At 32.5% G+C, this 56578-nt stretch carries 62 protein-coding genes (1 of these 62 running past the window's edge); 24 read left to right on the top strand and 38 right to left on the bottom strand.

Annotated elements, in window-relative coordinates:
- The 4 genes from rplS to V7P59_RS07815 form a co-directional block, all read right to left on the bottom strand.
- Positions 1–357, bottom strand: a complete 357-nt coding sequence (gene rplS, locus V7P59_RS07830) for a 50S ribosomal protein L19 (protein WP_333809606.1) — start codon at positions 355–357, stop codon at positions 1–3.
- A 117-nt stretch (positions 358–474) separates the two neighbouring features.
- A complete protein-coding gene (locus V7P59_RS07825; protein WP_333809605.1) occupies positions 475–897 on the bottom strand; it encodes a BLUF domain-containing protein in 423 nt (140 codons plus the stop codon).
- A gap of 49 nt (positions 898–946) precedes the next feature.
- Entirely contained in the window at positions 947–1624 is a 678-nt protein-coding gene (gene trmD, locus V7P59_RS07820; protein ID WP_333809604.1) for a tRNA (guanosine(37)-N1)-methyltransferase TrmD, read from the bottom strand.
- Between the two features lie 17 nt (positions 1625–1641).
- Positions 1642–2439 carry a class I SAM-dependent methyltransferase gene (locus V7P59_RS07815; RefSeq protein ID WP_333809644.1) on the bottom strand — a complete coding sequence of 266 codons (798 nt, stop codon included), beginning with the start codon at positions 2437–2439 and terminating at the stop codon, positions 1642–1644.
- Between the two features lie 73 nt (positions 2440–2512).
- Here V7P59_RS07815 and V7P59_RS07810 point away from each other — a divergent pair, with 73 nt between their 5' ends.
- Complete coding sequence (locus V7P59_RS07810; RefSeq protein ID WP_333809603.1) at positions 2513–3445, top strand: peptidylprolyl isomerase; 933 nt, start codon at positions 2513–2515, stop codon at positions 3443–3445.
- 107 nt (positions 3446–3552) lie between these two features.
- On the top strand, positions 3553–4056 hold the full coding sequence (locus V7P59_RS07805) for a hypothetical protein (RefSeq protein WP_333809601.1): 504 nt from the start codon (positions 3553–3555) through the stop codon (positions 4054–4056).
- Positions 4057–4081: 25 nt separating this feature from the next.
- Here V7P59_RS07805 and V7P59_RS07800 read toward each other — a convergent pair whose 3' ends face one another.
- The gene (locus V7P59_RS07800) at positions 4082–4636 is read right to left on the bottom strand and encodes a thioredoxin family protein (protein ID WP_333809600.1); all 555 of its coding nucleotides are present in this window, start codon (positions 4634–4636) and stop codon (positions 4082–4084) included.
- Positions 4637–4878: 242 nt separating this feature from the next.
- Here V7P59_RS07800 and V7P59_RS07795 point away from each other — a divergent pair, with 242 nt between their 5' ends.
- On the top strand, positions 4879–5898 hold the full coding sequence (locus V7P59_RS07795) for a quinone-dependent dihydroorotate dehydrogenase (RefSeq protein WP_333809599.1): 1020 nt from the start codon (positions 4879–4881) through the stop codon (positions 5896–5898).
- Here V7P59_RS07795 and V7P59_RS07790 read toward each other — a convergent pair.
- Together V7P59_RS07790 and V7P59_RS07785 are read right to left on the bottom strand one after the other, a co-directional pair.
- Complete coding sequence (locus V7P59_RS07790; protein WP_333809598.1) at positions 5884–6585, bottom strand: DUF3307 domain-containing protein; 702 nt, start codon at positions 6583–6585, stop codon at positions 5884–5886. The genes V7P59_RS07795 and V7P59_RS07790 overlap by 15 nt on opposite strands.
- A complete protein-coding gene (locus V7P59_RS07785; protein WP_333809597.1) occupies positions 6582–7193 on the bottom strand; it encodes a hypothetical protein in 612 nt (203 codons plus the stop codon). The genes V7P59_RS07790 and V7P59_RS07785 overlap by 4 nt, the downstream gene beginning before the upstream one ends.
- 179 nt (positions 7194–7372) lie before the next feature.
- Between V7P59_RS07785 and V7P59_RS07780 the strand changes: the two genes are divergently transcribed.
- Positions 7373–8236 (top strand): hydroxymethylglutaryl-CoA lyase, encoded by an 864-nt coding sequence (locus tag V7P59_RS07780; protein WP_250583040.1) that lies wholly within the window; start codon positions 7373–7375, stop codon positions 8234–8236.
- Here V7P59_RS07780 and V7P59_RS07775 read toward each other — a convergent pair.
- Complete coding sequence (locus tag V7P59_RS07775; protein ID WP_333809596.1) at positions 8233–10734, bottom strand: cation-translocating P-type ATPase; 2502 nt, start codon at positions 10732–10734, stop codon at positions 8233–8235. The two genes, V7P59_RS07780 and V7P59_RS07775, sit on opposite strands and share 4 nt — an antisense overlap.
- 115 nt (positions 10735–10849) lie before the next feature.
- On the opposite strand from V7P59_RS07775, the gene guaB reads away from it, so the two are divergent.
- Positions 10850–12322: an IMP dehydrogenase gene (gene guaB / locus V7P59_RS07770; protein ID WP_333809595.1), complete on the top strand. Its 1473-nt coding sequence runs from the start codon at positions 10850–10852 to the stop codon at positions 12320–12322.
- A gap of 64 nt (positions 12323–12386) precedes the next feature.
- Here guaB and V7P59_RS07765 read toward each other — a convergent pair whose 3' ends face one another.
- The 7 genes from V7P59_RS07765 to V7P59_RS07735 all read right to left on the bottom strand — a co-directional run bounded on the left by V7P59_RS07765 (position 12387) and on the right by V7P59_RS07735 (position 19525).
- Positions 12387–12896 carry a CAP domain-containing protein gene (locus tag V7P59_RS07765; protein WP_333809594.1) on the bottom strand — a complete coding sequence of 170 codons (510 nt, stop codon included), beginning with the start codon at positions 12894–12896 and terminating at the stop codon, positions 12387–12389.
- Positions 12897–12946: 50 nt separating this feature from the next.
- Positions 12947–15184 carry a cation:proton antiporter domain-containing protein gene (locus tag V7P59_RS07760; RefSeq protein ID WP_333809593.1) on the bottom strand — a complete coding sequence of 746 codons (2238 nt, stop codon included), beginning with the start codon at positions 15182–15184 and terminating at the stop codon, positions 12947–12949.
- A gap of 71 nt (positions 15185–15255) precedes the next feature.
- Positions 15256–16035, bottom strand: coding sequence for a polysaccharide deacetylase family protein (locus V7P59_RS07755; RefSeq protein WP_333809592.1), 780 nt, complete (start codon positions 16033–16035; stop codon positions 15256–15258).
- Positions 16036–16049: 14 nt separating this feature from the next.
- Entirely contained in the window at positions 16050–17393 is a 1344-nt protein-coding gene (gene purB, locus V7P59_RS07750; RefSeq protein WP_333809591.1) for an adenylosuccinate lyase, read from the bottom strand.
- Between the two features lie 56 nt (positions 17394–17449).
- The gene (locus V7P59_RS07745; protein WP_333809590.1) at positions 17450–18157 is read right to left on the bottom strand and encodes an SIR2 family NAD-dependent protein deacylase; all 708 of its coding nucleotides are present in this window, start codon (positions 18155–18157) and stop codon (positions 17450–17452) included.
- Positions 18158–18216: 59 nt separating this feature from the next.
- Complete coding sequence (locus V7P59_RS07740) at positions 18217–19002, bottom strand: anti-sigma factor (RefSeq protein ID WP_333809589.1); 786 nt, start codon at positions 19000–19002, stop codon at positions 18217–18219.
- Positions 18995–19525 carry an RNA polymerase sigma factor gene (locus V7P59_RS07735; protein ID WP_333809588.1) on the bottom strand — a complete coding sequence of 177 codons (531 nt, stop codon included), beginning with the start codon at positions 19523–19525 and terminating at the stop codon, positions 18995–18997. Before V7P59_RS07735 ends, V7P59_RS07740 begins: the two co-directional genes overlap by 8 nt.
- Before the next feature lie 55 nt (positions 19526–19580).
- Here V7P59_RS07735 and V7P59_RS07730 point away from each other — a divergent pair, with 55 nt between their 5' ends.
- The gene (locus V7P59_RS07730) at positions 19581–20252 is read left to right on the top strand and encodes a TrmH family RNA methyltransferase (protein ID WP_333809587.1); all 672 of its coding nucleotides are present in this window, start codon (positions 19581–19583) and stop codon (positions 20250–20252) included.
- Position 20253: 1 nt separating this feature from the next.
- Here V7P59_RS07730 and nhaA read toward each other — a convergent pair whose 3' ends face one another.
- The 3 genes from nhaA to V7P59_RS07715 form a co-directional block, all read right to left on the bottom strand.
- Positions 20254–21402 carry a Na+/H+ antiporter NhaA gene (nhaA, locus tag V7P59_RS07725; RefSeq protein WP_333809586.1) on the bottom strand — a complete coding sequence of 383 codons (1149 nt, stop codon included), beginning with the start codon at positions 21400–21402 and terminating at the stop codon, positions 20254–20256.
- A 64-nt stretch (positions 21403–21466) separates the two neighbouring features.
- A complete protein-coding gene (locus V7P59_RS07720; protein ID WP_333809585.1) occupies positions 21467–22240 on the bottom strand; it encodes a carboxypeptidase-like regulatory domain-containing protein in 774 nt (257 codons plus the stop codon).
- 86 nt (positions 22241–22326) lie between these two features.
- A complete protein-coding gene (locus V7P59_RS07715) occupies positions 22327–24198 on the bottom strand; it encodes a DEAD/DEAH box helicase (protein ID WP_333809584.1) in 1872 nt (623 codons plus the stop codon).
- A gap of 184 nt (positions 24199–24382) precedes the next feature.
- Here V7P59_RS07715 and V7P59_RS07710 point away from each other — a divergent pair, with 184 nt between their 5' ends.
- Positions 24383–24997: a trimeric intracellular cation channel family protein gene (locus V7P59_RS07710; RefSeq protein WP_333809583.1), complete on the top strand. Its 615-nt coding sequence runs from the start codon at positions 24383–24385 to the stop codon at positions 24995–24997.
- On the opposite strand, the gene V7P59_RS07705 is transcribed toward V7P59_RS07710, so the two are convergent.
- Positions 24966–25547, bottom strand: coding sequence for a non-canonical purine NTP diphosphatase (locus tag V7P59_RS07705; RefSeq protein WP_333809582.1), 582 nt, complete (start codon positions 25545–25547; stop codon positions 24966–24968). The genes V7P59_RS07710 and V7P59_RS07705 overlap by 32 nt on opposite strands.
- Positions 25548–25781: 234 nt before the next feature.
- On the opposite strand from V7P59_RS07705, the gene V7P59_RS07700 reads away from it, so the two are divergent.
- Complete coding sequence (locus tag V7P59_RS07700) at positions 25782–27044, top strand: aminotransferase class I/II-fold pyridoxal phosphate-dependent enzyme (protein ID WP_333809581.1); 1263 nt, start codon at positions 25782–25784, stop codon at positions 27042–27044.
- Positions 27045–27090: 46 nt separating this feature from the next.
- Here V7P59_RS07700 and V7P59_RS07695 read toward each other — a convergent pair whose 3' ends face one another.
- Positions 27091–28209 (bottom strand): GTP cyclohydrolase, encoded by a 1119-nt coding sequence (locus V7P59_RS07695; RefSeq protein WP_333809580.1) that lies wholly within the window; start codon positions 28207–28209, stop codon positions 27091–27093.
- Between the two features lies 1 nt (position 28210).
- Positions 28211–29179, bottom strand: a complete 969-nt coding sequence (locus tag V7P59_RS07690; protein ID WP_333809579.1) for a transporter — start codon at positions 29177–29179, stop codon at positions 28211–28213.
- 107 nt (positions 29180–29286) lie between these two features.
- Here V7P59_RS07690 and V7P59_RS07685 point away from each other — a divergent pair, with 107 nt between their 5' ends.
- From V7P59_RS07685 to V7P59_RS07660, 6 genes are all read left to right on the top strand, one after another.
- Positions 29287–29541 (top strand): DUF4834 domain-containing protein, encoded by a 255-nt coding sequence (locus tag V7P59_RS07685; RefSeq protein WP_333809578.1) that lies wholly within the window; start codon positions 29287–29289, stop codon positions 29539–29541.
- An 85-nt stretch (positions 29542–29626) separates the two neighbouring features.
- Entirely contained in the window at positions 29627–32065 is a 2439-nt protein-coding gene (locus V7P59_RS07680) for a YfhO family protein (RefSeq protein WP_333809577.1), read from the top strand.
- A 60-nt stretch (positions 32066–32125) separates the two neighbouring features.
- The gene (locus V7P59_RS07675) at positions 32126–32290 is read left to right on the top strand and encodes a hypothetical protein (RefSeq protein WP_333809576.1); all 165 of its coding nucleotides are present in this window, start codon (positions 32126–32128) and stop codon (positions 32288–32290) included.
- The gene (locus V7P59_RS07670) at positions 32287–32754 is read left to right on the top strand and encodes a hypothetical protein (protein WP_333809575.1); all 468 of its coding nucleotides are present in this window, start codon (positions 32287–32289) and stop codon (positions 32752–32754) included. The genes V7P59_RS07675 and V7P59_RS07670 overlap by 4 nt, the downstream gene beginning before the upstream one ends.
- Before the next feature lie 7 nt (positions 32755–32761).
- Complete coding sequence (locus V7P59_RS07665) at positions 32762–34048, top strand: glycosyltransferase family 4 protein (RefSeq protein ID WP_333809574.1); 1287 nt, start codon at positions 32762–32764, stop codon at positions 34046–34048.
- Between the two features lie 21 nt (positions 34049–34069).
- Positions 34070–35542, top strand: coding sequence for a lipopolysaccharide biosynthesis protein (locus tag V7P59_RS07660; RefSeq protein WP_333809573.1), 1473 nt, complete (start codon positions 34070–34072; stop codon positions 35540–35542).
- Positions 35543–35674: 132 nt separating this feature from the next.
- On the opposite strand, the gene V7P59_RS07655 is transcribed toward V7P59_RS07660, so the two are convergent.
- The 3 genes from V7P59_RS07655 to V7P59_RS07645 all read right to left on the bottom strand — a co-directional run bounded on the left by V7P59_RS07655 (position 35675) and on the right by V7P59_RS07645 (position 37190).
- On the bottom strand, positions 35675–36364 hold the full coding sequence (locus V7P59_RS07655; RefSeq protein WP_333809572.1) for a hypothetical protein: 690 nt from the start codon (positions 36362–36364) through the stop codon (positions 35675–35677).
- Positions 36365–36560: 196 nt separating this feature from the next.
- Complete coding sequence (locus V7P59_RS07650) at positions 36561–36887, bottom strand: CCC motif membrane protein (protein ID WP_333809571.1); 327 nt, start codon at positions 36885–36887, stop codon at positions 36561–36563.
- A 12-nt stretch (positions 36888–36899) separates the two neighbouring features.
- Positions 36900–37190 (bottom strand): DUF2752 domain-containing protein, encoded by a 291-nt coding sequence (locus V7P59_RS07645; protein ID WP_333809570.1) that lies wholly within the window; start codon positions 37188–37190, stop codon positions 36900–36902.
- A gap of 109 nt (positions 37191–37299) precedes the next feature.
- On the opposite strand from V7P59_RS07645, the gene V7P59_RS07640 reads away from it, so the two are divergent.
- Positions 37300–37497: a hypothetical protein gene (locus V7P59_RS07640; RefSeq protein WP_333809569.1), complete on the top strand. Its 198-nt coding sequence runs from the start codon at positions 37300–37302 to the stop codon at positions 37495–37497.
- A complete protein-coding gene (locus tag V7P59_RS07635; RefSeq protein WP_333809568.1) occupies positions 37481–38041 on the top strand; it encodes a Smr/MutS family protein in 561 nt (186 codons plus the stop codon). Before V7P59_RS07640 ends, V7P59_RS07635 begins: the two co-directional genes overlap by 17 nt.
- 96 nt (positions 38042–38137) lie before the next feature.
- On the opposite strand, the gene V7P59_RS07630 is transcribed toward V7P59_RS07635, so the two are convergent.
- Positions 38138–38644 (bottom strand): hypothetical protein, encoded by a 507-nt coding sequence (locus V7P59_RS07630; RefSeq protein ID WP_333809567.1) that lies wholly within the window; start codon positions 38642–38644, stop codon positions 38138–38140.
- 213 nt (positions 38645–38857) lie between these two features.
- Here V7P59_RS07630 and V7P59_RS07625 point away from each other — a divergent pair, with 213 nt between their 5' ends.
- Positions 38858–39979, top strand: a complete 1122-nt coding sequence (locus V7P59_RS07625; protein ID WP_333809566.1) for a cysteine desulfurase family protein — start codon at positions 38858–38860, stop codon at positions 39977–39979.
- Positions 39980–39993: 14 nt separating this feature from the next.
- Positions 39994–40413 carry a hypothetical protein gene (locus tag V7P59_RS07620; protein WP_333809565.1) on the top strand — a complete coding sequence of 140 codons (420 nt, stop codon included), beginning with the start codon at positions 39994–39996 and terminating at the stop codon, positions 40411–40413.
- Positions 40414–40825: 412 nt separating this feature from the next.
- On the opposite strand, the gene V7P59_RS07615 is transcribed toward V7P59_RS07620, so the two are convergent.
- Together V7P59_RS07615 and pyrE are read right to left on the bottom strand one after the other, a co-directional pair.
- Positions 40826–41218 carry an SRPBCC family protein gene (locus V7P59_RS07615; RefSeq protein WP_333809564.1) on the bottom strand — a complete coding sequence of 131 codons (393 nt, stop codon included), beginning with the start codon at positions 41216–41218 and terminating at the stop codon, positions 40826–40828.
- 38 nt (positions 41219–41256) lie between these two features.
- A complete protein-coding gene (gene pyrE / locus V7P59_RS07610) occupies positions 41257–41904 on the bottom strand; it encodes an orotate phosphoribosyltransferase (RefSeq protein ID WP_333809563.1) in 648 nt (215 codons plus the stop codon).
- Positions 41905–41911: 7 nt separating this feature from the next.
- Between pyrE and V7P59_RS07605 the strand changes: the two genes are divergently transcribed.
- Positions 41912–42511, top strand: coding sequence for an NUDIX hydrolase (locus V7P59_RS07605; protein ID WP_333809562.1), 600 nt, complete (start codon positions 41912–41914; stop codon positions 42509–42511).
- A gap of 46 nt (positions 42512–42557) precedes the next feature.
- Entirely contained in the window at positions 42558–42755 is a 198-nt protein-coding gene (locus V7P59_RS07600; RefSeq protein ID WP_333809561.1) for a hypothetical protein, read from the top strand.
- 36 nt (positions 42756–42791) lie between these two features.
- Here the strand turns inward: V7P59_RS07600 and V7P59_RS07595 are convergent, their stop codons facing one another.
- Positions 42792–44516, bottom strand: a complete 1725-nt coding sequence (locus V7P59_RS07595) for a M14 family zinc carboxypeptidase (RefSeq protein ID WP_333809560.1) — start codon at positions 44514–44516, stop codon at positions 42792–42794.
- Between the two features lie 93 nt (positions 44517–44609).
- Between V7P59_RS07595 and V7P59_RS07590 the strand changes: the two genes are divergently transcribed.
- Entirely contained in the window at positions 44610–45245 is a 636-nt protein-coding gene (locus V7P59_RS07590) for a class I SAM-dependent methyltransferase (RefSeq protein ID WP_333809559.1), read from the top strand.
- A gap of 147 nt (positions 45246–45392) precedes the next feature.
- On the opposite strand, the gene coaD is transcribed toward V7P59_RS07590, so the two are convergent.
- Both coaD and V7P59_RS07580 read right to left on the bottom strand, forming a co-directional pair.
- Positions 45393–45851, bottom strand: coding sequence for a pantetheine-phosphate adenylyltransferase (gene coaD / locus V7P59_RS07585; protein WP_333809558.1), 459 nt, complete (start codon positions 45849–45851; stop codon positions 45393–45395).
- A 3-nt stretch (positions 45852–45854) separates the two neighbouring features.
- Positions 45855–46829, bottom strand: coding sequence for a D-alanine--D-alanine ligase (locus tag V7P59_RS07580; RefSeq protein ID WP_333809557.1), 975 nt, complete (start codon positions 46827–46829; stop codon positions 45855–45857).
- Positions 46830–47007: 178 nt separating this feature from the next.
- On the opposite strand from V7P59_RS07580, the gene V7P59_RS07575 reads away from it, so the two are divergent.
- The 3 genes from V7P59_RS07575 to yaaA all read left to right on the top strand — a co-directional run bounded on the left by V7P59_RS07575 (position 47008) and on the right by yaaA (position 49581).
- The gene (locus tag V7P59_RS07575) at positions 47008–47643 is read left to right on the top strand and encodes a PASTA domain-containing protein (protein ID WP_333809556.1); all 636 of its coding nucleotides are present in this window, start codon (positions 47008–47010) and stop codon (positions 47641–47643) included.
- 2 nt (positions 47644–47645) lie between these two features.
- On the top strand, positions 47646–48683 hold the full coding sequence (locus V7P59_RS07570) for an RluA family pseudouridine synthase (protein ID WP_333809555.1): 1038 nt from the start codon (positions 47646–47648) through the stop codon (positions 48681–48683).
- Positions 48684–48822: 139 nt separating this feature from the next.
- On the top strand, positions 48823–49581 hold the full coding sequence (yaaA, locus tag V7P59_RS07565) for a peroxide stress protein YaaA (protein ID WP_333809554.1): 759 nt from the start codon (positions 48823–48825) through the stop codon (positions 49579–49581).
- 64 nt (positions 49582–49645) lie between these two features.
- On the opposite strand, the gene V7P59_RS07560 is transcribed toward yaaA, so the two are convergent.
- The 8 genes from V7P59_RS07560 to V7P59_RS07525 all read right to left on the bottom strand — a co-directional run.
- Complete coding sequence (locus V7P59_RS07560) at positions 49646–51166, bottom strand: flotillin family protein (protein ID WP_333809552.1); 1521 nt, start codon at positions 51164–51166, stop codon at positions 49646–49648.
- 12 nt (positions 51167–51178) lie between these two features.
- Positions 51179–51736: an NfeD family protein gene (locus V7P59_RS07555; protein ID WP_333809551.1), complete on the bottom strand. Its 558-nt coding sequence runs from the start codon at positions 51734–51736 to the stop codon at positions 51179–51181.
- An 84-nt stretch (positions 51737–51820) separates the two neighbouring features.
- Positions 51821–52582 (bottom strand): tryptophan synthase subunit alpha, encoded by a 762-nt coding sequence (gene trpA, locus V7P59_RS07550; RefSeq protein WP_333809550.1) that lies wholly within the window; start codon positions 52580–52582, stop codon positions 51821–51823.
- A gap of 156 nt (positions 52583–52738) precedes the next feature.
- The gene (gene trpB / locus V7P59_RS07545) at positions 52739–53920 is read right to left on the bottom strand and encodes a tryptophan synthase subunit beta (RefSeq protein ID WP_333809549.1); all 1182 of its coding nucleotides are present in this window, start codon (positions 53918–53920) and stop codon (positions 52739–52741) included.
- A complete protein-coding gene (locus V7P59_RS07540; RefSeq protein ID WP_333809548.1) occupies positions 53910–54545 on the bottom strand; it encodes a phosphoribosylanthranilate isomerase in 636 nt (211 codons plus the stop codon). Before V7P59_RS07540 ends, trpB begins: the two co-directional genes overlap by 11 nt.
- Before the next feature lie 139 nt (positions 54546–54684).
- Positions 54685–55470 carry an indole-3-glycerol phosphate synthase TrpC gene (gene trpC / locus V7P59_RS07535; RefSeq protein WP_333809547.1) on the bottom strand — a complete coding sequence of 262 codons (786 nt, stop codon included), beginning with the start codon at positions 55468–55470 and terminating at the stop codon, positions 54685–54687.
- Between the two features lie 2 nt (positions 55471–55472).
- Positions 55473–56465 (bottom strand): anthranilate phosphoribosyltransferase, encoded by a 993-nt coding sequence (gene trpD, locus V7P59_RS07530; protein ID WP_333809546.1) that lies wholly within the window; start codon positions 56463–56465, stop codon positions 55473–55475.
- 92 nt (positions 56466–56557) lie between these two features.
- On the bottom strand, positions 56558–56578 hold the final stretch of the coding sequence (locus V7P59_RS07525) for an anthranilate synthase component II (protein ID WP_333809545.1). It continues 543 nt past the right edge of the window; 21 of the gene's 564 nt are visible here — the last part of the coding sequence; the start codon falls outside the window, past its right edge; its stop codon occupies positions 56558–56560.

The following is a 56578-nucleotide window of genomic DNA, read 5'->3' as shown; positions in this document are numbered from 1 at the left end:
TTAGTTTTTGTATCTTCTTTCTTTGATTTTTGCTTTTTTACCTGTAAGATCTCTAAAGTAGAAGATACGAGCTCTACGTACTTTACCTCTTTGGTTAACTTCAATTTTTTGTAAAGCTGGCATGTTTACAGGGAAGATACGCTCAACACCTACAGCACCAGACATTTTACGAATTGTAAAAGTTTCAGTAGCTCCAGCTCCTCTTCTTTGAATTACAACTCCTTTGAAGAACTGAGTTCTAGTTTTTTCACCCTCTTTAATTTCGTAGTACACAGTGATAGTATCACCCGCACCAAATTCAGGGAAATCTTTCTTTGCAATTAATTCGTTATTTACGAAATCAACTAAATTTGACATAGTTTTAATTATAAAAGTTTGATTCAAAGCAACATACACGTCTATCGCCAGAGGTTGGTTTAAAGTGGGTGCAAAATTAAGTTTTTTTATTTAAAATCCAAAACTTTTCTACTCTTTTTAATGATAAAGCACTTTGTTTCGGAAGGAATTTAAAAATGTATCGATAAAAGTAGTTATTAAGAGGTCAATTTCTGATGACGTTTTTAATTCAAAAGGATTTATTTCAGGATGTTTTTTTAAGAATTCTGGATCTACAACACTATATCCCATTTTCCATTCAGAGAAATTGCGTTTTTTTACAGATTCATTTGCAACTACAATAATATTTCGATGTCGATTGTCATTTACAATTTTTTTATAGGTGATTTCAACCGCTTCTTTTTCACCTTCTAGGATTTGCATAAAATTACCATCAGAATAAAGAAGTAAACCTGTTATTCCGTTTTTTTGATTGTTATTTCTTGAAACTTTTAATAAATCATTAATTTCCTCGTCGGAAAATATTTTAATTCCTGAACTTAAATAAATGATACGATGCATTTTTTATAAATTAGCACAATAAATTTACAAAAAAGTTAAAACAAAAAAGCTAATCTTCTAATAAATCTGGTCTTCTTTTTTTTGTGTGTTCGTATGCCATTTCTTCTCGCCATTTCTCAATTTTTCCAAAATTACCGCTTAATAATACTTCTGGAACTTTTAATCCTTTGTATTCAGCCGGACGAGTGTAGATAGGTGGAGATAGTAAATTGTCTTGAAAACTATCAGTTAAAGCAGAAGTCTCATCGCTTAAAACTCCTGGAATTAAACGAATAATTGCATCGCAAAAAACAATAGCGCCAATTTCACCACCACTTAATACATAATCACCAATTGAAATTTCGCGAGTAATGTGCATATCGCGAACTCGTTGGTCAACCCCTTTATAATGTCCGCACAAAATCATAATGTTTTCGTACATTGAAATGGAATTTGCCATTTTTTGATTCAGCGTTTCGCCATCAGGTGTCATGTAGATGATTTCGTCGTAGGTTCTTTCGCTTTTTAGTTTCGAAATACAATCGTCAATAGGTTGCACCATCATTACCATACCAGCACCACCACCAAACTGATAATCGTCTACACTTCGTTGTTTATTCGTAGTGTAATCTCTTAAATTGTGAAAATGGACTTCAACCAATCCTTTCTGAATGGCACGTTTCATGATGGAAGCCTCAAAAGGACTTCGCATTAATTCGGGTAAAACGGTAATAATATCAATTCGCATGGTGCAAAGATAGTAGATTATTTTTTAGTTGCTGAAAGCGAATACACCATTGGAATTTTGTTTTCTAGATGCTTGATTCGGAACTTATTCTGTTCAAATTCTTCGGTATTATTGAAGCAATTATAAGGTGAGTAATCGAATTCGTTAAAACAATTAATTTCTAATCCGTGTGAAATCAAAGCATTTAAAACTTCCGAAATAGGATGGTTCCAAGTAATAGTTTGTGCAGTAATTTCAGAATATCGATCGGCATAAGTTCCAGATTCGTCTTCAATTATTGGCTCTGTATTGAAATAGTTATAGAAAACTTCTTTGAAATTATTATCAAACATCCAAACTACAGGATGAAATTCAGCAAAGACAAATTTCCCATCAGGTTTTAAGAAATGCGAAATTATTTTTGCCCATTTGTCCAAATCAGGAAACCAGCCAATCGTACCATAACTGGTGAAAACAATATCGAATTTTTCGTCCAAATGATTCGGTAAGTCATAAATATCACAACAAATGAAAGTTGCATCTAAATTTAATTTTTGGTTGATTTCTATAGCTTTTTCAATGGCTTTGTCTGATAAATCGATACCAGTTGCTTTGGCGCCCATTCTCGAAAAAGTCATAGTATCTTGACCAAAATGACATTGTAAATGCAAAACTTTTTTTCCAGAAACATCGCCAAGTAAATCCAATTCAATCGAATTCAATGTTGATTTTCCTTTCAAAAAACCATCCATATCATAAAAATCGGAGTTCACGTGAACCTCTACTTTGTTGTTCCAAGTTTGTTTGTTGATGTTTAGGTAATCATTCGCTTCCATTGTAATCGATATTTGTTTATCAAATCTACCATTAATTTTGTAATTTTGCACTTTCAAATTTAAAAACAAAAGCATGGAAAACGGTATATACGCTAAATTCAATACTTCAAAAGGTACTATTTTAGTAAAATTAACGCACGATTTAACACCAGGAACGGTTGGAAATTTCGTAGGATTAGCAGAAGGACAATTAGAAAATTCAGCTCGTCCCATGGGAAAACCATATTACGACGGATTAAAATTTCACCGAGTAATTCCTGATTTTATGATACAAGGTGGTTGTCCTCAAGGACAAGGAACTGGTGGTCCTGGGTACAATTTTGATGATGAGTTTCATCCAACTTTACGTCACGATGGACCTGGAGTTTTATCAATGGCTAATGCTGGACCTGGAACTAATGGTTCTCAATTCTTTATCACTCATGTTGAAACGGCTTGGTTAGATGGAAAACACACGGTTTTTGGTCACGTTGTGGAAGGACAAGATGTCGTAGATGCTATTGCACAAGGCGATACTATTAATTCATTAGAAATTGTAAGAGTAGGTGAAGAAGCTGAAAAATGGAATGCAATTGAAGCATTTAGAACATTTGAAGGTTCAAGAGAGAAAAGAATTGCTGAGCAAAAAAGATTGGCAGAAGAAGCGTTAGAAAAATTAGCTGCTGGTTTTCAAAAAACAGAAAGCGGTTTGCGTTACCAAATCATCCAAAAAGGAAGTGGTAAACAAGCTGAAAAAGGTAAAAAAGTATCGGTTCACTATCAAGGTGCTTTAGAAAACGGGCAAGTTTTTGATTCTTCCTACAAAAGAAAACAACCAATAGACTTCACTTTAGGTATTGGTCAGGTAATCGAAGGTTGGGACGAAGGTATCGCTTTATTAAAAGTAGGTGACAAAGCACGTTTTGTGATTCCTTCATACTTAGGATACGGTTCTAGAGGTGCTGGAGGAGTAATTCCGCCAGATGCAACTTTAGTATTTGATGTAGAATTAATGGATGTGAAATAAAGTTTGAAGTACGACATAAAAAGTACGAAATTATAGAAATCCCGGAACCTAGTTTCGGGATTTTTTCTTTGGTATCATTTTTGTATTTTTACATCCAATTCCAATCTATGAAAACCAAATTATCTTTTTTCTTTCTATTATTCTCTTTGTTCTCATTCGGGCAAGTGCCGCATTGTGGGTTTGATTTTACTTCGTATTTGGTTGTAAAAGCCCATGAAGAAGGAAAAACAGATAATATTCCCGATTTAAAAATCACGTTGGTTAACGAAAAAGGAGAAGAAGTCATCAACGAGAATAATAAATACAGTTGGAAATACGGTAATCAAGCTTTGGTTTTTACTCGAAATCATTTAATAAGCAAACCAAACGAACCCGAAAAATGGTTTTTTCCCTATTCAGGTGATACGTATTTACTTTCGGTGACCAACACGTTTCCTGCAGAAGAATTCTATATTAAAATTCAAGATGCAAAAGGAAAATACAAAGAGCAATTAGTCCAATTGCAAGCTTTTAATATGTATATTTTATGTTCAAGTGAAAACGAACGTCAAGCAAGATCTTTCGGACCAAGAACAAATAATCCAATTGAAGTGATTTTAGTTAGAAAGTAGTTTTTTCTGACCACTGAATACTTTTCTACTTCCACTTAATATTACACCCAATGCTAGGTTTCTGCTCAGCATTAATTAATCTATTGGTAACCACACCATCAATAGCACTTCGTAAATCGGAACCACTTAATGGAATACCGTTGGCTGGTCGACTGTCGTCTAATTGTCCGCGGTAAACTAGTTTGTTTTGATTGTCAAAAAGATAAAAATCAGGCGTACAAGCCGCATCGTAAGCTTTGGCTACTTCTTGAGTTTCGTCATATAAATATGGGAATTCAAATCCGTTTTCAAAGGCAAATTCGGTCATTAATTCGGTGGCATCTTGAGGATATTTTACAATATCATTACTTGAAATCGCCACAAATCCAATGCCTTGCACACGATAATCATTCACCACACGAATTACTTCTTCCATCACATGATGCACAAACGGACAATGATTGCAAATAAACATCACTACTGTTCCTTTTTCACCTTTACAATCAGCAAAAGTTTTAAAATCAGTAGCATTAGTATCTTTCAAATTGAAATCTGGAGCAATAGTGCCTAGTGGTAACATGTTAGAAGGAGTTTGAGCCATTTGAAATTAGAATTTAGAATTTTGAATATGCTTAATTGTTTTTTGGAACACAGATGACACAGATTTGAGAAATTTAAACAGATTTTTTTAATTTTTTAATTTCTTCAATCCGTGTTCCTAAATAAATTTTTTAAAATTGTACTCGGTAATTATACGTACCAAATCTTTTATTGTTACAAAATGCGTCAATACTTTTTTTTGGAATTGCATTTTCTTACTTTTGCATAACAACACAACATACTATGTACAAAATCTTCATTCGTCCGTTACTTTTCTGTTTTGATCCAGAAAAAGTGCATTATTTTACTTTTTCATTGATTCGTTTTCTGAATAAAATTCCAGGTTTTTCAAGTTTGTTTCAAGCGCTTTATGAAGTTAAAGATGTTCGTTTAGAAAGAGAAGTTTTCGGAATTAAATTCAAAAATCCGGTTGGATTAGCGGCAGGATTTGATAAAGATGCAAAGTTATATCAAGAGTTGTCAAATTTTGGTTTCGGATTTATTGAAATTGGAACATTAACTCCTTTAGGACAAGAAGGGAATCCAAAAAAACGTTTGTTTCGTTTAAAAGAAGACAATGCCATTATAAACCGAATGGGTTTTAATAATGGTGGTGTAAAAGAAGCGGTAGAACGCTTGAAAAAGAATAAAGGCGTTTTAATTGGTGGAAACATTGGAAAAAATAAAGTCACACCAAACGAAGAAGCAGTAAAGGATTACGAAATCTGTTTTGAAGCTTTGTTTCCGTATGTTGATTATTTTGTAGTGAATGTGAGTTCGCCAAACACGCCAAATCTTCGCGAATTGCAAGATAAAAAACCTTTGACCGAGTTGTTGCAAACGCTTCAAGATAAGAACAACTCAAAACCAAAACAAAAACCAATTTTACTAAAAATCGCTCCCGATTTAACCGATGAGCAACTTTTAGACATCATTGATATCGTAAACGAAACTAAAATTGCAGGTGTAATTGCTACAAATACAACAATTTCTCGCGAAGGTTTACAATCGGAAAACAAATCGGAAATGGGTGGTTTATCTGGTAAACCATTAACGAAACGCTCTACTGAAGTGATTCATTTTCTTTCAGAAAAAAGCAATAAAGCGTTTCCAATCATAGGAGTAGGAGGTATTCACACAGCGGAAGATGCGATTGAAAAACTGAATGCTGGTGCAAGTTTAGTACAATTGTACACAGGATTTATTTACGAAGGTCCGGCTTTAGTGAAAGCGATTAACAAAAAGATTTTAGAAAATAGCTAGTTGTACTAGTAAACCAATTAATAAAGCAATTCCGAAACTTAATAAAGTTCCGATGAGCACATATTCGGTGAGTTTTCGGTCTTTTGCGGCTTTCAAATCGCCAAATCTAAAAATGGATTTTGCTGCCAATAAAAATCCGATAGCTTCAAAATGATTTGTCAAAATGAAGCAAAAAATGAATAATCGTTCTAAAATTCCTATGTAATTTCCAGCGTTTTCTAGCGAATTGTCTTTTGTCTTTTTTTCTGGTGTCCAAATAGATATAATATTTCGAATGATTATTGATGTAGGTTTGGTTAATAAAACAATACCAGTTAGGATAATCCAGAAATTATTTCCAAAAAAGTTAAGATCTAGTGGGATTTTGGTGTAAAAAAAGGTGATTGCAAATAAGGTTATTACATGTAAAAATTGATCTAAAAGAAACCAAAATCTTTTAGTTTTTTTAGTTTGAAATTGTAATTTGATATAGTCTATTATGCCGTGAAAAATGGCTAAAAGAAGTGCATACCACAAAAAATCTTTCTCAAATACGATTGCAAAAGCTAAAACCCCGTGAAGAAGTATATGGTAATACAAGTAAATACTTTTGTGCTTTTTCTTTTCTTTATTTACCACCCAAGCGGTAGGTTGCAATAAAAAATCGCCAATTAAATGTGCTAAAAGTAGTTTTACGAGTACAATCATACTTCAAGAGTTTTAATTTTTTTTCTAAAATAATTTTCAACTTGCATTAATAAGTCAAAATTAGAGCGCTTTTGTCTTCTGCTCACTGCCGCCTGATTAATACCGAGTTTTACACCTATTTCTTCTTGCGAAAGAGTAGGGTTTTGAATGGCAATTAAAACAAATTCAGCTGATTGTTGTAGCCAATTGTCCATGAAGGATAAACTTAATTTTAGCATTAGATTTAATTCTTCGTCAAAAGCTTCGTTTCCTGAATTTAAAGCTAAATTTACTTTTTGTTTTTTTAAGGTTTCAAATGTTTCTCCTGAGCGAACAAAGGCTGTTCCGTTACTTTCTGTTATTTTTCTGGTTTTGTAAGTTTTATCTCCAAATCCCAAACTCATTCGTACATCTAAATTGATAGATTTAAAAAAGGCTTTGATTTGAAATGCAATTAATAATGCATCTTCTGGATTTTTAATTTCCATTTGAAGTTCATCACCACGGTAAATTTCCCAATCATTTGGAGATTTTCCAAAAGTTAGTAATAAAGCTTTAAAATCATTAATCCATTTTTTGGAAGAAAGCTTTCTTGAATTGATTATATCTGCTGTAAGTATCACAATCATATTTCAAATGTACTAATTTTTTTTTACAAATCTAAATTTATTACCAAAAAACGTAATATTTGTTATTATTACCAAAAAACGTAATATTTTTAATTATTACCAAAATGTGTAATATTATGTTTTTAAAGAATGTAAAAAAACGATTTCATAAAATAGAATACTTTATTATCTTTGAAGCTATGAACGAAATCAAAATTATCGAGTGTCCGCGCGATGCCATGCAAGGCATTAAACCGTTTATTCCTACCGAAAGAAAGGTGAAATACATTCAATCGTTATTGCGTGTAGGTTTTGATACTATTGATTTTGGAAGTTTTGTTTCGCCAAAAGCTATTCCGCAAATGCAAGATACAGTTGAGGTATTAGCGCAATTAGATTTGTCGGCAACGAATAGCAAATTATTAGCGATTATCGCCAATACACAAGGCGCTCAGAATGCTTCTGTTCACAAAGAAATCCAATATTTAGGTTTCCCTTTTTCGATTTCCGAGAACTTTCAAATGCGAAATACGCACAAAACGATTGCTGAGAGTTTGGTAACTTTGCAAGAGATTTTAGAAATTGCTGATAAATCAAATAAAGAAGTCGTTACATACATATCAATGGGATTTGGAAATCCGTATGGCGATCCATGGAATGTTGAAATTGTAGGCGAATGGACAGAAAAATTAGCGAATATGGGAGTGAAAATCCTATCACTTTCGGATACTGTTGGAAGTTCGACTCCTGAAGTTATTGATTACTTGTTTTCTAATTTGATTCCGAAATATCCAAATATCGAATTTGGTGCGCATTTACATACTACGCCAGACAAATGGTTTGAAAAAATTGATGCGGCTTACAATGCAGGTTGTCGTCGTTATGATGGCGCGATTCAAGGTTTTGGTGGTTGTCCGATGGCAAAAGATGATTTAACGGGTAATATGCCAACAGAGAAACTATTGTCGTATTTCACTACGAAAAGAGAAAATACCAATACAAGCCCAATGAGTTTTGAAAGTGCTTATAACGAAGCAACTAAATTATTTGGAGAGTTTCATTAATCCTTTTTTTTTCGTTTAAACGTTTTGTAAATTTCTACCCAAAGTACAGAAATACTTCCCACTAAAACACAGATTCCTAATTGGGAACCGCTAACCATTTCAAACAAGAAGAAGTCTGAAAATGCAGGAATAAACAGAAGTAATCCTGTCAGTAAAATGGTGATTCCGATGATCAATCCCACCAAGTTATTTTTGTATTGAATCGTTTTAAAAATTGAATAATAAAACGAACGATTGGCTAATGTTAATACAATGTTAGAAGTAATTAAAGTTAAAAATATCAACGTTCTAGTTCCATTTTCCGACATTTGCGCTCCAATCGCATATTGATAAATAAATAACAATCCCAATGTAATTACTAATCCTTGAATGATGCTAATGAGTACTTCTTTTAGCTTAAAGAAAGTTGTGCTTAGTGGTCTTGGTTTTTGTAGCATTAAATTGTCTTCCATAGGTTCATTTTCATAAATAATGGAGCAAGTTGGTCCCATAATAATTTCTAAGAAAATAATATGAACGGGTGTGAAAATATTTGGATACATCCAACCTAAAGCTAATGGAATAAACACAATTAAAATAATGGGAATATGAATCGAAATAATGTATTGAATCGCTTTTTTTAGGTTGATGTAGATTTTTCTACCCATAGCAATCGCATCGATCATTCTTTCGAAATTATCGTCAACTAGAATTAAATTCGCAGCTTGTTTCGCAATTTCCGTTCCTTTTTTGCCCATAGCAATTCCGATGTGTGCTGATTTTAAAGCAGGCCCATCATTTACACCATCACCAGTCATCGCAACGATTTGGTTGTTTGCTTTCAAGGCTTGAATAATTTTAAGCTTAGCTTCTGGAAACATTCGGGTGAAAATAGTAGTTTCCATTACTTTTTCTTTTAAAGTAGCTTCGTCCATTGCCATTAATTCGTCTCCATTCAATACTTTATCTGCGTTTTTAAAACCAACTTGTTTTGCAATGGTAGAAGTAGTTTCAGCATTATCTCCAGTAACAATTTTTACTTGAATTCCGGCTTTGTAAAACGTTTCAAAAACTGCTTGAATATTGTGTTTTGGAGGATCGTAAAATGCTACTAATCCTTTAAAATGAAACTTTAGCTCTTGTTGGGTTGCTGGATAATTTGTTCCTGAAAAGTCAGAAGCACCAACGCCCAAAACTCTAAATCCTTTTTGCATCATGGCTTTCATCGCTACTAAAATCTGATTTTTTTCAGCTTCACTTAAATGACTAACCGCTATTAATGCTTCAGGCGCTCCTTTTGCAGCAATGATTTTTTTACCTGAGTTATTCTCAAAAACGTGTGTCATCATGGGTGGTTTTCCACTTAATGGATATTCATGAACCAACTTGAAATAAGGTCGTTCGTCTTCGCTTTCCAACTTAGAATAGGCTTCATGAATCGCAATTTCCATAGCATCAAACGGAATAGGTTCGCTCGACCACATGGCGTAATTCAATACTTCTTCTGCTTCGGGATTTAGTTTTTGTTTTGTGTCAACAATCGAATTGGATTTAAAAAGATACAATTCAGCTAAACTCATTCGGTTTTCAGTAATGGTGCCTGTTTTGTCGGTGCAGATTACAGTGGCGCTACCTAAGGTTTCTACTGTTTTGGTTTGTTTGGTAATAATTCCCATTTTCATCAAACGCCAAGCACCTAACGCCATAAATGTTGTAAATGCAACTGGAATTTCTTCTGGAATAACGCTCATAGCCAAGGTTAAAGCCTTTAATAAACTATCTAGAACTAATTTGGAGTTATAGTAATTAATCGCCCAAACAATCACAAATATAACTAAACCGATGATTGACATTTTGGTAACGAAATTCCCTATTTGAATTTGCAATGGTGTTTTTTCTTCTTCAATGGTATTTAAACTCGAACCAATTTTTCCTAATTGTGTTTTATTTCCAATAGCAGTTACTTCGCAAATTGCAAGGCCTGAAGCTACAATCGTGCCTTGAAAAACTTGTTTGTCTTCGGATTCATTGGATTTGAAAACGGATAAAGATTCACCTGTTAAAATAGATTCATTGACCGAAAAATCGTTGGAAGAAAGAATAATTCCATCAGCAGGAATGAAAGCGCCTTCTTCAAGCTGGACACAATCACCAATTACAATTTCTTCTGTTGGAATTTCGATTATGCAACCATTTCGAATGACTTTACATTTGGGTTGGGTTAACTTTTTTAAAGCTTCAATTGCATTACGACTTCTAGATTCTTGAAAAACCGAAATAGCCATTACAAAAACAATGGCAAAAGCCATGAAAATGCCATCGCCGTAATCACCAGTTAAGAAATAAATACTCGTAGCGGTAAATAATAAAAGAAACATGGGCTCTTTTATAATCTCCAAAATAGAATTTAAAAAGTGGTTTTTTTTCTGATGTTCAACAGAGTTGGTTCCGAATTTTTTTGCGGATTCTAAAACTTCTAAATTTGTTAGGCCTGTAATAATTTTTTTAGAATCACTCATTGCAAAAATGAAAAATTAATATGCAAGTTACATAATTTATTCTTAAAAGAAATAGATTATTTGGCTAAGTTTTACTATATTTGCACGCAATTTAACAACAACTACAAATTGCACCATGAAAGCACACACAACTAAAATCGTTGGCGAAGGTCTTACTTATGACGATGTTTTGCTTATTCCAAATTATTCCGAAATTTTACCACGCGAAGTAAATATTCAATCGAAATTTTCGAGAAATATTACGTTGAATGTTCCTATCGTTTCCGCAGCAATGGATACGGTTACCGAAAGTTCTATGGCAATTGCTATGGCACAAGAAGGAGGGATTGGCGTGTTACACAAAAACATGACGATTGAACAACAAGCAGCGAAAGTAAAGAAAGTAAAACGTGCTGAAAGCGGTATGATTATAGATCCGGTAACGTTGCCTTTAACAGCTACAGTTGGTGATGCTAAAATGGCGATGAAAGAATTTAGTATTGGCGGAATTCCAGTAGTAGATGAAAACGGAATTTTAAAAGGTATTGTTACTAACAGAGATTTACGTTTCGAAAAAGTAAATTCACGTTCGATTTTAGAAGTAATGACTTCTGAAAATTTAGTAACGGCTGCTCAAGGAACTACTTTGCAAGAAGCAGAAGGAATTTTACAAGAAAACAAAATTGAAAAATTACCAGTAGTTGACAACAATAACAAATTAGTTGGTTTAATTACTTTTAGAGATATTACTAAACTTACCCAAAAACCAATCGCTAATAAAGATAAATTTGGTCGTTTACGAGTTGCTGCAGCTTTAGGAGTAACCGCTGATGCAGTAGATAGAGCAACGGCTTTAGTAAATGCTGGAGTTGATGCAGTAATTATCGATACTGCACATGGACATACAAAAGGTGTGGTGGATGTGTTAAAAGCAGTAAAAGCAAAATTCCCTGATTTAGATGTAGTTGTGGGTAATATTGCTACTCCAGAAGCAGCTTTATATTTAGCTCAAAACGGAGCTGATGCAGTAAAAGTTGGAATTGGTCCAGGTTCAATTTGTACAACGCGAGTTGTGGCAGGTGTTGGATTTCCACAATTTTCAGCTGTTTTAGAAGTAGCTGCTGCATTAAGAGGTTCTGGTGTTCCAGTTATTGCAGATGGTGGAATTCGTTACACAGGAGATATTCCAAAAGCAATTGCAGCAGGAGCTGATTGTGTGATGTTAGGTTCGTTATTAGCAGGAACAAAAGAATCACCAGGAGAAACGATTATTTTTGAAGGAAGAAAATTCAAGTCGTACCGTGGAATGGGCTCTGTTGAGGCAATGCAAGAAGGTTCGAAAGACCGTTATTTCCAAGATGTAGAAGATGATGTGAAGAAATTAGTTCCAGAAGGAATTGTAGGTCGTGTACCTTATAAAGGAGAATTAAACGAAAGCATGCAACAATTTATAGGTGGTTTAAGAGCCGGAATGGGTTATTGTGGTGCAAAAGATATTCCAACCTTACAAGAAAACGGACGTTTCATTAGAATTACAGCAAGTGGAATTGGCGAAAGTCATCCACACAATGTAACGATTACGAAAGAAGCACCGAATTATTCTAGATAATTTAGTGTTTTATAAATACAAACCTGACAGGTTTCAAAAACCTGTCAGGTTTTTTTGTGTTTAATTACTTAGCTCCAAACAATTGTACTGCATAAATTTTCTTGTTTTCCCAATCGATGCTAAAACCGATTTCAGTGTAAAAATATTGATGGTCTAAAATATTTTTTAAATGATTGGGTGATTTCTTCCACAGATTGAACATTTTTAAGGCTAAAGCGTCTAGGTCAGTTTCTGAATAAATTTGATCTTTAATTCCTGTGAACAATAAGTTTTCGCCCACTAAAACAAACGAATTTCCACCATAAAAGTAAACACGATCTCTTGGACTTTGTTTTTTTACATTCGTTTGTTCGTGAGATAAAGTTTGAATTTTTGCGATGTATTTGGCATGGTCGTCTGCAGCTTTTTTCAAATTAGAATCCAAACCAAGTACTTTTCTGTCGCTATTAGTACGTTCTTTGTTTACTAATTGATACACTTTTGTTTTTAGTTTTTCTAAATCAATTTTGTTTTGATTTTGACTGAAACTTAAAAGGGAAATGACAAATAAGAATAGGGTGAAATGGGTTTTCATTTTGTTATTTTTAAATATTTATAAAACTCAAAAATGGATTAAATAGTATTTTACCCCTTCAAAAACTCATTAATTTTTTTCTTATTTCCAGCGATCCATATAATGTCATCAGATTCTAAAATCCAATTTGATTCAGGGTTTAGAATACGTTTTCCGTTGCGTTCGATACCTACGATGATGCCGTGTGTTTTTTCTCTAATTTGCGATTCTCGGATGCTTTTTCCGATGCAAACACGGTTTTTAAGTTCTAATTGTTGTAAGATGATGTCTTCTTTTTCTGTTGCTTCTGGAGCATCTATTTCGTGTTTATCTAGGTAATTCTTAAATAATTTTACTTGTTCGTCCGTACCAATTACGTTGATTTCGTCACCAGGAAATAAGCGTTCGGTTCTAATAGGAATATTAATCGTTACATCTCCACGTTTAATGGCTGCTATGTTGATTCCAAATTGCTCTCTGATTTTTAATTCCTCTAATGTTTTCCCAGCTAAATTAGATTCCTTTGCAATTTCAAAATCCGCCATGTGTCCATCCCAAGGAGAAAGAACATTTTGGCGTTTATTAGCTTGTTTTGTAATTTCTCTATCGTTGAAATTTCTCAAGAAATGACCTTCAATTTTGTTGTAAAATGCGTGTAAACGTTTTGGAAATAAAATATAAGTGATAATACCAAAAACTAAAGCAACGATGGCGATTACGGGTGAGAAAAACTCATTTAAAACAAATCCCATGTAAAAAAGAGAAAGTGCAATTCTAAAGAAGACTAAGACAATAATCGGACCTTGATATTTTCTCACTTGCATTAATTCTTGTACTTGTTCCACTGCTACTCTTCGCAAGGATAAAGCCCATAAAAAAGGTGAGAGCATTACAACCGTTATTAGCGCTGCAATTGCATTGCCAAAACGAGAAGCTGCAACCAAAGGCAAAATATATTTTGATGAAAGTAAAATAATAGCCACAATAATAATAGAGTGAATAATTATTTGAGTCATGTAAGCACGAAGTACAATTTGCCAATTGCTAACTGATTTAATCGCTTCGGTATTAGCACTGTAGCGTTCAATTTTTTTAACCCAACGTCGAGGAAGTTTTTTTTCTAAAAACAATGAAAAAGGGGTTGAAAATTTCACCATAAAAGGTGTTGTAAAGGTGGTGATGGCTGAAACTGCAACTACTATTGGATATAAAAAATCGCTCGTTACATTTAACGTCATTCCTAAAGTAGCGATGATAAATGAAAATTCTCCAATTTGCGATAAACTCATTCCAGTTTGTATGGATTGTTTTAACGGTTGTCCGGAAAGTAAAGCTCCAATGGTTGAAGAAAGTGATTGTCCTAAAATAACAACCAATGTTAAGACAGCAACTGGAAACCCATATTTCATCAACATTTCTGGATCAATCAACATTCCGACTGATACAAAGAAAACGGCTCCGAATAAATCTTTTACGGGTTTTACCAAATGTTCAATGTGTTCAGCTTGCGTGGTTTCGGCTATTATCGAACCCATTATAAAAGCTCCAAGAGCAGGAGAGAAGCCTACATTTGCTGCAAATAATACCATCGATAAACACAATGCTAACGAAACAATTAGCAACATTTCATCCGTTAAAAGGTGTTTCGCTTTCTTTAGGAAGGTTGGTATAAAGAAAATTCCGGCTACAAACCAAATGGTTAAAAAGAAAATTAATTTTAAAACCGATTGAAATAATTCAGTTCCTGAAAATTGCTGACTTACAGCAACTGTAGACAGTAAAACCATCATTAATATGGCTAAAATGTCTTGTACGATTAAAGCTCCAATTACATTTCCTGCAAATTTTTGAGATTTAACACCCAATTCATCAAAAGTTTTTAAGATAATAGTTGTGGAGGAAATGGATAAAATTACACCTAAAAACAGACTATTCATTTTTCCCCAATCCATCATTTGTCCTACGAAATAACCCAAAGCTACCATAGTAATAATTTGAGTTAGAGCTGTTATAGAAGCTGTTCCGCCCACTTTCATTAGTTTTTTAAAACTAAATTCGAGCCCCAAACTGAATAAGAGGAAAATAACTCCAATTTCTGCCCAAACTTTTACACTATTCATGTCTTTTACGGTAGGAAAGAAATCAAATTCACTGCCCGCTAAAAATCCAGCTACTAAATAACCCAACACAAGTGGTTGTTTTAGCAATCTAAAAATTAGTACAGCAATGGCAGCAGTGACTAGAATCAGCCCTAAATCGCTAATTAAATCAGGAATATGTAATGTTGTAGCAGAGAGAAATATTGGCATATATTGTGTTTTTCACTAAAATAGTAAAAACAGCTAGTATATCAAAATTTCTAATTAAAATGAAAGTGATTTTATTGTTTTTTTAACGTTGTTAACTCTTGAAAGGTGTAAAACTTCATGTGATTTGTTGTAACATATTGACAAATTGTTTCTAAAGTTTTCATTTCTACTTCGTAAGTTCCAGTTGACTTTTGTACCGGTTTATGTGCGTAAAAAATCACTATTTTATTATTTTTTCTAGCATATGCTAAAACTTCCTTAAGGTAATCTAATGTAAAATGTTTGTAATTTCCATCAATACCTATTCCTTTTTGATGAAAAGTACCATTGTAAAAATTACTGTTTTCTTCAATGTTTGGTTTACCAACGCTTGTGGAACGTATGATTTTAAAATGTTTTTTCAACTCAAAATCCAAAGATTGATTGTTAGCTCCAAAAGGGTAAGCAAAACTAGTAATAGGTAACCCTTCATTTTTTAGAGTGGATAACAAAGGAGTAATCTCTAATGCAATATATTTACTAATTTCATTTGTTTTGGTAAATTCTTTTGCATTTAAATGATTGTAACCATGTCCAGCAATTTCGTGACCGTTTTTCTTTAATTTTCTGAGGTTGTCATAATCTACTTTCTTTAGTAAAGGTAAATTACTGACAAAAAATGTGGCTTTCCATTTGTAGGTTGCCAATTGGGTATCTGCATTGCACCATTCATTAATGTAATAATCATCAAAAGTAATAACTACTCCTGGTTGATAAGGTTTGCTAATTATTTGATTAGGTGCACAAGAATAAAAGAAAAAACCTATCAGTAAACTGATAAAAATGAGTTTTATACTGATAGGTTTTGGCATATTTTAAATAGGAATTAAATCCCCAAATAATTACTTGGTGTAATTTGCATTAATTCCGCTCTCACTTCTTCAGAAACGTTTAATGTTCCGATGAAATTATGAATTGCTTCTTTGTTAATTACAGTATTCGTTCTAGTTAAATCTTTCAAAGCTTCGTACGGATTTGGATAACCTTCACGGCGTAAAATGGTTTGAATTGCTTCTGCAACTACCGCCCAGTTTTTCTCTAAATCTTCTGCGAATTTTTCTTCGTTCAACAACAATTTGTTTAAGCCTTTCAAAGTTGCTTCAAAAGCGATTAACGTGTGTCCCATTGGTACACCAATATTACGTAAAACCGTACTATCCGTTAAATCACGTTGTAATCTTGAAACGGGTAATTTTGCTGAAAGATGTTCGAAAATTGCATTGGCAATCCCTAAATTTCCTTCCGAATTTTCAAAATCGATTGGGTTTACTTTATGTGGCATGGCAGAAGAACCAATTTCCCCTGCTTTGATTTTTTGTTTGAAATAATCCATTGAAACATAGGTCCAAATGTCTCTGTCTAAATCGATTAAAATCGTATTAATGCGTTTTAAAGCATCAAAAAAGGCTGCAAAATGGTCGTAATGTTCAATTTGTGTCGTTGGGAATGAATGGTGTAACCCTAAACTGTTTTCTACGAAATCAGTACCAAATTTTTTCCAATCGGTATTTGGATACGCTACTTTGTGTGCGTTGTAATTTCCGGTAGCACCACCAAATTTAGCTGCAAAAGGAACGTTGAATAACAAACGCATTTGCTCTTCTAAACGTTCTACGAAAACTAAAATTTCTTTTCCTAAACGAGTAGGAGAAGCTGGTTGTCCGTGTGTTCTGGCTAACATTGGAACGTCTTTCCATTCTATTGCTAATTCTTTCAATTTTGCAATTACGCTTACTAAACTTGGTAAATATACATTTTCAAATGCTTCTTTAGTAGAAAGCGGAATTGCCGTATTGTTGATATCTTGAGAAGTCAATCCAAAATGGATAAACTCTTTAAATTCTTGTAATCCTAAATTATCAAATTTAGATTTGATGAAGTATTCCACCGCTTTTACATCGTGATTCGTTGTTTTTTCGGTTTCTTTAATCCAAAGGGCATCTTCGGTAGAAAAGTTTTTGTAAATCGCTCTTAAAGAATCGTAAATCGATTTGTCAATTTTGGCTAATTGAGGTACATCAGCTTCGCGCAAAGCAATAAAATATTCAATCTCTACCAAAACGCGGTATTTAATTAAGGCTTCTTCAGAAAAATAAGGAGATAATGAAATAGTTTTGCTTCTGTAACGACCATCAATTGGCGAAATAGCATTTAATTCTGTTAATTGCATTTTGTTGTGTGTTGTTTAAAGAAGTGCAAATATAATAAGAAGTTAGAAGTTAGAAGTTAGAAGTCAGAAGTTTTTTGGATAGAATTTACTAATTCCTCTTTCACAATTTTCATTCCTTCAACTGCGGTTAATGGCAAGACTTTCAATTCATTTGGTAAATCGTAAATTGTGGCTGGATTGGGATCTATGTAGTACACAGGAACATTTTGGTCTACATAATTCATCAAACCAGCTGCAGGATATACTTGTAATGAAGTTCCGATGATGATTAAAATATCAGCAGTTTCTACAATGTCAATAGCATGTTCAATCATAGGAACATCTTCACCAAACCAAACAATATGAGGTCGTAATTGGTTGCCTTCCAAATCAAAATCACCTAAATTTAAATCGTGTTTCCAATCGATTACAAAATCTTCGTTTGAAATGCTTCGCACTTTTAATAATTCGCCATGGAGATGAATAACTTTGTTACTTCCTGCTCTTTCGTGCAAATCATCAACATTTTGCGTTATAATGTGAATATCGAAATGTTCTTCTAATTCGGCTAATATTTCGTGTGCTTTGTTAGGTTTTACAGTTAAAAGTTGAGCCCTTCTTTTATTATAAAAGTCTAAAACTAAGTCGGGATTTTTTTTCCACCCAATGGGAGAAGCTACTTCCATAATGTCATGACCTTCCCATAAGCCATCAGCATCACGGAATGTTTTAATACCGCTTTCAGCACTGATTCCGGCGCCTGTTAATACTACAATTTTTTTCATTTTCTTTTCTTTTGCAATTTTTATAAAAAGTAAAATGCGTCCATAAAGACGCATTTTGATTATACTTTTCCTAAAGTGTAAAGCTGTTCTAATGTTGGACTAGCGCTACCACCAGCCGGTTCTAAAGTAATCCCGAACGCTTGTGGTGATTCGGCATTTTCTACTTTTATAACCTTGGTTGAACTTGTCGCATACGAGTCAAGTAAACCAATGCTTGTTGGTGTTAAAACAGGCTCTAACTGCAACGACCATACTTGATAAACCATTCCTTTTGGCGGTTCTGGTAATCCAGATGCGTCAATGTAAACCGTTTTTGTAGTTTTGTTGTAATAGGCTTTAGCAAAAGCTTCGGGAGCTACTTGTTGTCCAGCTAGAGTTATAGCAATATTGCTTGTATCTCTTAAAATAGCTAAAACTTCTTCTGATTCTTTCTTCTTCAATTCTAAATCAACAATTGACTCTTGTAATAAGTTTTTCTCGGTCGAAACATTATTCAAGGTTTCATTTGTTTGGTTTAATTTATAAAATTGGAGTCCGAAACCAACTACTAAAACAGCAGCAGCAACCCAACCTGTGTATTGTGCCCAATTTGTTTTAGGTTTCATTTCGATTACTTTGTTTCTTCCTAATAATTCAGCTCGTATTTTCTCAAAATTAGTTGCTGATAGGTGAGGAGCTACACTGTATGATAAATTAATTACCGCGTTTTCGATAGCTTTTATTTCTTCTTTTACTTCAGGATATTGCGCAGCCATTTGGTTAACTTCCGCAATTTCTTCTTCGGAAAGTTTTCCAAAAACATACAGTTCTAAAATTCCTGATTCGATATATTCTCTACTATTCATTGATCATCAATCTTAATTCATTCATACAATTTCTATTCTGAGTTTTTACGGTTCCTAAAGGAATTTCTAACTCTTCAGATGCTTCTTGCTGTGTGTAGCCTTTAAAAAACAATAAATCGATAAGTTGGATACACTTAGGTTTCAGTTTTTTGATGAATTCTCTAATTCCTATCGCATCTATTTTATTGATTGTCTTCGCATTGTCATCTAACAGATGTACGAAATTATCGGCTGATAAGTTTTTTTGGCTATTGTTAAAGTTTTTAGAACGTAATTTATCAATAGAAGAATTACGAGCAATGTTTAACATCCAAGTGTACAATCTACCTTTTGAAGTATTGTAAGTATCAATATTTTTCCAAATTTTAACAAATACTTCTTGAAGTACATCTTCGGCTTCTTCTTTGTCTTTGATTAAATTGAAAATAATTCCATACAAGCTTTTGGCATAGTTGTCATAAAGCAGGGTAAAAGATCTATCGTCTTTTTTGAGTAATAAGGGTAAAAGTTCTTCTTGAGTCATGCAGTTTTCTTTTTTTTGTCTAAAATAATAAAAAAAGTAGTATTATTTTTGCCTTATGGAGAAATTTAATCAAGAGTTGTTAACATATTTAGAAGGTTTTCTTACCGAAAATAGAAAAGAAGGCTTTTTACGTGTTTTAAAGAATAGAACAAAACATTTTACTATTGCAATGGAAGATGTATATCAATTACACAACACTAGTGCTGTTATGCGTAGCTGTGAAGTTTTTGGTGTACAAGAATTGAATGTAATTGAACAGAAATTTGGAAAAAGAATCGATTCAGAAATTGCAATGGGTGCACAAAAATGGGTGGATGTTAATCGATTTAACACCGTTCAAAGTTGTATTGATGCTAAGCGAGCACAAGGATATCAAATCATAGCCACAACACCTCATAATGATTCTTGTATGTTGCATGAGTTTGATATTTCAAAACCTTCTGCAATCTTTTTTGGAACTGAAAAAAACGGACTATCAGAAGAAGTAATTAACCAAGCGGATGGATTTATTAAAATTCCGATGGTAGGTTATACCGAAAGTTTGAATATTTCTGTTTCAGCTGCTATTATTATTCAAGATGTAACCACTCGGTTACGACAATCAAATATCGATTGGCACTTAACAGAAGATGAAATTTTAGAAAAACGGTTAGATTGGACTAGAAAGTCGATAAAAGATATTGATTTTATCGAAAAAAAGTTTTATGAAATGATTTCGAAGGAATAAATTATAATTCTTCATTAGCTTCTTTTAAAGAATATTTCAAGATAAAATATCCTATTACTCCTGCAATTAAAGAAGATATTAGAATTATAAATTTAGAATTTGCAATTGTAGCTTTATCTTCAAAAGCTAAAAGTGTTATAAATATCGACATTGTAAAACCAATTCCAGCTAAGAAACCAACTCCAAGAATTGATTTCCAGTTGATTTCATTAGGAAGGCTGCATAATTTTAATTTAACCGCTATAAATAAAGTAGCAAATATACCAACAGGTTTTCCAATAATAAGTCCTAATGCGATACCAAGGCTGTAATTTTGTGAAATAACGGTACTAAAATCAGAATTAATTACAATTGCAGTGTTAGCTAATGCAAAAATGGGCATAATAATGAATGCTACGGGTTTATGCAAGAAATGTTGTAATAGGTAAGATGTCGATTTTTTACTTCCATCACCAAAAGGAATAGCAAATGCTAATAAAACACCAGTAATAGTAGCATGAACACCAGAGTGAAGCATGAAATACCACATCACAATTCCTCCAACCAAATAAGGAATTAAATTGTTTACTTTTAATCTATTTAACACTAATAGTAAAACAAAGATTCCTAGAGCTATTAATAAATTAGACCACAATAAAGTTTTGGTGTAAAATACGGCAATGATAATAATTGCACCTAAGTCATCAATAACAGCTAAGGCTGTTAAAAATACTTTTAAAGAGGTAGGTACACGATTTCCTAATAATGATAAAATACCCAGAGCAAATGCAATATCTGTTGCAGTAGGAATTCCTGATCCGGCTTGAGTAATTGTTCCTAAATTAAATAGCAGATAAATAGCGGCAGGAAAAACCATTCCTCCAAAAGCACTGAAAATAGGAGGTAATGCATCTTTAACATGCGACAATTCTCCTTTATAAATTTCTCTTTCTAATTCTAATCCTATTAATAGAAAGAAAACAGTCATTAACCCATCGTTAATCCAATGTTCAAAGCTAAGTCCACCAATTTTTGTTTCCCAAGAATGAATATAAAAATCACCAAAACTAGAATTGGCAAAAAACAAAGAGATGAGTGTAAAAGTTATAAGTACTAATCCTCCCGACTTTTTACTATTGAAAAAATCCTTATATAATTGAGTTGCTTTCATTCTATTAATATTACACGTTGTTTAATAAACAACTGAATTATCAAATAGTGAAATTTAAAATTAGTTATTTATTCTTCTTCAGGATTTTATAATCTTCATAGCATGCACTAATGGCATCCATGATTTGTAAATCGTTAGCAGTTTGAATAAAATATTCTGAGTAGTTACAGTTTTGAAGTATTAAAGGAATGTCATCTTTATTGATTTCTAATAAAGCAGCTAATGTTTCTCTATCAAATTTGGTAGCTAAAAGATTTCTAACGGTATCGTCTTTTTTCATTTCTTTAAGCTTTTTCATTTCTTTAGAACGTTTTCCAAATATATTATATAAGAAATCCGCTGGATTTGATATTGAACCTAAAACTTTTGCTATTGCACCAGGTTTATATTCACCACCTTCGTAGCCTGCTTTTAACCCTGAAATACTGTATCTATAGGAATCATCTGACACTGGTATTAATTTGGTGTCAACTTCCATATAACCTGTTAAATTATATTTAGCTACCACCACTTCCTCTAACACATAGGTTTTTTCAGTAAGGTAAATTTTGGTAGGATTTTGCTTTATCCAGTCATTTGTTACTTTTACTTTAACGGTTTCATATCCTATGTACGTGAATAATAAAGTATCATTTAATTTAGCACCTATTTCAAATGTTCCACTAGGCGATGTAATAGTTCCTTTAACACGTGAAGCATTAACTACGTGAACATTTCCCATAGGTAATTTTGTTTCACTATGAATTACGGTTCCTTTTATGTTTTTTACCAAGGTATCATTTTGGGAAAAACCAAGAAAAGAAAATAAAGTAAATAAAAAAACTACAAAATATTTCATGCTTAATTTAACTGATTCAAAAATACGAATCTAAACATGATATTTTGTAGTTTTTTTTAAATTTATAAGAAAATTAACGAAAATTGTTAACTTCTTCTTGGTCTTCTTGGTCTTGATGAATCAGTTGTATTCTCAGAACGTCTTGGAGCACCTTCTCTTCTTGAAGAAGAACTACCTCTTTCTCCTCTAAAGCCTCCTTCTCTACCACCTTCTCTTCTTGGAGATGAACCTTTGTCGCTTCTAAAGCCACCTTCTCTTCTTGGCGCTGAACCACTTCTTTCTCCTCTAAATCCGCCTTCGCGTCTTCCACCACCAGAATTTCTTCCATTATGGTCGCGTCTTGAACTGCTTCCGCCATCATTTTTAGAGATTTCCACATTGATTCTTCTTCCATTTAATTCAAATCCGTTTAAGGTTTCCATCACTTTTTCAGTATGTTCACCATCGGTATTGAAGAAAGAGAATCCTTCTTTAACGTCTACTTTAAATACGTCATCACGACCTAATTCTAAAGTTTCTTTTAAGAAGTCTTTTAACTGCATCCAATCGAAATCGTCTCTTGCGCCAATATTAATGAAATAACGAACAGGATCGCCCGCTCTAATTTCTCTTGGTTCTGAACTTCTTTCGCTTTTTTCTGAAGCAATATCGCGTTTCTTTTTGTAGTAGTTTAAGAATCTATTGAATTCTACCGATACCATTCTTTTTATTAATTCTTCTTTCGATAAATCTTGGAAAACTTCATAAATAGCAGGTAAGTAATTGTCAATTTCATGATCTACTTCAGTATCGTGAATTTTATTTGCTAAATGTAATAACTGAATTTCGCAGATTTCAATTCCAGAAGGAATCGTTTTTTCTTCAAACTTTTGTTTGATGATACGTTCAATAGAGTGAATTTTTCTCAATTCACTTTTCGTAACGATTACAATTGAAGTTCCTAATTTTCCAGCTCTACCGGTTCTTCCTGAACGGTGATTGTAGGTTTCAATTTCGTCAGGTAATTGATAGTTAACCACATGTGTTACATTGTCAACGTCAATTCCACGAGCTGCAACGTCTGTAGCAACTAACATTTGAATTTGACGACCACGGAACGATTTCATTACGCCATCACGTTGTGCTTGCGATAAATCTCCATGTAAAGCTGCAGCATTGTAACCATCTTCGATTAATTTTTCTGCAACGGCTTGTGTGTCACGTTTTGTTCTACAGAAAACTACTGAAAAAATATCAGGATTAGCATCTGCTAAACGTTTCAAAGCTTCATAACGATCTCTTGCATTTACTACGTAATATTCGTGAGAAACGGTAGCCGAACCTGAATTTTTGTGTCCAACCGTAATTTCTTCTGGGTTGTGCATGAATTGTTTTGCAATACGTGCTACTTCTGCAGGCATTGTTGCGGAGAATAACCAAGTGTTTTTCTCGTCTGGTGTGTCCGATAAAATGGAACAAATGTCTTCGTAGAACCCCATATTTAACATTTCATCTGCCTCATCTAAGATACAGAAATCGATGTTTTTAATGTTTACAAGACCTCTGTTAATCATGTCTTGCATTCTACCTGGTGTTGCCACAATAATTTGGGCACCACGTTTTACTTCTCTAGCTTGTTCTGTAATGCTTGCACCACCATAAACAGCTACGGTATGTAAACCTTTGATGTACTTAGAGTACAATTTAATTTCGTTGGTGATTTGTAAGCATAACTCACGCGTTGGCGATAAAATTAATGCTTGTGTATTTCTGTTTTCAGCATCAATTTTTTGAATTAGTGGAAAACCAAAAGCTGCGGTTTTTCCTGTTCCTGTTTGCGCTAAGGCTACTAAGTCTGTGTTTTGTTCCAATAGTACTGGAATCGCTTTTTCTTGCACTTCTGACGGATTCTCAAATCCTAGATCTTTAATCGCCAGCAGTAGCGACTCATTCAATCCTAATTGTTCAAATTTATTCATATATTATTTTAAATTGGGTGCAAAGGTACGCTTTAAAAGTTAGATTAACTAATTTGTTAATTATTGATTTTCAATTTGTTATGTTTTTAATGTTTTTCACATATTTTACAAAAAATGTTTTAAAGTAAAATTGAAAGAAAAAAAATGTATCAAAATGAAGTACTTTTGTAGGAAATAATGCGACATGTTTGAACTTTTAGATGTTACAGGAACTCTAGTATTTGCCATTTCAGGCGCTTTAACAGCCATTTATAAGAAATTGGACTTGTTTGGGGTGTATTGTATTGCTTTTGTGACGGCTTTAGGGGGTGGAACCGTTCGAGATGTATTAATAGGAAGAACACCAGTAGGATGGATGTTAGATATTGATTACGTTTATATCATTACAATTGGTTTTTTACTTTCAATAATATTCAATCGTTATTTAGAGCGTTTGCGTATTTCGATGTTTTTGTTTGATACCATTGGTTTAGGTGTTTTTACTTTAATTGGTTTAGAAAAAGGCATTGAATTTGGATTAAGTCCCGTAATTTGTGTTATTTTAGGAACTTTAACCGCAACTTTTGGAGGTGTTATTCGCGATATCTTGTGTAATGAAATTCCAGTTTTATTTCGAAAAGAAATTTATGCAACATTGTGTATTGCTGGGGGAATTCTGTTTTTTCTTTTACAAGAATTACAAATTCAAAGTGAAATTATTTCATTAACGGTTGCAATTTTCATCATTACATTTCGATTAATTGCTTTTAAATACAATTGGAGTTTACCTATTGGCTCTGTTTTTGTAAAAAAAGAATAAGTTCTTTTACTGCAATTCCTCTGTGACTAATGGTTGATTTTTCTTCCATGGTTAATTCGGCAAAAGTTTTGTCGTATCCATCTGCAACAAAAATAGGATCATACCCAAAACCATTGGTTCCAATTTTTTCTTCGATGATTTTTCCGTTAATAATTCCAGTAAATAAGTTTTGTTTACCATTAAGATTTAATGCAATCACCGTTTTAAAATTTGCTTTTCTGTTCGATTGGTCTTTTAATTCTAATAAAAGCTTATCCATATTATTGTTTGCATCTTTTTGTTCACCTGCATATCGAGCCGAATAAACTCCTGGAGCACCATTTAAAGCCTCAACTTCTAAACCTGTATCGTCAGCAAAACAATCATAACCATATTTCTCGGTAACATAATTTGCTTTTAAAACAGCATTTCCTTCTATGGTATCAGCAGTTTCAGGAATATCTTCTAAACAACCAATATCTTCTAAACTTAGAATTTTTATAGTTGCAGGAACTAAAGCCTGAATTTCCTGAATTTTATTTTTATTGTTTGATGCAAATACGAGTTTCATGAAAATATTTTTGAAAAGACAAATATAAGAAATGTATAAAAAGCAAAAAGTCGAGGTGGAGCCCCCGACTTTTAAGGTGAACGTGTAACCACATTGCTGTGCGTTCGGTGCAAATGTAAGTCCATTTTTGCAATAAACAAGTTTTTTTTAATTTAATTTAAAAAGTTGGTGATAATCATTCGATAAAAACTTTTTTCTTTATACTTTTGCTTCGTTTTTAACACCTATTATATCATGGTAAAAGATTTATTCGAAAGAATTCAAAACAATAAAGGTCCATTAGGAAAATGGGCATCTCAAGCAGAAGGATACTATGTTTTTCCAAAATTAGAAGGCGAATTAGGTCCAAGAATGATGTTCCACGGAAAGAAAATTTTAAACTGGAGTATCAATGATTATTTAGGATTAGCCAATCATCCAGAAGTTAGAAAAGCTGACGAAGAGGCAGCAAAACAATACGGAGCAGCTTACCCAATGGGCGCTCGTATGATGAGCGGTCATACTAATTACCACGAACAATTAGAAAAAGAATTAGCTGCTTTTGTAATGAAAGAAGCCGCTTATTTATTAAATTTTGGTTATCAAGGAATGGTGTCAATTATTGATGCTTTGGTATCTAAAAATGATATCATTGTTTATGATGTAGATTCTCATGCGTGTATCATAGACGGTGTACGTTTACACATGGGAAAACGTTTTACATACAAACACAATGATTTGGAAAGTATGGAGAAAAATCTTCAGAGAGCTACTAAAATGGCTGAAGAAACTGGAGGTGGAATTTTATTTATTACAGAAGGTGTTTTTGGAATGCGTGGACAACAAGGTAAACTAAAAGAAATTGTTGCTTTGAAAGAAAAATACAATTTCCGTTTGTTAGTTGACGATGCACACGGTTTTGGAACACTTGGTAAAACAGGAGCAGGAGCAGGAGAAGAGCAAGGTTGTCAAGATGGTATTGATGTTTATTTCTCAACTTTTGCAAAATCAATGGCTAATATTGGAGCTTTCGTAGCAGCTGATAAAGATGTTATTGATTACTTAAAATACAATTTACGTTCTCAAATGTTTGCAAAAGCATTACCAATGATTCAAACTATTGGTTCTTTAAAACGTTTAGAATTATTGCGTAATTCATCTTCCATCAAAGATAAATTATGGGAAAACGTAAATGCATTACAAAACGGATTAAAAGAAAGAGGATTTAATATTGGAGATACGAATACTTGTATTACCCCAGTATATTTAGAAGGTTCTATTCCTGAAGCTATGGTTATGGTGAATGACTTACGTGAAAACTACGGAATTTTCCTTTCTATTGTAGTATATCCAGTAATTCCAAAAGGAATTATCTTATTGAGAATGATTCCTACAGCTTCTCATACAATTGAAGATATCAATGAAACTTTAGCAGCATTTGAAGCTATCCGTGAAAAATTAGAAAACGGAACATATAAGCAAATTGCTGAAGCGAATGTTGTAAACATGGAACAATAAAATAAATTTGTATAAATAGTAAAGCCTTTCGTTTGAAAGGCTTTTTTTATATGTTTTTACTAAATGTACATCTTCTTTTATTAATTCTGGAATTAAAGTTTTTCCATAAGTTGTGCATGGCGTGATTTTCTTCTAATTCTGGAGTTCGTATGCAAGTTGTAATATTTTTAGATTTAAAAACTTTATAATATTCTTCAAAAATAATAGCAGTAACTCCTTTATTTTGATATTCAGGCAGTACACCAATCAAATAAAAAACGACTTCTTTTGAATTCTTTTTGGCTTGCAGTAAATGCCACCAACCCAAAGGGAATAATTTACCGTTGGCTTTTTGTAAAGCATCAGCAAAATTTGGCATTACAATCGTAAAAGCTATCATTCTATTGTTTTCATCCATTATGAATTTTATATATTCAGGATTAATGAAGCTGATGTGTTTCTTTTTAATGTAATCAATCTGTTCTTGAGAAACCGCTACAAATGATTGTAATTTAGCATAGGTTTCATTAAATAATTCAAACATTTGATCTACATAAGGCATGATTTCAGAAGTCAATTTAAAGTTAAGAGTCTTCAATTTGTATCTATCTTGAATCATTTTGCTGGCTCTTAAAAAAGGTTCTGGATTTACATCAAAAAAAGAGAAAACACTTTCTTGATATTCCTTTTCTACACTTAAACCTAATTGTTTAAAATGCTCTTTGTAGTATGGCTTACTATACCAAGTAATCATATTTCCTTTTTCTTCAAAACCTTCGGTAAGTGCGCCTACTTTATCTAGATTTGAAAATCCAATTGGGCCTTCCATTTGGGTTAAACCGTGCTTTTTTCCTAATTCTTCTACTTTTGATAAAAGTGCTCGGGTAACTTCAATGTCATCAATTGCATCAAACCAACCAAATCTAACTTTTTGCTTTCCTAATAAATTAACTTCATCCCAATTGATAATTGTGGCTAATTTTCCAACAATTTTATTTTCTTTGTAAGCCAAAAACAAATGACATTCCGCTTTTAAAAGTGAAGGATTTTTTTTTGCATCAAAAGTCTCCATTTCTTCACTAATCAAAGGCGGAATCCAATTGGAATTGTCTTTGAAAAGTTCAAAAGAAAACAACACAAAATCCTTAATTTCTTTTTGAGTTTTAGCTTCTTTTATTGTTATCATATTATTCAACTGCGTCTTTTCTTTTTTTGGATTCTTTCTCTGCTTTTTTCTTCATTTTTTTATCCGTTTTGCTTTCTGTTCCAGGTTTTGCAAGTTGCACCTCTTTGTATTGATCAGCAAAACGCCAAGAAAATCCAATACCAGCATTTAATAATCCAGGCGTATCTTTTATATTTTTACCAATAGAAGCATCTACTTGCATGTGTTTGTCAAATAAAAAGGCTGCACCAATTCTGAAAACACCATCACTATAATAATCGCCCATATAGCCTTGGTTTTCAATAAATCCTGACCATTTTGCATTAAATCCTCTGGTTAAAGTTAAAATGTAGTTGATAGTTGCGAAATCGGTTCCTATTTTATCATACGTTAAGTTCGTAACTAATACCCATCTTCCACCAAAATGATTTTGAGCAATTGCTGTTACTTTTGGACTAAAACTAGGTTCTTCAATATTAGCTGGGGCATAATTGAAAGGATTATCGCCCACTTTAAAATTGGCTCCAGCATACATAGCAAATGCCGGAATAAATTGTCTCCATTTGAATCTATGATTGGCTTTCCAACTATACAAATTAGGCTTTTCTTCATAATTTTTAAAAGGATCATAAATAAGATATTTAGCTCCTAAAGTTAATTGTTTAAAGCCATTTCTTCCTTCTTCATACGCCCCCGAAGTAAGCTTATCATTTTGGTATTGAATCTCACCAATTACTTCCAATTCTTCTTTCCAAACACCATAACGTAAAACTAATTCGCCCATAAAACCTTTAGCTTGGTAGTTTAACAGGTTGTGGTCTTCATTTAAATACATAACGCCTGTTTCTGTTTGGATGATTTTTTTTCCTACAGCAAAAGCCATCATTGATTTTCCTGGACGATTCGAATTAATTTCATCTGTAAATTGCGCAAATGAAATTTGTGATGTAATTCCGAAAAGTAAAATAAAAAGTGCTTGAATTGATTTCATACAAAAAGATTTATCTCCAAAAATAGTTATTTTATCATAATTTTATGAAACAATTTTGAAGTTTTCCCAACCAATATCTGTATTTTTGAATTTTAAAATTTATTAGCATGGAAATGGCTTCATTTACAGGATTGATAAAAACTTTATTTTATATCATTCTGTTTTATTATCTGTTCAAATTTGCAGTTCGAATTTTTGCTCCAATTTTAATGCAAAAGGCTGTAAACAAGATGCAAGAAAAAATGCAAGAACAGTATAGACAACAACAAGAACAACAATATAAAGCTTCTCAATCTACAACTTCAGCTCCTAAACCAAAAAAAGAAGTAGGAGAATATATTGATTACGAAGAAGTGAAATAATTATTAGTTCAAAAAGATTACACAAAGGGATATTGTAACAATATCCTTTTTTTAGTTACTTTAGCACCTTATTTATAGCATTGATATGAAGAACATAAAAGCATTTTATCCCCATTTATTAGTCGTAGTCGGGTTTATACTAGTTTCCTTATTCTACTTTTATCCTGTATTAAAAGGAGAAAAAATTTTCCAATCCGATATTGTGCAATATACCGGAATGGCAAAAGAACAAATCGATTTTAGAAAAGAAACAGGTGAAGAACCTTATTGGACCAACAGTGCTTTTGGAGGAATGCCAACCTATCAATTAGGAGCAAAATATCCAAATGATGTTATAGGTATGTTAGACGATGCATTACGCTTTTTACCACGTCCTGCGGATTATTTATTTCTATATTTCTTAGGTTTTTATGTGTTATTGATGGTATTAAAAGTAGATCCATTAAAAGCGTTTTTTGGAGCATTGGCTTTTGGATTATCTACCTATTTAATCATTATTTTAGGAGTTGGACACAATGCCAAAGCACATGCCATTGCTTATATGCCAATGGTAGTTGCCGGAGTTTTATTGGTATTCCAACGAAGATATATTGCTGGAGGCTTACTAACTATGGTGGCTGCTGCTTTAGAAATTAATGCAAATCACTTCCAAATGACGTATTATTTATTGCTTTTATTGGCAATAATTGCGGTTTATTATGTTGTAATTGCTGTTAAAAATAAAGAATTCAAAGAGTTAGGAAAAATTATTGGAGTTTTTGCCATTGCTGGAATTTTAGCCATCGGAGCGAATGCAACCAACCTAATTGCAACTTCTGAATATGCTAAATTTTCAACTCGTAATAACAGTGAATTAACTTTTAATCCAGATGGTTCACCAAAAACAGACAATAATGCAATGTCGTATGAATATATCACAGAATATAGTTATGGAATTGCAGAAAGTTTAAATCTAATTGCTCCAGGTCTTTTTGGAGGTTCTAACAACGAAAATTTAGGAGTTAAATCAGAAACATATCAAAATTTTGTAGCGCAAGGTTATCCGGCTGATCAAGTACAAGGTTTTGTAGAACATGCGCCAGCATATTGGGGAGCACAACCAATTGTTGCGGCACCAGCTTACATTGGAGTAGTAGTGTTTTTCTTATTTGTAATGGCATTTTTTGTTGAAAAAAGAAACATCAAATACTTATTTTTAGCAGGAGCAGTATTTTCATTATTACTTTCTTGGGGTAAGAATTTTAATGTTTTAACGGATTTCTTTATCAATTATGTTCCTTTATATGACAAATTTAGAGCGGTTTCCTCTATTCAAATAATTTTAGAATTGTGTGTGCCAGCTTTAGCGATTCTTGGGTTATACCAATTTTTCAAACAAGACGAAAAAGCAAAATGGAACGCTCTTTGGAAATCGGGAGCAATTACTTTCGGACTTTTAGTGGTTTTATTCTTGATTAAAGGAATGTTCAATTTTTCTGGAGCAAATGATGCCATGTATGCCCAAGCGTATGGAGATGAATTTATCCGAACTCTAAAATTAGACCGCGAAGCTTTATACACTTCAGATGTTTTACGTTCAATGTTGTTTGTAGGATTAACATTTGCCGTTTTATTCTTTTTTGTGAAAAATATAATTAAAGAATCCACAGCTATTATTGTGGTTGGAGTTTTAATGGTTTTCGATTTGTTTATGGTTGATAAACGTTATGTAAACAACAATCCAGATCAATTTAGAAGTGCTAGAGAAGTAGATATGCCATTTGAACCTACAGAAGCCGACCAAAGAATTCTAGCGGATACAACGCATTTTCGTGTTTTTGAAGTTGAAGGAGGAATGAGTAACGCAAGAACATCGTTTTTTCATAAATCGATTGGAGGTTATCATGCTGCGAAACCTAGAAGAATGCAACAATTGTTCGACTACCAAATTGCTAAAAACAACGTACGTGTATTAAACATGTTAAACGTAAAATACGTTATCCAATCGGATGAAAACGGACAAAAATTAGCATTGCAAAACCCTGCAGCGAATGGAAATGCTTGGTTTGTAGAGAGAATTAAGTTTGTGAATTCTGCCAATGAAGAAATGAAAGCTTTGGATAGTTTGGATAATAAGAATGAAGTGGTAATGAATGAAAGAAATTATGTTGATTATTTTAAAGGCACAAAATTTAATGGTGAATTTAAGAAAGATTCATTAGCTTCAATTCAATTGGTTGCCTATAAGCCAAATCATTTAAAATACGTTTCTAATAATAGTAATGAAGGCTTCGCAGTTTTCTCTGAAATGTATTATAAAAACGGTTGGAAAGCTACAATAGATGGAAAAGAGGTTGAAATTTTAAATGTAAACTACGTTTTAAGAGGTTTACAAATTCCAGCAGGAAAACACACTATCGAATTCAAGTTTGAACCAGAAGTAGTGAAAACAGGAAGTACAATCGCATTAATGAGTTCAATCGGAATGCTTTTATTGATTGGTGCTGGAGTTTATTTTGAGAGAAAGAAAAAGATTCAATATTAACGATTTTTGATTTTTGAACTTGAATATTTTGTAAATTTGAGAGAATATCTATCAAAGAAAATGGAGACAAAATTGAATCACGATAAACCCGAAAAGTTAGAAGCTAAGCGAATAGCTGAAGTAAAATCGCTCTCTTATATAGAACGATTAGAGCGATTAATGGCTATTATTGAGCTTTCTTATACTTTAAAAAATGCTCCCAAAATTTATCCCATTAAGAAATGATTGCACAAATTTTAAATATTTGGAAATCTTTTCAAAAACATAAGGTAAAGTACATCACTATTGGTGGTTTTGCTGTTAATATTTATGGATATAACCGAAATACCGGAGATTTAGATATTTTAATAGAAGATTCGATTGAAAATAGAAAAAATCTTAGAAAAGCGTTTGTTGAAATTGGTATAGGAGATTTTGAATCTATTGAAACGATACAATTTATTCCAGGCTGGACCGATTTTACATTAGACTTTGGACTTCGTTTAGATGTCATGACTTCTATAAAGGGTTTGGAGGATAAATCATTTGATTCTCTTTTGTCTGATGCTACAATTGTAATGATTGATGACATTCCTGTTAATTTTATTGATTATAAAAACCTAGTCATTGCAAAAAAAGCAACTAATAGACTTAAAGATCAACTGGATTTAGAAGAATTAGGAAAATTAAATGACAATATTGAATCTTAACTGAATTTTGAAAACCAAAAGAATACTCATCATATCGTATTACTGGCCACCAGCAGGAGGTCCAGGCGTACAGCGTTGGTTAAAATTTGTCAAATATTTACCTGATTTTAATATCGAACCTCATGTTTATATTCCAGAAAATCCAACGTATCCGTTGCTTGATGAGAAATTATTAAGTGAAGTTTCAGATAAAGCCATTATCATTAAACAACCGATTTTTGAACCTTACGGATTGGCTTCCGTTTTTTCAAAGAATAAGACAAAAAAAATTAGTTCAGGAATCATCCCGAATAAAAAAAAGCAATCCTTTGTGGAAAAAATGATGCTTTGGATTCGTGGTAACGTTTTTATTCCCGATGCAAGAGTTTTTTGGGTGAAACCTTCGGTTAAGTTTTTGAAAAAATATCTTCAAGAGAATCAAATAGATACTATAATAACGACTGGTCCGCCACATAGTTTACATTTGATTGGTTTGCAATTGAAAAAAGAACTAAACATTACTTGGTTGGCTGATTTTCGTGATCCTTGGACAACTATTGGGTATCACAAACAATTAAAATTGAGTTCTTGGGCAGCCAAAAAGCATAAAGATTTGGAAAAGGAAGTCATGAATACCTGTGACCGACTTTTAGTAACGTCACCAACTACAAAAACCGAGTTTGAAGCCATTACTTCAAAGCCAATCGAAGTAATCACAAATGGTTATGATGTGGAAAAAGTAGATAAAAAACCTATAGACGAAAAATTCACTTTGGCTCACATTGGTTCGTTTTTATCGGCTAGAAATCCGAGAATTTTGTGGAAAGCGTTGAAAGAATTAACCAAAGAAAATCCCGAATTCAAAAAACAGTTTCAATTAAAATTGATAGGAGCGGTGAGTGCTGAGGTGCTTCAAGCGATAAAAGAATTCAAGTTGGATAAATACGTGCATCATTTGGGATATTTGCCACACGATGCAGCTATTGTTGAACAACGCCGTTCACAAGTGTTATTACTTATCGAAATCGATTCAGAAGAAACCAAATGCATTATTCCAGGAAAATTATTTGAATATATGGTTTCAGAGCGACCAATTATCGCTATCGGACCAGAAAATGCTGATTTTGCTCAAATCATAAAAGAAACCAACACGGGAACTTTTTTTAAATATGACGAGTTAGAAGCTTTGAAAGCACAAATTCTTAATTATTTCGAACAATATCTACAAAATAATTTAAAAGTATATCCGGTGGGTTTACAACAATATAGCAGAAAATCATTAACGGAGAAATTAGCCAAACTTCTGAATTCTTAATTCTAAATTCATACCTCAAACATGGGAATTGTCATCAAACAATCGATTAAAAACACCATCATAACTTTTATTGGTTTTGGAATTGGTGCGGTTAATGTGATGTATATGTATCCTGTTTTTTTAGGTAAAGAATATTTAGGGTTAACCAATTATATTTTATCAGCGGCCAATATTTTATACCCAATTTTATCTTTTGGTATTCAAAACACTTTGATTAAATTTTTTAATGAAAACAACAAAACGGAGGAAGATTTGAGTAGCTATTTTACTTATATGCTCTTATTGCCGCTTTTTGTCATTATTCCCTTTTTTTGTTTGTTTTTTTACTTTTATGAAAATATTGCATTATATGAATCTACAAAAAATGCTATAGTTTTTAATTTTGTATGGGAAATACCTTTGATTGCCTTATTTATAGGTTATTTTGAAATTTTTTATGCATGGTTAAGAGCGCATATGAAATCAGTTTTTGGTTCATTTGTAAAAGAAGTTTTTATTCGAATTTTAGTTACTATTTCACTTTTTGCAGTATATTTCAAATGTATAACACTGCCTGAATTCGTTCACTCCCTAGTATTGATTTATGGAATTAGTTTGTTGGTTATTATTTACTATGCCAATAAAACTAAAAGAATTCAATTGAATAAGAAATTACCAAAACAAACAAAAGAAATTTTTGTTTTTACCATATTTATAATTTTATCTGCTAGTGTAGCCAATATGTTATTGGATATTGATAAGTATATGATTAATCAATTTTTGAAAATTGAAAATATTGCATTTTACTCTTTAGCGGTCTATTTAGCAATGGTAATTTCAGTTCCTCAAAGAGCAATGCATCAAATCACTTTTCCTATTACTGCTAAATTAATGAGTGAAAACAAATGGGAAGAGTTAAATGAGCTTTATAAAAAATCTTCTGTAACACTTCAAGTGATTGGAGGATTAATATATGTTGGAATTTTAGTAAATATCAAACAAATTTATGAATTCTTACCAGATGAAGGTTATGATAAAGGTTTGTTTGTGGTTTTTACCATTGGTTTGTCTAAGTATTTTGATGTTATTTTAGGAAACAACAATTCTATCATTTTTAATTCGAAATATTACAAAATGGTTTTGTTTTTAGGAGTTTTACTAGTTTTTGTAGTTGTTGGGTTGAATTTTATCTTTATTCCTTTGTATGGGATTAATGGAGCGGCTTTAGCAACATTAATTGCTATTGGAATGTATAGTTTAGCCAAATTGCTATTTGTAGTGCTTAAAATGAAGCTATTTCCGTTTACTAAAAATACGATTGTATCGTTAGTTTTGGCAATAATTACCTTTGGGGTTTTTTATTATTGGGATTTTAACTTTCATCCCTTTTTGAATATTATCTTGAAATCCATTTTAGTGACTATTTTCTACTTGGGACTGAGCTATTATTTAAAAATTTCTTCGGATATCAATTTTGTTATGAACTCTGTTTTCAAGAGAATTTGGAAGAAATAATAAAGATTTTTTTAATTTCTTCGATTTATTCAATTTGTGTTACAAATAAAGATTTTTAAAATTTAAAACAAAAAATCCTGCTTCATCTTCCCAGAATCCACAGGATTTAAAAACAAACTAACCAACCAATTATTATTTATTTTTCTTTATTTCTAAAGTTTCTCTTTTGATTTCTTTTACGTCATCATCAGTCATTTTGGCTTTAGAACCATCTTTTCTGTAGTAGTAATAGTCTTCATCGCTACCAAAATCATCATCGTAATCGTTTCCGTAACCATAACCACCATTTCCTCCAGAGTAAGTTCCTCTTGGGTTGTAAAAATAACTACTGTTTGCGTGGTTGATAAATCCATATACATCTACAATTCGTCCTCTTCTGTCGTAGATAATTCGCATATTTCCAACTCTTGTTACCGCAAAACTGTTATAACTCATGTAAATAGTTCCAATACGTTTTACTCTTCCAAAAGCGTCGTAGTTGATGTACACATTTCCTACGCGTCTTACTCTGCCAAAGTTATCATGTTCCACACGAATTCCTCTTTCCATTGGTTCGTAATATCCTCTGGTTCCCGGAGCTCCATTGGTTCCATTAACAGCGTATCTAGGTCCTGATGGTCTTGTATTGAAATCAAATTCTCCATTTGGAAACAACATAAACTCAATTCCACGTTCTCTGAAGATAATTGGCTCTGCATCTCTATAATCGATGTAATAACCTCTTCTGTTTGTGTTGTCAGAAAAAACAGGGTTTTCTGACGCATAAGCCATACTTCCTACCAGTATGAAGCTGGCTACTACTAAAAGTGTAATTTTTTTCATAATACAACAATTTAAAAGTTTAGCAACTTCATTTTAAAACTCGTTTCTAAAACGGTTGCTTGATTAGGTATTTCCAATTGCTGTGCCAAAGTCAAAAAAAGCGTTGTAAACGATTTGTTAATGAGTTGTTATTAATAAAAAAAGAACGCTAACATATTGATAGCGTTCTTTTTAATGTTAAATAAATTATTCTGAATTATTGACCTCCGTATCTTCTCATCATTTCTTCTTGCATTTGTTCTATACCTTCCATACCTAAAGTAGAGAATAAAAAGATAACATAGATTAAGTAAATAACTCCTAATGCAATTCCAATGATACTCAAAATTTTACCAATTTTTAAATTGTTATAGTTAGTATAAACACTTGGATTTTCCGCGTACAATTTTGCATCTTTATTAGCTAAAACTAATGCAATTACACCTAAAATGATACTAATTACACCATAACAACAACAAGTTAAAATTGAAAATATCCCTAAAATAAGGACAGCGGTAGCATTAGGTAATTTTTGATTTTCCATAAAATATAAAGTTTAATTGGTTACAGTGTTGAAATAAATTTTTATAAAATAAGCAATAATAATTACAGCTCCATTTAAAATAGCACTTGCTATGACTAATTTGTAATAGTTTCTTTTTTTATCTAAAAGATGAAGTGCTAAAAAAATAAAGAATAAAAATAAGGTATAAATCGCAGGAAACATTTTAAAGGCTTCCCAAAATTCACCCTCTAATAAAAAAGCAATGGCTCTTTGTGTTCCGCAACCCGGACATTCAACTCCAAAAAGTTGTTTGTTCATACAAGGTAACATATGTTCTTCCATAATGCTTTTTGTAGTTATTATTTGTTTCACAAGTTTACAAAAAAAAGTTCAAAAACAAATACTAATTTTAAAAACACTACTTTTGAAAACTTAATTTAAAATAAAAATTATGAAACAATTTTTATACATTTTGATGTTTGCTGCAGTCGGAATTTATGCTTTGATGGAACAATCAAAACCTGCTCCAAATCGATTTGTTATGATAGGAGCAATGGCTATATTTATGTTTGGATTATTTAGATTGATGAAAAAAATTCCATCTAAAAATGATGGGGAAAACGAAGAAGAAAATGATGCAGAAATTTGAAATAGGAGATAAGGTCGCAGTTTTAGACGACGATATTTCAGGAGTAGTAATTAAGGTGGAAAACGATAAAATTTCGATAGAAACTACTCATAATTTTGTGATGACATTTTTTGTCAACGAATTAGTTAAAATAAACAATTCTAATGAGTTAAGTGGTCTATTTTCAAGTAAAAGTTTAAATTCAGTTTTAAAGGATAAAGAAGAGCCAAAAAAACGTAGTTTTATCAAAGAAAAGCGTTCTCGCAAGGATGAATTTGTGTTAGAAGTCGATTTGCACATTGAAAAATTAGTACCTTCAAAACGCGGAATGAATAACTATGATATTCTCACCTTGCAAATGGAAACCGCAAAAAGACAACTCGATTTTGCTATCAAAAATAGGATGCCAAAAGTGGTATTTATTCATGGTGTTGGTGAAGGTGTTTTGAAAGCTGAATTAGACTTTATGTTAGGTCGATATGACAACATTTCGTTCCAAGATGCCAACTATCAAAAATATGGTTTAGGAGCCACAGAAGTTTATATTAAACAAAATGTAAAGTAAGATTTTGAGTTTCCAAATTCGTTTCTATTTTGTAATGAGGAAATAAAAAAAAGGACTACTCAAAATTGAATAGTCCTTTTACTTTTTAGGTTATTTTTATAAACTGGTTTCGTAATTTCCAAAAGTATATTCTATGAAACTAAACGAATTTGAACTTCCAGAAAAGTTTACATTTTTGAATTTGATGTTGTGTGTATATCCTGTAATTGTAACTCCGTCTATAGCATAAAGTGCATCTGTGACAATTTCTATAGTTCCGCCAGTGGCATTCCATTCGTTTTGTACGGTGGGTGATGCGGGGGGAATTGTAGAACAAATTGAGTTCGAATTAATATTTCCTGAGTAAATTCTGTAAATAATTTGATTCGATGCATTTACATTTACAACTCTTGGACTTCCATCAGGAGTTTCTTCATTGGCAAAACTTGCTGCAGGAATATTCAATAATAATAATTCGTCACCATTAATTTTAAAAATTAAGTTATTGTTGGTACATTTTTGTATTCCAACTGTATCAAAATTGAAAGACTCTAACGTAATATCTCCGTCATCACAAGCTTGTAGCATAAATACTGAAGCTACTAAAACAAAAAGTTTTTTCATTTATTCATCGAATTTATGCAACAAAAATAAAGGTTTTAATTTATTAATTTGCTAAAGTTTGTTAATTTCCACACGAATTGATTTATAAGATTTCTAAAATAAAATGATTTGTATCTTTGCCCTATGAAATGAGCACTTCCAGATTTTTAGTTTTTTTACCAATTTTCATGTGCGAATTACATTTGACCAATAAAAAACAATTGAAAGCCTCAAATGAAAAAAGTGTATTTAGATAACGCCGCAACAACGCCTATTCATCCAGAAGTTATTACTGCGATGGTAAATGTGCTTCAAAACGATTTTGGAAATCCATCTTCTACACACAGTTTTGGTAGAAGTGCCAAGACTTTGTTGGAATCGTCGCGTAAATCGATTGCTAAATTATTAAATGCACAAGCTTCTGAAATTATTTTCACCTCAAGCGCTACAGAAGCCACGAATTGGATTCTTACAAGCGCTGTGAAAGATTTAGGAATTAAACGCATTATTACGACTAAAATCGAACATCATGCTACGTTGCATACAGTCGAACATTTAGCTAAGGAATTCGGAATTCAAGTCGAATATGTTACTATTTTACCAAATGGAAACATCGATTATCATGATTTGGCTTCTAAATTGCACTCAGATGTTCCAACATTAGTATCATTAATCCACGTTAATAACGAAATAGGAACGATTTTAGACATTAAACGCGTTTCGGAGCTATGCAAGTATGCAAAAGCACTTTTTCATTGTGATACGGTACAATCTATTGGAAAAACGAATTTAGATGTACAAGAGTTAGGAATCGACTTTTTAGTAGCTTCTGCGCATAAATTTCATGGTCCAAAAGGAGTTGGGTTTGCCTACATCAAAAAGAATTCCATGTTACAACCCATGATTTTCGGAGGCGAGCAAGAAAAAGGCATGCGTGCCGGAACTGAAGCAGTACATCAAGTTGTAGGAATGGCAAAAGCACTAGAATTAGCTTATGAACATATAGAAAAAGACACCAATTACATTTCCGATTTAAAAAACTATTGCTTTTCAGAATTAAAAAAAGTATTTCCAGAAGTTAAAATCAATGGAGAAAACACGTTTTATAACCTTTTAAACGTTCAATTGCCTTTATCAGAAGAAAAGACTTCTATGTTGTTATTTACGCTGGATATGAAAGGAATTGCAGTTTCACGCGGAAGTGCTTGTCAAAGTGGAAGTATCAAACCATCGCACGTTTTAGCCGAATTTTTATCTTCAGAAGAGACAAAAAAACCTAGTTTACGCATCTCATTCAGTCATTTTAATACGAAAGAAGATATTGATTTGCTGGTGGAAGCTTTGAAAACAGCATAAACTAATAAATAATTATGATTAAAAATTTTCTTATTGTTCTTGTATTTGTTTTATCTGCATGTAATAATTCTGTTCAAGAAGTAGAAATAAAACAGGTTGAAAAGAAACGAATAATTAATGAAAACTTATTGTATTTTGATTATGAATTAATTAAAGATATTGATATTAATGATGAAAAAGAATCAGAGTTATATGAATTAGATAATCTTCAAGTTAATTATATTGAAGATGTAATTTATATTTCCGCTCTAATGAATAGAAATGCATGCGATCATTTTATAGCTGATTTCAAAATTAATGATAATCAATTAACACTTTTCTTAAAGAATGATTCTGAGGAACCTTGTATGTCAAACTCAAAATTTAAGATTAGAGTTTTAATCAAAAATCCTTCAAAGAAAAAATATAACGTTGTTTATAAGATAGAAAATTAATCTATTTATAAATAAAGCAATAATAACTACTACCGTCACTTCGAGTGATTTTTGAAAGGAAAAATGCTAATTTTTGCTTTTAAAAATTGTATCGAGAACTGTAGCAACGAATTTTCCTTATACAGTTCTCGATACATTTTGTATTTGTAAATCTGAGGCTTTCCAAATACAAAACACTCGAAATGACGTTGGTGGAATTTTGTTTTCATTTCACTTTTACAGTGTTTTTATTTTTAACTCGGTTACTTATAAACTAATAATAACCATTTCCATCACTTCGAGTGATTTTATATTTCAAAAAAAAACTTAGTTTTTGAAATATAAAATCGTATCGAGAACTTAGAACATAAAAAAAAACACGAATTACATCAATTAAACCATGTAATTCGTGTTAAATAAGTTATTCAGGAAACTACAATTTCCCCATATTTTGAGCCAATGTTTCAATAAATTTTGTGATTGGTCCTTTGATCATCATCGCCATCATTGGATTAAAATCGCCTTCAAAAGCTAATTGAACTTCTGTGTTTTCAGCGTCAATCGCGTTTAAGTTTCCAGTTAAGGTAAAAGGCAATTTACTTGAAGCTGCTCCTAAAACGATTTGTGAATTTGGAGTTCCACCTTTTTTAACCAATTTAATTTCTGGCATTCCTTTTAATCCGAATTCAAAGCAATTCTCGTCGATTACTTCAAATTTTGCGATATTTTCAGGCATTAATTTCTCGAAATTCTTTACGTCGTTCAAAGCGTTGAATAAATATTCAGCCGATTTTGCTACGTTTACTTTTGGACTTTCTAAGTTCATATTTTTTTGTTTATTGTTGATAGTTTATTGTTTGTGATTTAAACTTCTACATTCCATTCTGCAGGATTGGCGTTCCAAGCACTTAACGTTTTTAGTTCATTTTCTGAAACATATTGTTTGTCCACCGCTTTTTGCAATAAGTTTTCGTAATTACTTAACGTGAACACATCCAAATTTGCGGCTTCAAAACGTTCTTTTGATACTGGAAAACCATACGTAAAAATTGCCGCCATTCCTTTGATGTTGGCTCCTTCATTGCGTAAAGCTTCTACTGCTAATAAACTGCTTCCGCCCGTTGAAATCAAATCTTCAACAACTACCACATTTTGTCCTTTTTGCAAGAAACCTTCCACTTGATTTTGTCTTCCGTGTTTTTTTGGTTCTGGACGTACATACACAAAAGGTAATCCCATCGCTTCTGCCACTAAAATTCCGATTCCGATTGCGCCTGTTGCAACGCCTGCAATTACATCGGGCTTGCCAAATTTCTCTTCAATATGTTTGGCAAATTCATCGCGAATATAATTTCTAACCGCTGGAAATGAAAGAATTATGCGGTTATCACAATAAATCGGAGACTTCCAGCCTGAAGCCCACGTAAAAGGATTTTTAGAATTTAATTTAATTGCGTTTATTTGTAAAAGCAATTCGGCTGTTTGTTGGGCGGTATTGTTATTAAAAATCATATTGCAAATGTATAAAGTTTTTGTGAACGATAAGCCACTTTTTTTGACAAATCAAGTTCAAAAAGAGACCGATTTCAAACTTTTTTTGTTGGAAAGTGTTGATATCAAGAAGTTGATTGTTAAAATTTTTCAGAATAAAATTCAGAAAGCATTTCTGTATCATCCTGATGAAAAGTTAATCATGAAAACACTTCGTGCGAAATTACCTGTTGAAAAAGCGGGTGGTGGATTGGTTTACAACAAAAACGGTGATGTACTTTTTATTTTCAGAAACGGCAAATGGGATTTACCAAAAGGCGGCACCGAAAAAAATGAAACCATTGAAGAAACCGCTATTCGCGAAGTAGAAGAGGAAACCGGCGTAACTGGTTTAGCCATCACCGAAAAACTACAAAGAACCTACCATATTTTCAAAAGAAACGGTCGCTATAAACTAAAAATTACCCAATGGTTTGAAATGCGCACCAAATACGAAGGAACACCTCAAGGCCAAGCCGATGAAGGCATTGAACGAGTAGAATGGGTAAATCCAAAGGATATTAAGTTTTTATTGGAGAACTCGTACGAGAATATTAAGTTGTTGTTTGAAGCAGAGAAGGTGGTTTGATTTTAAAAAATTTAAGAATTATAAATTAAATAAAAATTTAAAAAAAATGACAATTGAAGAGATTGAAAATGCAATTTTAAAAGTCGATGGAATTCAAGGAATGACAGTAAATGAAAGGCTTTATGTTTGTGGTTTAATGGATGAATTTGATGATTCACTAATTAATGATAAAGACAAGGCACGATTGATATTAGAACTTTTAAAAGTTGACCAATTGTCAATAGAAAAAATTCTTAACAATTAAGCATTTTAGTTTTAAGTCAATTTTTTTCTCTTTACTCTAATTAATCCTATAAACTGGATACTGCAAATGCGCTTTCTCATAATAAGGTGATTGTCTGTACACCCAATCCAATTGAGCAGCGCCGTTTTCAGCGAAAGCTTTGTCGTTTTGTTTCTTTTGTTCTAATTCGGCTTTGATTTTTGGGTTTTTATCTAAAAATTCTTTCGCTAAATCTTCAAAAACATAACTCGAAAAATATTCTTTTTGTTGCAAAATTGGATCAAAGAAGTTCCAATTGAAATAACTGTCCACCGCTTCTGGTTCTAAGGTTTCTACTAAATATTTCACGCCTAGTTGATTCGTATAAAATACATAATCACCCATGAAAAATTTTACTTTTTGAGTTGATTTGGAGACTTTTGTATTGTAATGTGCGTAATGTCCTTCGTAAGGTGATTTTGAGGTTTGATAACTTTCAATTTTATACGATTCTACTTCCATAATCGTGTCTTTTTGGATACGATGTGCATTGATATTGTTCAATTTCAAGATATCCAATACTTGCCATTGCGATTGCGGAATAACATACGCTTTCGGAATATTTACAAATTTCGTAGGTTTATAATTGCCATAAAACGGAATTTTCTTGGTAAACGGTTTGCTTTTGTCGTAAAACAATCGGTCTTTTCCTGAAATATCACTTGGTTTGTATCCGCCTTGATAGCCTTTAAAATCAATATAAGACACTTTTGTAGAATCAATTGCCCAATCTAATGGATATGACATTCCAACTTGATATTCGTTCAAAGCATCTTTTCGCATTTGCTTGATTTTTTGCCAATTTGTATCAGCGAAATTAATCGTGCTGACCATAAATTCGTAGGTAACTTTCACTCGTTCTTTGTAGACTTTCAACATGTGCGTTTCTGGAACAAATCCTAAAGTGTGGAATAATGTCGAATAACCTGTCGCATATCTTGGTGTATCGGTAAATTGCTCAAAACCTTTATCAGGCGTAGTGCTGTGCACATTCACATACGGAACTACATCGATTTTCTTTTTGTTCATGTCTTTCACCACCGAAGGATACAATTCGTTGATGAAATAATTCCCTAATTTGTTTCCCAAACGTTCATGTTGGGTGGCAATACAAGTAAACGTATATTGATAATCTGCACCATTTGAAACGTGATTGTCTAAGAAAATATCAGGATTTAATTCGGTAAACAACTTTTGAAAACTTCTTGAGTTCTTCGTGTCTGATTTAATAAAATCGCGATTCAAATCGTAATTTCGAGCATTTCCTCTAAAACCATATTCTTCAGGTCCGTTTTGATTGGCTCTGGAATGCGAATTTCGGTTCAACATTCCACCCACACTATACACCGGAATAGCTGCAATTAAAGTGTTTTTAGCCGTTTTGATTTTTCCCATGGCCAAATCTCGAATTAACATCATGGTAGCGTCAATTCCGTCAGGTTCACCTGCGTGAATGCCGTTGTTGATTAAAATTACGGCTTTATTTTTAGTAAAATATTCATCAAAATCAAATTTTCCTTCGCTTGAAAATAATACTAAATGCAAAGGTTTTCCGCTATCTGTGGTGCCTTTTTGAATCATTTGGATGTTAGCAAAACTTTCATCTAATTTTTCATAAAACGCAATACATTCTTCATAAGTAGTAGATTGATTGCCATTGCCTCGTTCAAATGGGGTGATGAATTTGTTTTGTGAAAATACCGAAATCGAGAAGAAAAGAAAACTTATTTTTAAAAAACGCATAGTTGAGTTTGATTTGATTTTCAAAAATAAAGAATCTTTTTGGAGTTCAAATGTTTTGAATACTTTTTAACGAGTATTGGTTATCTTTGTAAGATGAATTTAGAAAATTGTCCTTTATGTAAAGGTGAAGCGGAAGTTTTCTGTGAAAAGCCCAAACATTTGTTCTATAAATGCACAAATTGTGAAGGTATTTTTAGACCACAACACACTTTTTTAACCGCTGAAGAAGAGAAAGCACATTACGAAAAGCACAATAATGATGTTTTTGACGAGCGCTATCAAAACTTTGTTTCTCCAATCGTTGATGCTATTTTACAAGATTTTAATCCAGAAGCTAAAGGTTTAGATTTCGGTTCAGGAACAGGTCCCGTCATTTCTAAAATGTTGAAGGATAAAGGCTATCACATTCAGAATTACGATTTGTTTTTTGCGAATGATTTAGTACTGCTTAAAGAAAAATACAATTACGTTTCGTGTTGCGAAGTAATGGAGCATTTTCATCAACCTTACAAAGAATTTGAATTATTGAAAAGCTTAATACTTTCGAAAGGAAAATTATACTGTAAAACAGAAGTTTTCAACAATCAAAAGGCTTTTGAAAATTGGTATTACAAAGATGATTTTACCCATGTTTTTATTTACCAACCCCAAACCTTGGAATGGATAAAAAAAGAATTTCATTTTTCGAATTTAGTAATTAAAGAGAAGTTGATTGTGTTTGAAAATTAAGTGTGAATTATTAGAGTATTTAACCACATAGAAACATAGTAAATAAGACTTTTATAGATCATAAATGATTTATATAGTCTATGTTTACTTCAATAAGTTAAACGCCTTGTTATAGACTTTACTAAATTTCTATGTGGTTAAAAAAAATTATTTTTTTGCTAAAACCGATTCAGGAACTAGTTGTGAAATATCACCACCATTTCTTAAAACATCACGTACAATACTTGAAGAAATAAAGGAAGTTCGAGCAGCTGTTAACAAGAAAACCGTTTCTATTTTAGACATGACACGATTGGTATGTGCGATGGCTTTTTCGAATTCAAAGTCGGCTGGATTTCGTAATCCACGTAAAATGAAATCTGCTTTTTCTTTTTTGCATAAATCGATGGTCAAACCCGAGTAGGTGATGACTTTTACTTTTGGTTCGTCTTTAAAAGCTTCTTCGATAAAACGTTTTCGGTCTTCTAATGAAAACATGTATTTTTTTTCGGCATTTACACCAATCGCTACAATAACTTCATCAAATAAAGAAACACCTCTGTTAATGATATCGTAATGTCCGTTAGTGATTGGGTCAAACGAACCTGGAAATATTGCTTTTTTCATGTTTTACTTCTTTAAAGCCAATTCAATGGCGTTTTCAAATAGTTCAGGTAACGAAATTCCGGCTTCTCTTGCTTGTTGTGGTAGAATACTTTCGGTTGTTAAACCTGGAATGGTATTCATTTCTAACATATGAGGTTCATTGTTTACGATAATAAATTCACTTCTCGAAAAACCTTTCATCTTTAATACTTCATAGGCTCTTTTAGCTACCGTTTCGATTTTTACTTTTAATTCGTCAGAAATTCTAGCAGGTGTAATCTCTTTTGATTTTCCTAAATATTTTGCTTCATAATCAAAAAAGTCATTTTCCGATACGATTTCGGTAATAGGTAAAACCGTAACCGTTCCTTTATAATTTATAACTCCAACAGAAACTTCTGTTCCGTCCAAGAAACTTTCAATGATGATTTCGTCGTCTTCTTTGTAGGCATTTTTAATGGCTGGAAGAAATTCTTCTTTCGTTTTTACTTTTGAAATTCCAAAACTTGAACCTGATTTATTTGGTTTTACAAAGCAAGGTAATCCTACTTTTGCTAAAATGGAATCAACTTTAATTTCATCACCTAAATTCAAATAATAGGATTCCGCAGTTTTTATTCCGTAAGGTTTTAAAACAGACAACATATCACGTTTATTGAACGTTAATGCTGCTTGGTAATAATCACACGAAGTTTGTGGTATATTCAATAATTCAAAATAAGATTGCATTAAACCATCTTCGCCAGGTGTTCCGTGAATTGCATTGAAAACCACATCAAAATTGATTTTCGAGCCATTAACAGTTACAGAAAAATCGTTTTTATCAATTGGGAATTCCACATCGTTTTCATCAACATATACCCATTTCTCTTTAAAAACATGAATACGATAGGGATTAAATTTATCACGGTTAATGTTATTAAATACTACATTTCCGCTTGTTAACGAAATTTTGTACTCGCTAGAGTAACCTCCCATTATAATGGCAACGTTTTTCATTCTAAACTTTAAATTATATACACAAAAGTACATTAATTATTCAGAATTTTGCGTCTTTTGTTTCTTTTAAGAAGAAATATTTTTCATGTAAATTCGTTTTAAATCTGTGAAGAAATGAAAATGAATTGCGTCGTTATTTCTTTTTGAATTTTATATCTTTGTCAAAATATCATTTTGTATGAGTTTATTTAAGTTTTTAACAAGTCGAACATTTTTTGTTCAAGTTCTAATTGCTATGGCAATTGTTGTAGTTTTTACTTTTTTAGTTATTCAACTTTTAGATTTTAGAACCAATCATGGTCAAGAAATCAAAGTGCCTGATTTGTCTAAAATGAAGTTAGAAGTTGCTGAAGAAAAATTGAATGATTTGGATTTAGAAATATTTTTGTTAGATACTGTTGATTTTAATGCTGATTTTCCTCCTTTCACGATTTTAGAACAAGATCCTAAAGCAGGTAGTTTGGTTAAAGATGGGAGAAAAGTATATGTAAAGTTAAATGCTGGTGAATTTACAGAAATCACAATTCCAGAATTTAAAGATAAAACGTATCGTCAAATTTCGGCAACTTTAAAATCTTTGACTTTAAAAGAAGGAAAGATTACTTATAAACCTCATATTGCAAAAGATGTTGTTTTACAAATTTTTCAAGATGGAAAACGTTTAAGAGCTGGTGATAAAGTAAAGAAAAATTCTACTTTAGATTTTGTATTAGGAGATGGAAAAGAGGTTTTTAACGAAGAAACATTTAGTTCAGAAGAGCCCGCAGATACTTTGCCAGTTGAGAAAGAAATTAAACCAGAAGAATTTAAGTAGAAATGGCGGATTATAATGTAGGAACTGAATTAGAAGATGAGTTGTATGAACATCATCGTTTTGAAGCAAGTAAAGGGCAATCAGCTTTACGAGTGGATAAATTTTTGATGAACATGATTGAAAATACCACAAGAAATAAAATACAACAAGCAGCTGAAAAAGGTTCGATTTTAGTAAACGATGTTCCTGTAAAATCGAATTATAAAGTTAAAGCTGGAGATATAGTTCGCTTGGTTTTAGCTCACCCAACATACGAGCAATTACTTACTCCTGAAAATATTCCGTTAGATATTGTGTATGAAGACGATCAATTGTTGGTTATCAATAAACCAGCTGGTATGGTGGTACATCCAGGTCACGGAAATTATTCGGGAACATTAGTGAATGCTTTGGCCTTTCATTTCGAAAATTTACCAATGAATAGTTCGGAAAGACCAGGTTTGGTACATCGAATTGATAAAGATACTTCAGGTTTATTGGTTGTTGCCAAAACGGATTTTGCTATGGCCTATCTGACCAAACAATTTGCAGAGAAAACGTCGGAAAGAGAATACATAGCATTAGTTTGGGGAAATATTGAAGAAGACGAAGGAACGGTTGAAGGAAACATCGGTCGTCATGATACCAATCGTATGCAAATGGCAGTTCATTCCGATGCAGAAAAAGGAAAACCTGCAGTAACACATTATAAAGTTTTAGAACGATTTGGTTATGTAACTTTAGTTTCTTGCCAATTAGAAACAGGCAGAACGCATCAGATTCGTGTTCATATGAAACATATTGGTCATACTCTTTTTAATGATGAACGCTATGGAGGTGATGCTATTTTAAAAGGAACGACTTTTACAAAATACAAACAGTTTGTAGATAATTGTTTTAAAATATTACCAAGACAAGCACTACATGCTAAAACATTAGGTTTTGAACATCCCATTACAAAAGAATTTTTACGATTTGATTCTCCAATTCCACAAGATTTTCAAGAATGTATAGACAAATGGAGAGTATATTCTAAAGCACAAGCTTTTACGGAAGAATAAAAGGAAATATTTAAATATTATAACTTCCAAAAGTAAAAGATAGTTGAAGGTTTTTTTATGACACTATAATGAAATCTTATAAATGTCCTAAACCAACATTTGTATATTTTCGTATTTTTGAAAAATAGAAAGAAAAATTATGAAAATTGTTATATCGCCAGCAAAATCTTTGAATTACGAAAGTCCGTTACCTATTACTGACTTTACACAGCCAATTTTTTTATCAAAATCAGAGACTATTCAAAAAACATTAAAAAAGAAAAAGCCTAAGCAACTGATGGAGCTTATGGATATTTCTGAAAAGTTGGCTGAATTAAATTGGCAACGTAATCAAGATTGGAGCATTCCTTTTACTCCTGAAAATGCGCGTCAAGCAGTTTATGCTTTTGATGGTGATGTTTATACAGGATTAGATGTCTACTCTTTACCAAAAGAAAAAATAGCTGTTTTACAAGATAAATTACGAATTCTCTCAGGTTTGTACGGACTTCTAAAACCTTTAGATTTAATGCAACCGTATCGTTTAGAAATGGGAACGTCTATTGCTATTGGAGCGAAGAAAAACCTTTACGAATTCTGGAAGAAAACCATTACGGATAATTTAAACAAAGAACTTACTAAAGACGAATTGTTTCTAAATTTAGCGAGCAACGAATATTTTAGTGCAGTTGACCAAAAAGCGTTAAAAGTTCCAGTCATTACACCAGAATTCAAAGATTACAAAGACGGAAAACTAAAAATGATTAGTTTCTTTGCTAAAAAGGCAAGAGGCTTAATGGTGCGTTACATTATCGATAATAACGCCGAAACTATTGAAGATTTAAAAGGTTTTAACTACGAAGGTTATGCTTTTGATGCGAATTTAAGTAAAGGAAATACTTTAGTTTTTACGAGGTAAATTCTAAAATAAAAAATCCCAAATTCATTACAAATTTGGGATTTAATAATATAAATTCTAAAAATTATTTCACTTCTTCGGTCGGTGTAACTTCTGTAGAACTTGAAGCATCTTTTGGCATATCTTCCCCTTTTAAATACGTTGGTAAATTCAAACCAGCCATGTTGAATAAATCATTTAATGGCGGAACAGTTTTCATCATTCCAGAAACGAAATTCGCAGTCGAACCATTGCCATCTGTATTATTTCCAGAATCCCAAACCGTGATTTTATCAATTTTGATATTTTTAACAGCTTCCACCTGAGTTTTAACTAATTCAGGTAATTTCTCGATTAATAATAATTGGAATGCTTTTGTTGGATCACCACCAGCAGCTCCAACTACTTCACGATATCCTTCTGCTTGCTTCGTTAAGATTTCATACAAACCTTTTGCTTCCGCTTCCATTTTTGCGAAGATAGCATCTGCTTCTCCTTTTGCTTGCACTCTAATTCTTTCTGCTTCAGCTTGTGCATCGATAACGGCTTTTTGTTTTGCAATTTCAGCCGGAATTACAATATTCGCATTTTGTGTTGAACGTTCTCTCTCAGCACGAGCAGCTTCCGCTTTTTGTTCGGCTTGATACGCTTCTTCCAATGCTTTTGCTTGTTGTACTTTTTCCGAAGCTAAGGCAATACGTAATGCTTCTGCTTCTTTTTCACGTCTTGCTGCTTCTGATTGTGCAATGGCAATTTTTGCCTCATTTTCTCCTTGAATCGCAATCGCATTTGCTTCAGAAGTTGCTACACGCGTATCTCTTTCTGCTTCCGCTTTACCAATACTTTCATCTCTAAAAGCAGCAGCAATACTTACTTCTCTGTCTTTGTTTGTATTCGCAATTTTAACATCACGATCTCTGTGAGTTTCTGCAATTTGAACGTCTTTTTCTCTATCGGCAACTGCTTTTCCAGTTTCCCCAATTTTTTCTTGTTCCGCAACCGAAATTTTAGCTTCGTTAATTGCTTTTGCAGCCGCTTCTTTTCCTAAAGCTTCAATATATCCTGATTCATCTTTAATATCGGTAACGTTAACGTTAATCAATTTTAAACCAATTTTCTTCAATTCAGAATCTACGTTTTTCGAAATGTTATCTAAGAATTTATCTCTATCCGAATTGATTTCTTCAATCGTCATCGTAGCGATTACCAAACGCAATTGTCCAAATAAAATATCTTTTGCCAATTCCTGAATTTGTTCTGGTGCCAAACCTAATAAACGCTCAGCAGCCGTATTCATACTATCTGTTTCAGTAGAAATCGCAATAGTAAATCGACACGGAACATCTACACGAATATTTTGACGAGAAAGCGCATTGGTTAAATTCGCTTCAATAGAAATTGGTTTTAAATCTAAAAAGGAATAGTCCTGAATTACAGGCCAAATAAAAGCACCACCACCGTGAACACACTTAGCCGATGTGCCTCCAGTTTTTCCATAAATAACTAAAATTTTGTCTGATGGACATCTTTTGTAACGCGAAATTAAGGTCACGAAAGTAACGAATAGCACAAAAGCGGCTACAACAATAATAATAACTTGTGTCATATAAATTAAGGGTTAGATTTTTTCTACGATAACTAAATTGTGCTCCACTGCAACTACTTTTACAGTACTTCCTGAAGCTAATTTTTCAGATGAATTTGTTATGGCATCCAATTCATGAAACGAACCATTCACACTAATTTGAATTTTTCCTTTTCCAGATTTTGCCTCTGGAATAGTTAAATAAACTTCAGCATTTTTATTTAATGTGTTTTCAATTTTAAAACTATTGTCTTCTGAAAGTTTTAAAATTTGTTTGATTAAGAAAAAGAAAACACCCACAAAAAGAATTCCCACTAATACAGAAATTCCAATTAGAATCGTTTTGTTTTCGATTGATTCATAAAACGAAATACCTGTCCAACTAAATCCTAATAAAAAGTTGATTAAGTTGCGAAGGGTAAATAATTCAAAAGGCATATCACCATCACCACCATCGGTATCGGCATCCGTTTCAGAACCACTTAATCCAATGAAAGTAGAAATGGTTTGTAATAGAAAAAAGATACTCACTGGTAACGCAATGTACCAAAAAGCCTTAAGTAGTGGCTCGTAATGTTCAAGAAAGTTCATAGTTGTCAGTTAGTTTTGTAATTATACGATTACATTTACAAAAAGTTACAATTTACAAAAAAATACTATGAACTTTCTTAATTTTTATTTGATTTTATTGAAAAATTTAGAAATGTCTGAAATCGGATTGTGTTTTAAAAAGTTGATAAAAGCACTTCCAATAATCGCTCCTTTTTGATGTTGAGTAGCTTGTTGAAACGTTTCTTTATCTTTAATTCCAAAACCAACAATTTGGGGATTTTTTAAGTTGAAATCGGCAATCCGTTTGAAGTAATTCATTTGTTCTGAACCAAAACCAGATTGACTTCCCGTAACAGCAGCCGAACTCACCATATAAATAAAACTATCGGAAACCGTATCGATTTGTTGGATTCTTTCTTCGGAAGTTTGTGGCGAAATTAAAAAGATGTTTTTCAAGTTATATTTCTCGAAAATCGATTTGTATTCGGTTTCGTAAACTAATATAGGTAAATCAGGAATAATTAAACCATCAATCCCAACTTCAGCACATTTTTGACAAAATTTCTCTATTCCAAATTGCATCATCGGATTAAAATAGCCCATTATGATTAAAGGAATTTGAACGGTTTTTCGAATGTCTTTCAATTGCTCAAATAGGAGCGAAGCTGTCATTCCATTTTCAATAGCAATAGTAGAACTTTCTTGTATAGTTGGTCCATCGGCTAACGGATCGGAAAATGGCAACCCAATTTCAATCATATCTACACCGTTTTTTTCCAATTCTTGAATAATTGAAAAGGTGTCGTTTAGTTTTGGAAATCCTGCTGTAAAATAAATGGAAAGCAGTTTTCTATCTTCTTGTATTTTTTGGTTGATTCTGTTCATATTCTTTTTTTAACCACAAAGTACACAAAGAAAGCACTAAGCGCACTAAGTTTTTATATATGTTTTTACTAAATTATATAGCAGAGTTTTAGTCAAGAAGGCTTATCAGCCTTTGTGAACCTTGTGCCTTCTTCGTGTGCTTTGTGGTTACTTTTTTTAAAATTTAAAATAATCAATATACGTATTCAAATCTTTGTCGCCTCTTCCTGATAAGTTGATAATAACAATATCATTTGGCAGGAATTGTTTTTTATCCAAAACTGAAAAAGCATGTGCCGTTTCAATTGCTGGTATTATGCCTTCTGTTTTTGATATATCTAATCCTGATTGCATGGCTTCGGTGTCTGTTATTGCGATGAATTCTGCTCTTTTAGTATCGTGTAAATGGGCATGAAGTGGGCCAACTCCGGGATAATCCAATCCAGCGGAAATAGAGTAGGGTTCGGTGATTTGTCCGTCTTCGGTTTGCATTAATAAGGTTTTACTTCCGTGAATGATTCCAATTTTACCCAAAACAGAAGTCGCAGCACTTTCACCTGAATCAACTCCATGTCCAGCGGCTTCCACCGCAATTAATTTCACTGATTCTTCCTCTAAAAATTCGTAAAAAGCACCAGCAGCATTGCTTCCACCACCCACACAAGCAATTACATAATCAGGATTTTCTTTACCTTCTTGAGCAAAAAGTTGGGATTTAATTTCCTTAGAAATCACACTTTGAAAACGTGCCACCATATCTGGATAAGGATGAGGTCCAACAACAGAACCAATAATATAAAACGTATCAATTGGGTTATTAATCCAATCACGAATAGCTTCATTGGTAGCATCTTTCAAGGTTTTTGAACCCGATGTTGCTGGTCGAACTTCTGCACCCAACATTTTCATGCGAGCAACATTTGGCGCTTGTCTTTTAATATCGACTTCACCCATATACACAATGCATTCTAATCCCATTAGAGCACAAACCGTTGCCGTTGCCACGCCATGTTGACCTGCGCCAGTTTCTGCAATGATTCTGGTTTTACCTAAGCGTTTTGCTACTAAAATTTGTCCGATGGTGTTGTTGATTTTGTGTGCTCCTGTGTGACATAAATCTTCTCGCTTCAAGTAGATTTTGGTATTGTATTTTTCGGATAAACGTTTGGCAAAATACAAAGGCGTTGGTCGACCTACAAATTGTTGTAATAAGTCGTTAAACTCTTCTTGAAAAGAAGGTTCGGCCATTATTTTAAAATAGTTTTCTTTTAATTCTTCCACATTTGGGTATAGCATTTCAGGAATAAAAGCGCCTCCAAATTGGCCGTAAAATCCATTTTCATCAACATTATATTTCATATAGCAATTTTTTAAATTTTTGTAATTTGATTTTATTTTTGATTCCAGGTTTTTTCTCAAAACGACTGTTAACATCAATTGCGTAACATTTTTTTGCAGCGGGTGATTTTAGAAATTCTTTTAATCCGTCAATTTCTGTAGTTCCAATTCCACCACTTAAAAAGTATGGAACATTAAAGTGATAGTTTTCCAAGACATTCCAATCGAAAGTAATGCCATTTCCTCCCGGTAATTTTCCTTTCGTATCAAAAAGAAAATAATCGACAGCTAATACATATTCTTTAACCACAGAAAAATTGAAAGTCGAATCCATAGAAAAAACTTTGATGACTTCAACACCGAGTTTTTTCACGTTTTTACAAAAAATAACTGATTCGTCTCCATGTAATTGAATAACGTCTAATTGATATTGGTTTATTTTTGAAGCAATTTCTTGTATGGACGCATTCACAAAAACCCCAACTCTTTTTGTAGTTTCAAGAAGTTCAGGAATAACATCTAAAGTTATATTTCGTTTTGATTTTTCCCAAAAGATAAAGCCCAAATAATCAGGATTTAGAGTTGAAATCTCTTTGATGTTTTCAGGATATTTCATACCACAAATTTTTAGTTTTACGTTTTTCATATTCTTTTATTTTTACCACATAGAAACATAGTTTTTTGATTGAATCAAATAAGGTGTTTCACTTTTTTTAAGTTTTCATAGTTCTTTGTTTACTAAGAATTCCTCTTACATTTTAATCTATGTTTCTATGTGGTTAATTTTAAATAATTAAGTTGGTTATAAATTTTTTAGCTTCCAAACCAGGATTTTCGGTTTTCATGAAATGTTCTCCCATTAAAAAACCTTGATAGCCAAATTGTTGCAATTCATTTACAGCCTCAATTGAACTAATCCCACTTTCTGAAACTTTTACAAATTCGTCGGGAATTTTAGTAGCTAATTCTTTACTGTAATCTAAACTCACTTCAAAAGTTTTTAAATTGCGATTGTTTACGCCAATCATATCTAAACTTGGCATAATCGATTTTTCCAATTCTTCCAAATTGTGAACTTCTAACAATACTTCTAAACCTAAACTTTGTCCAAATTCTGAAAGTTGCTTTATTTCTTCTCGAGTCAAAACTGCTGCAATTAGTAAGATTACATCGGCTCCGTGGGCTTTGGCTTCCAAAATTTGATATTCGTCAACAATAAATTCTTTTCTTAATAATGGAATATTTACCGAAGCTTTTGCCAATAACAAATCATCTAAATTTCCACCAAAATATTTACCGTCTGTTAATACAGAAATACCGCTAGCGCCAGCATTTTGGTATCCTAAAACTACATCTTCAACGGAATGATTATTATTAATAACCGATTTCGATGGCGAACGACGTTTATGTTCTGCAATAATTCCAGAAGCGCTGTTTCTCAATAATTTACTCATAGAATACGTGCGAGAATTGAATAAAACCGAAGCTTCCAATTGCGAAACAGGAATAATGCTTTTTTTTAGTTCTACTTCACGTTTTTTATCGATGACTATTTTATCTAAAATGTTCATGATTAATTACTTATTGTGATTAATTTTTTCAATTTTTCCAATGCTTTTCCGCTGGCTAAACTTTCTTGCGCTTTGGCTAAAGCTTCATCATAATTTAATTTTTCAACCGTTTGAATGGCGATAGCTGCATTAGCACAAACTACATTATTTTGAGCTGTTGTTCCTTTTCCAGAAATGACATCAAAGAATATTTTTGCTGATTCATCAACGGTTGCTCCACCTTTGATGGTTTCTAGTTTACATTCTGGTAATTTGAAATCTATTGGTTTTAAAATTTGTTCAGAAGTGTTGGATATGATTTTAACTTCATCAGTCAAGGAAACTTCGTCAAAACCGCTTAATCCATGTAAAATGGAGTAGTTGGTTTCAGTATTTTGATACAAATAAGCATACATTCTAGCCAATTCCAAACTAAAAACACCAACCATTTGATTTTGTGGAAATGACGGATTTACCATTGGTCCCAACATATTAAAAAAAGTTTTCACGCCTAATTCTTTCCGAATCGGACCCACATTTTTCATAGCAGGGTGGAAGAGTGGTGCGTGTAAAATGGCAATATTGGTTTCTTCAATTGATTTGGTGAGAAAATCGGAATCATTCGTAAATTTCACCCCCATTTTTTCCATCACATTACTCGATCCTGAAATCGAAGAAACACCATAATTTCCATGTTTAGCGACTTTAATTCCAGCTCCTGCTACGATGAAAGAAGCTAAAGTGGAAATGTTGAACGTGTCTTTTCCATCGCCGCCTGTTCCACACAAATCAATTGTATTATATGCTGAAAAATCAACAGGAATACACAATTCCAACAAAGCTTCACGGAAACCTGCTAGTTCTTCAATGGTAATGTTCCTCATCATATAAACCGTCATAAAAGCTGCAATTTGGCTCGGATTATAATTTCCAGAAGAAATGTTGACCAGAACGGTTTTGGCTTCTTCTTTGGTTAAGATTTCGTGTTGGATTAATCGATTTAATATATTTTTCATTTCATTTATTTTAAAATTGGACATAAGTTGGGCTGTACTTCACTAATTTTGTGTTAGTGAAGCAAGAAATTAAGCGTGTATGTTGTTGCTAATTAATGGCTAAGCCAATTTTC

The organism is Flavobacterium sp., from assembly GCF_036782315.1.
Classification (GTDB): domain Bacteria; phylum Bacteroidota; class Bacteroidia; order Flavobacteriales; family Flavobacteriaceae; genus Flavobacterium.
This window is presented reverse-complemented; position numbering and strand designations above follow the sequence as displayed.

Coding starts and splice junctions, on each gene's coding strand:
- rplS (WP_333809606.1), bottom strand. CDS start 357: ATGTCAAATTTAGTTGATTTCGTAAATAACGAATTAATTGCAAAGAAA.
- V7P59_RS07825 (WP_333809605.1), bottom strand. CDS start 897: ATGCATCGTATCATTTATTTAAGTTCAGGAATTAAAATATTTTCCGAC.
- trmD (WP_333809604.1), bottom strand. CDS start 1,624: ATGCGAATTGATATTATTACCGTTTTACCCGAATTAATGCGAAGTCCT.
- V7P59_RS07815 (WP_333809644.1), bottom strand. CDS start 2,439: ATGGAAGCGAATGATTACCTAAACATCAACAAACAAACTTGGAACAAC.
- V7P59_RS07810 (WP_333809603.1), top strand. CDS start 2,513: ATGGAAAACGGTATATACGCTAAATTCAATACTTCAAAAGGTACTATT.
- V7P59_RS07805 (WP_333809601.1), top strand. CDS start 3,553: ATGAAAACCAAATTATCTTTTTTCTTTCTATTATTCTCTTTGTTCTCA.
- V7P59_RS07800 (WP_333809600.1), bottom strand. CDS start 4,636: ATGGCTCAAACTCCTTCTAACATGTTACCACTAGGCACTATTGCTCCA.
- V7P59_RS07795 (WP_333809599.1), top strand. CDS start 4,879: ATGTACAAAATCTTCATTCGTCCGTTACTTTTCTGTTTTGATCCAGAA.
- V7P59_RS07790 (WP_333809598.1), bottom strand. CDS start 6,585: ATGATTGTACTCGTAAAACTACTTTTAGCACATTTAATTGGCGATTTT.
- V7P59_RS07785 (WP_333809597.1), bottom strand. CDS start 7,193: ATGATTGTGATACTTACAGCAGATATAATCAATTCAAGAAAGCTTTCT.
- V7P59_RS07780 (WP_250583040.1), top strand. CDS start 7,373: ATGAACGAAATCAAAATTATCGAGTGTCCGCGCGATGCCATGCAAGGC.
- V7P59_RS07775 (WP_333809596.1), bottom strand. CDS start 10,734: ATGAGTGATTCTAAAAAAATTATTACAGGCCTAACAAATTTAGAAGTT.
- guaB (WP_333809595.1), top strand. CDS start 10,850: ATGAAAGCACACACAACTAAAATCGTTGGCGAAGGTCTTACTTATGAC.
- V7P59_RS07765 (WP_333809594.1), bottom strand. CDS start 12,896: ATGAAAACCCATTTCACCCTATTCTTATTTGTCATTTCCCTTTTAAGT.
- V7P59_RS07760 (WP_333809593.1), bottom strand. CDS start 15,184: ATGCCAATATTTCTCTCTGCTACAACATTACATATTCCTGATTTAATT.
- V7P59_RS07755 (WP_333809592.1), bottom strand. CDS start 16,035: ATGCCAAAACCTATCAGTATAAAACTCATTTTTATCAGTTTACTGATA.
- purB (WP_333809591.1), bottom strand. CDS start 17,393: ATGCAATTAACAGAATTAAATGCTATTTCGCCAATTGATGGTCGTTAC.
- V7P59_RS07745 (WP_333809590.1), bottom strand. CDS start 18,157: ATGAAAAAAATTGTAGTATTAACAGGCGCCGGAATCAGTGCTGAAAGC.
- V7P59_RS07740 (WP_333809589.1), bottom strand. CDS start 19,002: ATGAATAGTAGAGAATATATCGAATCAGGAATTTTAGAACTGTATGTT.
- V7P59_RS07735 (WP_333809588.1), bottom strand. CDS start 19,525: ATGACTCAAGAAGAACTTTTACCCTTATTACTCAAAAAAGACGATAGA.
- V7P59_RS07730 (WP_333809587.1), top strand. CDS start 19,581: ATGGAGAAATTTAATCAAGAGTTGTTAACATATTTAGAAGGTTTTCTT.
- nhaA (WP_333809586.1), bottom strand. CDS start 21,402: ATGAAAGCAACTCAATTATATAAGGATTTTTTCAATAGTAAAAAGTCG.
- V7P59_RS07720 (WP_333809585.1), bottom strand. CDS start 22,240: ATGAAATATTTTGTAGTTTTTTTATTTACTTTATTTTCTTTTCTTGGT.
- V7P59_RS07715 (WP_333809584.1), bottom strand. CDS start 24,198: ATGAATAAATTTGAACAATTAGGATTGAATGAGTCGCTACTGCTGGCG.
- V7P59_RS07710 (WP_333809583.1), top strand. CDS start 24,383: ATGTTTGAACTTTTAGATGTTACAGGAACTCTAGTATTTGCCATTTCA.
- V7P59_RS07705 (WP_333809582.1), bottom strand. CDS start 25,547: ATGAAACTCGTATTTGCATCAAACAATAAAAATAAAATTCAGGAAATT.
- V7P59_RS07700 (WP_333809581.1), top strand. CDS start 25,782: ATGGTAAAAGATTTATTCGAAAGAATTCAAAACAATAAAGGTCCATTA.
- V7P59_RS07695 (WP_333809580.1), bottom strand. CDS start 28,209: ATGATAACAATAAAAGAAGCTAAAACTCAAAAAGAAATTAAGGATTTT.
- V7P59_RS07690 (WP_333809579.1), bottom strand. CDS start 29,179: ATGAAATCAATTCAAGCACTTTTTATTTTACTTTTCGGAATTACATCA.
- V7P59_RS07685 (WP_333809578.1), top strand. CDS start 29,287: ATGGAAATGGCTTCATTTACAGGATTGATAAAAACTTTATTTTATATC.
- V7P59_RS07680 (WP_333809577.1), top strand. CDS start 29,627: ATGAAGAACATAAAAGCATTTTATCCCCATTTATTAGTCGTAGTCGGG.
- V7P59_RS07675 (WP_333809576.1), top strand. CDS start 32,126: ATGGAGACAAAATTGAATCACGATAAACCCGAAAAGTTAGAAGCTAAG.
- V7P59_RS07670 (WP_333809575.1), top strand. CDS start 32,287: ATGATTGCACAAATTTTAAATATTTGGAAATCTTTTCAAAAACATAAG.
- V7P59_RS07660 (WP_333809573.1), top strand. CDS start 34,070: ATGGGAATTGTCATCAAACAATCGATTAAAAACACCATCATAACTTTT.
- V7P59_RS07655 (WP_333809572.1), bottom strand. CDS start 36,364: ATGAAAAAAATTACACTTTTAGTAGTAGCCAGCTTCATACTGGTAGGA.
- V7P59_RS07650 (WP_333809571.1), bottom strand. CDS start 36,887: ATGGAAAATCAAAAATTACCTAATGCTACCGCTGTCCTTATTTTAGGG.
- V7P59_RS07645 (WP_333809570.1), bottom strand. CDS start 37,190: ATGGAAGAACATATGTTACCTTGTATGAACAAACAACTTTTTGGAGTT.
- V7P59_RS07640 (WP_333809569.1), top strand. CDS start 37,300: ATGAAACAATTTTTATACATTTTGATGTTTGCTGCAGTCGGAATTTAT.
- V7P59_RS07635 (WP_333809568.1), top strand. CDS start 37,481: ATGATGCAGAAATTTGAAATAGGAGATAAGGTCGCAGTTTTAGACGAC.
- V7P59_RS07630 (WP_333809567.1), bottom strand. CDS start 38,644: ATGAAAAAACTTTTTGTTTTAGTAGCTTCAGTATTTATGCTACAAGCT.
- V7P59_RS07625 (WP_333809566.1), top strand. CDS start 38,858: ATGAAAAAAGTGTATTTAGATAACGCCGCAACAACGCCTATTCATCCA.
- V7P59_RS07620 (WP_333809565.1), top strand. CDS start 39,994: ATGATTAAAAATTTTCTTATTGTTCTTGTATTTGTTTTATCTGCATGT.
- V7P59_RS07615 (WP_333809564.1), bottom strand. CDS start 41,218: ATGAACTTAGAAAGTCCAAAAGTAAACGTAGCAAAATCGGCTGAATAT.
- pyrE (WP_333809563.1), bottom strand. CDS start 41,904: ATGATTTTTAATAACAATACCGCCCAACAAACAGCCGAATTGCTTTTA.
- V7P59_RS07605 (WP_333809562.1), top strand. CDS start 41,912: ATGTATAAAGTTTTTGTGAACGATAAGCCACTTTTTTTGACAAATCAA.
- V7P59_RS07600 (WP_333809561.1), top strand. CDS start 42,558: ATGACAATTGAAGAGATTGAAAATGCAATTTTAAAAGTCGATGGAATT.
- V7P59_RS07595 (WP_333809560.1), bottom strand. CDS start 44,516: ATGCGTTTTTTAAAAATAAGTTTTCTTTTCTTCTCGATTTCGGTATTT.
- V7P59_RS07590 (WP_333809559.1), top strand. CDS start 44,610: ATGAATTTAGAAAATTGTCCTTTATGTAAAGGTGAAGCGGAAGTTTTC.
- coaD (WP_333809558.1), bottom strand. CDS start 45,851: ATGAAAAAAGCAATATTTCCAGGTTCGTTTGACCCAATCACTAACGGA.
- V7P59_RS07580 (WP_333809557.1), bottom strand. CDS start 46,829: ATGAAAAACGTTGCCATTATAATGGGAGGTTACTCTAGCGAGTACAAA.
- V7P59_RS07575 (WP_333809556.1), top strand. CDS start 47,008: ATGAGTTTATTTAAGTTTTTAACAAGTCGAACATTTTTTGTTCAAGTT.
- V7P59_RS07570 (WP_333809555.1), top strand. CDS start 47,646: ATGGCGGATTATAATGTAGGAACTGAATTAGAAGATGAGTTGTATGAA.
- yaaA (WP_333809554.1), top strand. CDS start 48,823: ATGAAAATTGTTATATCGCCAGCAAAATCTTTGAATTACGAAAGTCCG.
- V7P59_RS07560 (WP_333809552.1), bottom strand. CDS start 51,166: ATGACACAAGTTATTATTATTGTTGTAGCCGCTTTTGTGCTATTCGTT.
- V7P59_RS07555 (WP_333809551.1), bottom strand. CDS start 51,736: ATGAACTTTCTTGAACATTACGAGCCACTACTTAAGGCTTTTTGGTAC.
- trpA (WP_333809550.1), bottom strand. CDS start 52,582: ATGAACAGAATCAACCAAAAAATACAAGAAGATAGAAAACTGCTTTCC.
- trpB (WP_333809549.1), bottom strand. CDS start 53,920: ATGAAATATAATGTTGATGAAAATGGATTTTACGGCCAATTTGGAGGC.
- V7P59_RS07540 (WP_333809548.1), bottom strand. CDS start 54,545: ATGAAAAACGTAAAACTAAAAATTTGTGGTATGAAATATCCTGAAAAC.
- trpC (WP_333809547.1), bottom strand. CDS start 55,470: ATGAACATTTTAGATAAAATAGTCATCGATAAAAAACGTGAAGTAGAA.
- trpD (WP_333809546.1), bottom strand. CDS start 56,465: ATGAAAAATATATTAAATCGATTAATCCAACACGAAATCTTAACCAAA.